The sequence below is a fragment of the Flavobacterium aquariorum genome, from assembly GCF_003254745.1.
Lineage (GTDB): Bacteria > Bacteroidota > Bacteroidia > Flavobacteriales > Flavobacteriaceae > Flavobacterium > Flavobacterium aquariorum.
On the sequence record NZ_QKXH01000002.1, the window covers coordinates 519,044 to 576,714 of the forward strand.

Genomic DNA, 57,671 nt, shown 5'->3' on the forward strand with positions numbered 1-57,671 from the left:
TTTGGAATCATCACCACGATTTTCTTTTGGTCTTGCTTTTTCCTAACCAAAGAAAGAGTACAACCCATAAATGATGAAAAACCTAATTTAAAAGAAGATTTAAACGACCTTCTTAAAAACAGACCTTGGTGGATTTTACTAGGCGCTGGCATTGGTGCTTTGGTATTTAATTCTATCCGTGATGGGGCTGCAGTTTATTATTTTAAATATTACGTAAGCAGTACTGTAAGTTACAGTTTCAACATTTTAGGAGAAAATTTTGCGATGACTCCAACCACGCTTTACTTGGTACTGGGACAAGCCGCAAACATTATTGGTGTGATTGCTGCTACTCCGATTGCTAACAAAATTGGCAAAAAGAAAACCTTTTTTGGAGCTATGGCACTTGCAGCAATTTTAAGCGTCTTTTTCTATTATATCGGAAAAGAAAATATTGTACTGATTATGGTTTTCCAAGTAATGATTAGTATTTGCGCGGGTTGCATCTTCCCATTAATCTGGTCTATGTATGCAGATAGTGCCGATTACTCCGAGTGGAAACAAGGCAGAAGAGCAACTGGTCTTATCTTTTCGGCTTCTTCGATGTCTCAAAAATTTGGTTGGACAATCGGTGGTGCTGCAACTGGATGGCTTTTGGGATACTTTGGTTTTCAAGCTAATGTAGTACAAACTGTCACTGCACAAAACGGAATATTACTAATGTTGAGCATACTTCCGGCAATTGCTGCAGCACTATCTGTACTTTTCATCATATTCTACCCATTATCTGAAGAAAAGCTGCAGACCATTGAAGACGAACTTAACACCAAAAGAAATTTAAATAAATAATACTTGATTTTAGAAAATTCAGTTATGAGCACTACAAAAATAAATATCGATTTAAAACAAATAAAAATCGAACTCGACAAGCAATTCAATGCTTTAATTCAAACAAAAAACGAACCACAAGAAGGTATTGGAAACGGAATATACACTCGCTACAAAAACCCTGTTTTAACAGCCGCCCATACACCGCTAGAATGGAGATTTGATTTTAATCCAAATACAAATCCATTGCTTTTGGAGAGAATTGCCATAAACGCCACATTCAATGCAGGAGCAATAAAATGGAACGACAAATACATCCTTGTAGCCCGTGTGGAAGGTGCGGACAGAAAGTCATTCTTTGCCGTTGCCGAAAGCCCAAATGGTATAGATAATTTCAAATTTTGGGATAAACCTTGCGTGATTCCGCAAACGGAAGAACCAGACACCAATGTGTATGACATGCGCTTAATTGCCCATGAAGACGGTTGGGTTTATGGAATTTTCTGCACCGAAAGAAAAGACCCATCATCACCAAAAGGAGACACCAGTACTGCTATTGCCAATGCCGGAATTGTACGCACCAAAGATTTAATCAACTGGGAAAGATTACCTGATTTGATTTCGAATACAGGACAACAACGAAATGTGGTATTGCATCCAGAATTTGTAAACGGAAAATATGCTATGTATACTCGTCCGCAAGATGGTTTTATCGATGTAGGGAACGGTGGCGGAATTGGCCTTGGATTCGTGGAAGACATGACCAATCCAATAGTACAAGAGGAAAAAATCATTTACGGAAAACAATATCACACCGTATATGAATTGAAAAATGGTCTTGGACCGGCACCAATCAAAACTGAAAAAGGTTGGTTGCATTTAGCACACGGAGTTCGTAATACTGCTGCTGGTTTGCGCTATACACTATACATGTTCATGACTGATTTGAATGATATTGCGAAAGTAACACATGCTCCTGCCGGACATTTTATGGCTCCAGAAGGTATAGAAAGAATTGGAGATGTATCCAATGTTTTATTTTCTAATGGATGGATTGAGGATAAAGACGGAACTGTTTATATTTATTATGCTTCTTCAGATACCAGAATGCACGTAGCAGTTTCATCTGTGGATAAACTGGTAGATTATGTTGTAAATTCTCCCGAAGACACTTTTACTTCTGCAGGTTCTGTCAACACCATTATCAAGCAAGTGAATAAAAACAAAGAAATTTCATAATTGTGCAAACCGATTTAAAAAATCTAAAAACAGAATTAAAGCTGGAACTTCAAAGTATTCTTTCCTATTGGATGGAAAATACAATTGACACAAAAAATGGAGGTTTCGTTGGTCAAATAGATTACCGCAATAACACAAATAATGAAGCTGAAAAAGGGTCTGTATTAAATGCAAGATTACTATGGACCTTTTCTGCAGCATATAAAATTTCAAATAACAAAGAACATTTAGAAACCGCAAAACGTGCTTTTGAATACATTTCAGAACACTTTTACGACAAAGAATTTGGAGGCATTTTTTGGAGTATCAATCACAATGGAACTCCAAAAGACACTAAAAACCAAATTTATGCCTTGGCCTTTGTCATTTATGGATTGAGCGAATATTATTCGGTTACCAAAGATGGAAAAGCACTGGAAATGGCTATTGCCTTGTATCAAAAAATTCAAAAATACAGTTATGATGCCGTAAATGGTGGCTATCTGGAAGCTTTTACCCGTGATTGGCTGCCTATTGAAGATTTACGTTTGAGCGAGAAAGATGCCAACGAAAAGAAGACGATGAATACCCATTTGCACATCGTTGAAGGATATGCAAATTTATATACCGTTTGGAAAGACAAATCGTTATTAAAAGTAATTATTGAATTATTGGAAACCATCGAAAAATACTTCATCAATACCGAAACGGGTCATTTACGATTGTTTTTTGATGAAAATTGGGTAGAAAAAAAGGACGTTATTTCGTATGGACACGACATTGAAGCCGCGTGGCTTTTATTACAGTGTGCCGAAATTTCGGGAGATTCAACTTTAATTGAAAATTATAAAAAACATGCCATTCAAATTGCCGATGTGACCAAAGACGGGATAGATTCTGATGGCGGATTATGGTATGAATACAATCCAGAAACCAAAGAACTGATGGCCGAAAAACACTGGTGGCCACAAGCCGAATTGATGATTGGTTATTATACTGCCTGGCAACTTTCCGGAAAACAGGAGTACTTGGACATTGTATTCAAAAACTGGGATTTCACTAAAAAATATATAATTGACAAAGAAAAAGGAGAATGGTTTTGGGGTATTAATAGCGATTATTCAACTATGGAAAAAGACAAAGCCGGATTCTGGAAATGCCCGTATCACAATAGCAGAGCCTGCATTGAATTAATACATCGAATTTAAAAACAGAAGATGAAAAACCTATCTCTAAAAACTATAATTAGCAGTTTTATAATTGTACTAAGCAGTTGTTCGAAAGACGATCCAGCACCAGATCCCGTTGTAGTCGTTCCGCCAGTTGTGGTTACTGATGTGTTAACAACACAAAACGTAAAAACCTATATGGTCGACAAAAATGCCACTGCAGAAACAGTCGCTTTATTTTACAATTTAAAAAAATTGGCCAAAACGAAATTTGCCATTGGTCAGCAAGATGCTTTTAATGGTTTTTACAATAATGGTTCTTCATCTGAATCAGATATAAAGAAAACAACAGGTTATGACCCCGCGCTCTTGGGTTCTGATTTTATGTTTATCACCGACAAAAACAATAATGGACAAGCGGACAATTGGTTTTACCAACAGGAAATTATAATTACTGATGATGTCAAAGAAGCCTATGCCAAAGGTATGATTAACACTTTTTCTTGGCACATCAGAGAGCCGAATAAAGAAGACAACTTTTATGCCGCCGATATGACCACGGAACAAAAAGCAACTGCTTTCAAAAGTATTTTACCTGGTGGCGTGAATAATGCGTGGTACAAAACAAAACTGGATAAAGTAGCCAGTGTGGTATCCAATCTAAAAGGTTCCAAGGGAGAATTGATTCCCATTATTTTCAGGCCTTTTCATGAATTTGACGGAAGCTGGTTTTGGTGGGGCGCTGATTTCTGCTCCGCAGAAGATTATAAAGCTGTTTATCAATTTACTGTTGAATATTTAAGGGATACCAAAGGAGTTCACAACATTTTATATGCCTTTTCTCCTGATAACTCCTACGCTACCTCAACCAATTATTTGAGTCGTTATCCGGGTGATGCCTATGTAGATGTTTTGGGAATGGATAATTATGGCGATTTGAACAACCAAGGACAAACTGGAGCCGACAAAGCCAATGCCAAACTAAAAATGCTATCGGACTTAGCTACTACCAAAGTAAAAATTGCCGCTATGACCGAAACTGGTTATCGAGTTACAGCAACCGTTGCACCAGTGACCAACTGGTTTTCGACTTATTTGTACAACACTTTAACCGCAAATAGCATTCAAATCAGCTATGTTATGTTTTGGAACAACAATCTAGACGGTTATTATGTTCCTACCCCAACAGCATCGAATGCCGCTGATTTTAAAACTTTTGCAACAAAATCCAAATCGGCTTTGGTAAATACGTTGCCAAGCATGTATGTTTTGCCGAATTAATTAAACCATAAATTTCAAAATTTACAGCAATACAATTGTGAACGAAATGCCCTAGCCCTGATGGAAGGGAAAATCCTTTTTAGGTTTGTCTCGCCTTTTGAGACGAACCTAAAAAGATTGGAATGACAGCAGGAAACAGCTCCTGAACAAATAAAATCAATGATGAAGAAATCAGTTTTAAAAATAGTTTTTACCATTTTTTGTTTTGCCAATATCTCTTGTCAAGCTCAAAAAGAACAGGCCAGAATTACTGTAAAAGGAACGCAATTTTACAAAGGTGATAAACAGTATTCATACATTGGAACCAATTATTGGTATGGCAGTTTATTGGCTTCGAAGAAAGTGGGAGACCGAAAAAGACTGATTCGAGAACTGGATTTAATGCAAAAAAACGGCATCGATAACTTGCGGATTTTGGTAGGTGGCGATGGCGGAAAATACGATTATACTGTTCGTCCCGCTTTACAATACGAACAAGGAAAATACGATCAGGATTTACTCGACGGTTTGGATTTTTTGATTGCCGAAATGGGAAAACGCAAGATGTATGCGGTTTTGTACCTGACCAATAACTGGGAATGGTCTGGCGGGATGTCCCAATATTTGGAATGGAACGGTCAAGGGCCAATTCCGGTTCCTGCTATTCCACCAAATACTTGGCCACAATTTATGAGTTATACCGAGAAATTTCATAGTTGTGAACCGTGTATGGAGGCGTTGAACAATCATGTGAAATTTATTTTGGGGCGAACAAACGCCTACACCAAAAGAAAATACACCGAGGACAATACAATTATGGCTTGGCAAGTCGGCAATGAACCACGACTTTTTACTGTCGAAAATGAAGCGAAATTCACCGTTTGGCTCAACAACATTGTCAATTTGATTGATAGTTTGGATAAATATCACTTGATTTCTACCGGCTCTGAAGGAAAAAACAGTTCCAACGACGATATGGAAGTTTTTGAAAGAACACATCTGAATCCGAATATTGATTATTTAACGATGCACATTTGGCCCAAAAACTGGGGATGGTACAAAGCCGATGATGCCGAAAAAACCCTGCCGACAACGCTGGAAAATGCGGGAAAATATATTGATTTACACGTAAAAGTTGCCAATGATTTAAAAAGGCCAATCATCATCGAAGAATTTGGTTTACCGAGAGAAAATGAAGGTTTGGTTTCAACAGCTTCTGTAGCCAACAGGGATATTTTTTACAATTATATATTCCAAAGAGTAGCGGAGAGCCATAAAAATAACGGGGCACTGCAAGCGGCCAATTTTTGGGGATTTGGCGGCGAAGGAAAAGCCGTTACAAAAGACGGAAAATGGAATCCAGGTGATCCTTTGACTACCGATCCACCACAGGAACCACAGGGTTTGAATTCGGTTTTTTCGACTGACAAATCGACTTTGGAGATTGTAAAAAAGTATAATTTGGAATTGAAAAAGTAATCACAAACGAAACAACAAATACAACATAAATAAACGAATCACAGAAACAATGAAAGCGAAATATGCAATCGGATTGGAAATTGGAGGAACTCACATTACCGCTGGAGTTATAGATATCATGAACATGAAAGTCCTTGAATTTTCCATGCACAAAGCGTCATTTAATTCTAATCTACCAGTTGATCAGGTTTTGGATATTTGGGAAAAAGCAATTCGCATTTCATGGAATAATTCAGGTGTGAAAAGCCTAGGCGGCATAACAGTATGCATGCCGGGCCCGTTTGATTATGAAAATGGCATTTGCTGGATAAAAGGTCAATCTAAATACGACCATTTCTATGGACTAAATATTGCTGATTTGCTTCGAAAAAAACTCAATCTTTCAGATGATTTTAAGATTCTTTTCGAAAATGATGCTGTTTGTTTTGGCAAAGGTGAAGTCTATAAAGACAAAAATAACCTTTCGAAAAAAGTAATGGCCATTACACTAGGAACAGGATTAGGTTCTTGTTTTATCGACAAAGGAATCTCGGTTAGTTCCGGAAATCAAGTCCCTACAGACGGCGAAATATGGAATCTTCCGTTTAAAAATGGAATAGCCGAAGATTATGTGTCACTAAGAGGGCTTATCGCCAAGTATTCCATTTTTAACGAAACAACAGTAGAAAGCGGATTGGAGCTTTATAATCTAGCTGTTGCTGGAGATGAAATGGCAGTTAAAGCATTTGAAAAAATGGGCGAAGATTTAGCCGAAATTCTGATTCCGTGGTTTAAAAATTTCTCTGTTGAACATTTCGTAATTGGTGGAAAGATTGCCGATTCAAGTACTTTGTTTTTACCTGCTTTTAACAAAAAAATTAAAGATGCAGGTCTCGAGATTACCATACAAATCTCTGACGATAATGAAAATGCGGCTTTATTAGGAGCAGCAAGTTTACTCTATAACATTATTTTAGAAACTACATTGATTGGGTGAAAATTTGATTAATATGGAGGATCGTGTGTAGAGACGCCCTGCGGTGCGTCTCTACACACGATGCTAATCAATTTATTTCAAAATAGACTCTATTCCATTCAATTCCTCTGGTGAAAATTCCAGATTTTGCAATGAATCAATATTATTATTCAATTGACCCACAGAACTGGCACCAATCAAAACTGAAGTAATTCTGTTGTCTTTTAGCAACCAAGCCAACGCCATTTGTGCCAAAGATTGATTCCTTTCTTTAGCAATATCATTCAATTGAATAATTTTCCGGATTCTGTCCTCAGAAACCTCATCTTCTTTTAAATGTCCGTTTGGATTGTGAGCACGAGAATTTTCGGGTATTCCATTTAAGTATTTATCAGTCAAAAGCCCTTGCGCCAAAGGTGAAAAAGCAATGCATCCCACCCCTTTTTCCCCAAGAACATCAAGCAAACCTTCTTCGGGAGTTCTAACAAACATTGAATATTTTACTTGGTGAATCAAACAAGGTGTTCCCAATCGTTTTAGAATTTCAGTAGCTTCCCTTGTTTGCTCCGGATTGTAATTGGATATTCCGGCATACAATGCTTTTCCGCTTCGAACGGCATAATCCAAAGCCATCATGGTCTCTTCCAAAGGTGTTTCTGGATCAAAACGGTGCGAATAGAAAATATCTACATACTCCAAATTCATTCGTTTCAAACTTTGATCTAAACTTGATAGCAAATACTTGCGGGAACCCCAATCACCATAAGGGCCATCCCACATTGTGTAGCCCGCTTTGGTTGTGATTACGATTTCATCCCGAAGGTTTCCCTGGAAATTATTTTTAAGAATAGTACCAAAATTAGTCTCTGCCGAACCCGGAACCGGACCGTAATTGTTGGCCAAATCAAAATGAGTTATTCCTTTATCAAAAGCGACTTTGGCAATACTTTCCGCATTTTCAAAACTATCTACCGAACCGAAGTTGTGCCATAATCCTAACGAAATTTGCGGCAATAACAAACCGCTTTTTCCACATCTGTTGTATTTCATTATATCAATTTTAAGATTTGATTTAATTTTATAATTGGTAAAGTTCGCATTCGTAAATTTATAATACAAATAAACCCGACTTGTTTTAAATACAAATCGGGTTTAAAATCAGTCCATTCTATTAAGTGGAATAGAATTAATAGAATGAAAAATTACTTCTCCCTCTTTTTTGGAGAGATTTGATGTGAGGTCTTATTGCAATTCAAAACCACTTTCCAAACCTTTATCCGATCTTCCTCCAATCCTAATTTTGAAAGCTCCTGATTCTAACAAATAATTGCCTTCATTATCAAAGAAACCTAATTCCTTATCAGTCAAAGTAAACTTTACGGTTTTGGTTTCGCCCTTTTTCAGAGTTACCAATTCAAAACCTTTTAATTCTTTTACGGGTCTGGCCAAACTTGCGACAACATCCTGAATATACAATTGTACAACTTCTTTACCGTCATAATTTCCCGTATTGGTAATATCCACCGAAACAACAACTGGCTCTCCTTTTCCGAAAGCGGTTTTATTGAGTTCCAAATTTTTATAATCGAAAGTGGTATAACTTAGCCCAAACCCAAATGGATACAAAGGCGTTTTCTCTACATCGGTATAATGCGACCAGAATACATTTTTATCACTATTTACAGGTCTTCCTGTATTGTAATTGTTATAATAAATAGGCACTTGACCAACATTTCTAGGGAAAGACATTGGCAATTTTCCACTTGGATTGTAATCTCCGTACAACACTTGCGCCACAGCATTTCCCGTTTGCGTTCCCAAATGCCAAGCCTCAACAATCGCAGGAATATGTTCCGCAGCCCAAGGTAAAGCTAATGGTCGTCCGTTGTTTAAAACCAAAACAATATTGGGGTTTACTTTGTAGATTTCTTCCAACAATTCCTGTTGGACTCCTGGTAAATCCAGGTTTGTTCTACTGCGTCCTTCTCCAGACTGGAAACCGTGTTCTCCCAAAACCATCACGACAACATCAGCATCTGCGGCTACTTTTTTGGCAGCATCAAATCCGCTTTTGTCTGTGGTATTGAAAACCAATTCTGATGTAAAAGTGGCTTTTTCCGTAATCAAATCGGCTCCTTTTTCAAACGTCAATTGATTGTCTTTGTACTGTTGCATGCCTTCCAGAACCGAAACGGCAGTATTGTCATCCGAAGCGATTCTCCAACTTCCCAATGGGCTGTTTTTATCATTGGCCAAAGCCCCAATCAAAGCAATTTTCTGTCCTGATTTTTTTAGTGGAAGCAAATTTTTATCATTCTTCAACAACACAATCGATTTCTTGGCCATATCCAAAACCGCATCATTGTTGGCTTTGTTTCCTATCGTTGCTTTTTCTCTTTCCTCGTCACAATATTTGTAAGGGTCATCAAATAATCCCAATTCAAATTTCACACGCAAAATTCTGCGAACCGCATCGTCAACCAAAGCTTCTTTTACCTTACCTTCTTTGACCAATTTCACTAACTCTTCTACATACAAATGCGATTCCATATCCATATCCGAACCTGCAATCACCGCTTTGGCAGTAGCATCCGCACCGTCTTTGGCAAAACCGTGAGCAATCATTTCTCGTACCGAAGCCCAATCCGAAACCACAAAACCATCAAATTTCCATTTTCCTTTTAGAATATCTCTTTGCAAAAAAGAATTTCCAGTTGCAGGAACTCCATTCAAAATATTGAACGAATTCATCATCGTACGAACACCCGCATCAGTAGCCGCTTTAAACGGAGGCAAAACTGTATTGTACAATTTAGAATTACTAATGTCCACCGTATTATAATCCCTTCCAGATTCGGCAAAACCATAAGCAGCAAAATGTTTGGCGCAAGCCGCAATGGTATTTACTTTCTGCAAATCAGCTTTCGTGTCTCCTTGAAAACCGGTCACTCGTGCAATGGCAATTTTACTTCCCAAATAAGGATCCTCGCCTGCACCTTCCATCACGCGACCCCAACGGGCATCATTCGAAATATCGACATTGGGCCCAAAAGTCCAGTTGATTCCTGATGCCGAAGCTTCGTCTGCCGCCACCTGAGCGGATTTCTTAATCGCCTCCATATCCCAACTCGCCGCTTCTGCCAACGGAATCGGACTCAAAGTTTTATACCCATGAATCACGTCAAAACCAATAATTAACGGAATTCCCAATCGGGTTTCCTCAACGGCAATTTTCTGAACCGCTTTTACTTCTTTCACTCCACGAACCGATAGCATAGATCCAACCCAGCCATCACGCAAATGTTTGTATTTTAACTCAGCGTTACCTCCTTTTGGTGCGGGTCCTGTTACTTCCCAAAACCCATTGTATTGATTCATTTGCCCGACTTTCTCTTCCAATGTCATTTGCTGCATCAAAAAATCGATACGTTCTTCAGTCGGTTTTGTTTTGTCTAAATGTGGTATTTTCTGTGCAATCATAGTTCCTGTGGTAATCAGGGTAAAAATCCCTGCAATAATTAATATATTGTTCTTCATAATTTGTAATTTATTTTTGGGCGTGTCTCTTGTCCTGAAGAAAAATCAGGACAAGAGTCGGGCTATACGGCTTTATCTCTCCTCTCGTCCCAAAAGACGAGATACGAGGATACCGCCTACTATCCCTCACGCAGTCTTACAACAACTTCAGTTTTTAACTAGACACAATCCTCGTTTTTAAATCTGCAAACTGCATTCTACAAACTGCTATCTAATTCATTCACTTATAAAACTCGAAGCAGGCAAATTGGCTTTATTGAAAAGTGTCGACTGATCGGTATTCTTCCATGCGTAACGCACTTTTACTGGCATTTTCACTTTATCCGATTGCAAAAGCAACGTTTTCTTTTGGATTACAGCAGTCGCTTTGTAAAACACATTATCGACACCAGCAACCTCAAACAAATCAGCTTTCTTGTCCTTAAAATACAATCCTTCTGCATAGTCAAAAACCACTGTCACTTTATTTTTATTAATGGTGATTCCTTTATAAAGTGGCCCATTTACCAATGCAGTATTCGTTTTGTAAGTATTCGCCAAAGCCAAATTCGCCAAGCGAGTTCCTACTGATTTTTTGTCTTTTGGATGAATTTCTTCAACCGCTGAAATATCGCTTGTCAGTACCATTCCGGTATTCGGAACTTCCTGTAATACTTTTCTTTGTGCGTCCCGAATAATGGCTCCTCCAAAATGGTCTTCCCCATATTTATAAGGTGCAATCTGAACGAAATAAAACGGAAAATCATACCCCCACAATTTTCTCCAAGAAGTGATTAAAGCCGAAAGGGTTTTGTCATAAACCGTAGACCCTACATTACTTTCTCCTTGATACCACAAAGTCCCCGCAATTTTGAATTTGGTCAACGGATAAATCATTGCATTAAAAGCACGTGCTGGCTGATTGGGTCCATAACTTTCTTCCTTTCGGGTTTTGGCTGCTTCCAATAAAATAGCATCGTTTTGAATCACTTCTTCTGGCATCCAAATCTCCGCTGGTGTTCCGCCCCAATTGGACGAAATCAAACCGATAGGCACATTTTTTAATTCTTCCTGCAAACGCTTTCCAAAAAAATAACCTACAGCACTAAAATATTTCATCGTTTCGGGTGTGCATTCTGTCCAAGTTCCTGAAAGATTATTTTGGGGAGTCGTGGCCGTTAATTTAGGCACCAAAAACAAGCGGATGTTTGGGTTTGTTGCATTTTTCACTTCCTCATCACCATTTTCAATTCCCCAGCTGGCGTTCATTTCCATATTCGATTGTCCAGAACAAATCCAAACTTCGCCAATCAAAATATTTCTTAGCACGATTTCATTGTATCCTTTTATCGCAATGGTATAAGGCCCTCCTTCTTTTGGAGTTGGAATGACAATCTCCCATTTCGCCTGATTACTGGCTTTTATTTTATAGGTTTCATTGTTCCAACTTGGCGTAATCACCACTTCCTCCTGTGGATTTGCCCAGCCCCAAATGGTAACTTCACTATTGCGTTGCAAAACCATATTATCCGAAAAGATATTCGGAAGCGTAGCATTTGCGGAAGCGGCATTTGAAAGTAGTAGAAAAAGAACAAATGCAATTAGCTTATTTTTCATTTGTGTATTATTATTTTTTTTATTTGTCAAATGTAATTCGCATACAAACTCCCATTTTGATTAGAGTTTTTGAGTAATGCTCATTTCATCGAGTAATTTTTTAAAGAAAGGAATTAATTGGTCGGCCATCACTTTATCATCAGTAATATCGGGATGATAACCGCAACCTTTGGGACTCATCGGCTGGAATTCAAACAAAGCAATTGGCTTATGGATGGTGTCGTTTTCAAAAGCCTGAATCACTTTTTTCAAGCATTGCACAAAAGTTATATTTTTATCTCCCGAAACCATGGGACTGTTCAACAACACAATTCGGGTATTGGGAGCATGTTTGTAAACCGTTTTGATAAAATCAATATAATTCGAAACGTATTTCTCTTCATTGAACGGCAATCTTGCTTTCTTTCCATCACCATCGGAAAAATCATTAGTTCCCAAACAAATGCTCACCAAATCGGGTTGAAAAGTAAAATCATAGGGTTTTGAACTGTCCTTATTCAGGTATAAATTTTCATACACATCGGGTATAATGGGTTCGCCCAAATGCTCGTCATTCCAGTTGCGATACATTCCGTAACCTGAAACAGAACTCAATACATAATCAACATCCAAAGCTCTGGAAAGTACTGGCCCATATGCCCAATATGCATTGTGTTGATCAAACCAGTCTCCACTACCACAAGGAATTGTCGAAGCATCGTTACCATAACCACAGGTTATTGAATCACCTATCAATTCAACTTTTTTCTTGTTTTTGAGGATTGTACATGCTATTAAATTCGCATTGGTCCCTGTAAACAAGACACCTCCATTAGCAGCTTCGGTCGCTTTATAAATGGATAAATGATGCGTTTTTTTATTGTTTGGTACCGTAATTGGAATAGATTGTATAGCTCCTTTTTCAATTCGTATTCTTCCAATATATTTACCATCGAGTTCTAAGGAAACATAGTTTTGATGTTCCCAAGAATCGACGCTTTGCAAGGAAATGGTACAGGAATTTCCTTTAAAATCAAATGAAACAGACGAAGCAGAACCTATAAGCATCACTTTATTGTCTTGCATTTTTTCGATTCTTCCTTGATACTCAAAAAGCGATTGGGTTTCAGCCTTTTTTTGGGCAACAGAAATATACGAAATGGTGATCAATAAAAATAAAAGGCATTTCTTTATGTAATTCATAATCTTTTGGGGCTTTTTTCAATAGTATTGACAGCAAATATAAAACGATTGCTATTCAAGATTAGATACTATTTTTTCAAACTATAATCAAAAATTCACATAGCTCTTATTACAAACTAAAAAGCCACCCTCATCAGGTGGCTTTTCAATTCTTGTAAACAACTATAAAGGAATATTCCCGTGTTTTCTATTAGGAGTAACACTTACTTTATTCTCCAGCATACTAAACGCTTTTATCAATTTGCGTCTTGTATCTTGCGGCAGGATGACCTCATCTACAAACCCACGTTGGGCTGCGGTATATGGATTCGCAAATAACTCGGCATATTCAGCTTCTTTTTCTAAGAGTTTGGCTTCATGATCTTCGGCATCATTGATTTCTTTTTTGAAGATAATTTCCGAGGCTCCTTTGGCTCCCATTACGGCAACCTCAGCAGTGGGCCATGCAAAATTCATATCGGCCCCAATGTGTTTGGAATTCATCACATCATAGGCACCTCCATATGCTTTACGAGTGATTACAGTTATTCTCGGTACCGTTGCTTCACTCAAAGCATACAACAGTTTTGCTCCGTGAACGATGATTCCGTTCCATTCTTGATCCGTTCCCGGCAAAAAGCCCGGTACATCAACCAATACCAATAATGGAATATTAAACGCATCACAAAAACGTGTAAATCTAGCTGCTTTTTTAGAACTGTTCACATCCAAACAACCTGCCAAAAACATTGGTTGGTTGGCTACAATTCCGATGCTTCGACCTCCCAATCGGGCAAAACCCACAAGGATGTTTTCGGCATAATTCTTATGAATTTCAAAAAACGAACCTTCATCTATAATCCCTCCAATAACACTGTGCATATCGTACGGCTTATTCGGATTATCCGGAATAATACTGGCTAATTGCTCGCGTATTTCGTCCTTAAGTTCGTACGGCAAATTACAGGCTTTCTCTTTATTGTTTTGGGGCAAATAACTCAACAATCGTTTAAGATCTTCCAGACAAACTACATCATTCGTCGAGGTACAATGTGCCACACCCGACTTAGTCGAATGCGTACTCGCCCCTCCCAACTCTTCTGAAGTCACGGATTCATTCGTCACGGTTTTCACCACATTCGGTCCAGTAACAAACATGTAACTGGTGTCTTCTACCATCATTGTAAAATCGGTCATGGCTGGAGAATACACAGCTCCACCGGCGCAAGGTCCCATAATGGCCGAGATTTGCGGAATCACACCACTGGCTTGCACGTTTCTGAAGAAAATATCGGCATAACCGCCCAATGAACGAACACCTTCTTGAATACGTGCTCCTCCCGAATCGTTCAGCCCAATCATAGGCGCTCCCATTTTGACCGCCATATCCATGATTTTACAGATTTTCTCAGCATGTGTTTCGGAAAGCGAACCTCCAAAAACTGTAAAATCCTGAGCGAATATATAAACCAATCTGCCGTTGATGGTTCCGTATCCCGTGATCACTCCATCACCATAATACATTTCATTCTCCATCCCAAAATCGGTAGTTCGGTGGGTCACCAACATGCCAATTTCTTCAAAAGAACCTTCATCCATCAAGTAATTGATACGCTCTCTTGCAGTCAGTTTTTTGTTCGAATGCTGTTTCGCAATACGTTTTGTTCCTCCACCCAAATGGGCTTCGGCAATTTTATCGTTTAGTGTTTTTATTTTGTCTTGCATAATTTACTGAATTGGTAAGCGTACGTTTTTTTGATCTTCAAAATACTGTTTCAATGCCACCAAAGCAGCAATTTCGGCTTCTTGTGCCATTTGGTTTTTCAATACATCGGCATTGTAATATTGCTTCACAAAATGCGTGTCGAATTTTCCAGAGCGAAACGCCTCGTGCTCAAAAACAAATTTCCCGAAAGGCAAAGTTGTATGAACGCCTTCCACCTGATAGTCTTCAATCGCTTTAATCATCAACTGAATCGCTTCTTCACGAGTTTGTCCATAAGTGATTAATTTGGCCAGCATCGGGTCATAATAAATCGGAATGTCCATACCTTGCTCAAAACCGTTATCCACACGAATTCCTTCGCCAACAGGTAATTGATACACATCCAAATGTCCAACGCTCGGCAAGAAATCATTTAGGGGATCTTCGGCATAGACACGCAATTCCAGCGCATGACCTTTTATTTTCAAGTCTTCTTGTTTAATGGCTAATGCTTCTCCCCTTGCCACTCTAATTTGTAATTCAACCAAGTCTGTACCGGTAATCAATTCCGTAACCGGGTGTTCTACCTGCAAGCGGGTATTCATTTCAAGGAAGTAGAAATTATTGTTTTCGTCCAATAAAAATTCAACGGTTCCTGCTCCTAGGTAATCACAGGACTTAGCAACCAGAACAGCTGCTTCTCCCATTTTCTTCCGCAATTCCGGAGTCAAAACAGCCGAAGGTGCTTCTTCAACCACTTTTTGATGACGACGCTGAATACTGCATTCCCTTTCAAACAAATATAAAATGTTACCATGACTGTCTGCCATCACCTGAATTTCGATATGTCGCGGAGAAGCCACATATTTTTCGATAAAAACCGAACCATCACCAAATGCTGCTACCGCTTCGCTTATCGCACGATTCATTTGGGATTCAAAATCAGCTTCACTTTCCACAACACGCATTCCTTTTCCGCCACCACCAGCCGAAGCTTTAATCAAAATTGGAAAACCAATTGTTGTGGCGGCTTGTTTTGCTTTTTCGATATCGGTAATCGCTTCATCAATACCAGGAACCATCGGAATATTATATGCTTTTACAGCATCTTTGGCTGCGAGTTTACTTCCCATAATTTTGATGGCTTTCGACTTTGGACCAATAAAAATGATATTGTTTTTTTCAACTTCCTCTGCAAAATCCGCATTTTCGCTCAAGAAACCATATCCCGGATGAATTGCATCTACATTCAAAGATTTCGCCACTTCAATAATTTTGCTTCCCAACAAATAAGATTGATTTGATGGAGCTTCTCCAATCCAAACGGCTTCATCAGCAAATTTTACGTGCGGTGCATTTCTATCAACAGTAGAATATACTGCCACGGTTTTAATGCCCATTTTTTGTGCGGTTTTCATCACCCTAATGGCGATTTCTCCTCTATTCGCAACTAATATTTTCTTCATACTTTAATAGATTAAAAGAAGCAAGACCGCTTCACTGCAAGAATCAAGACAAAATACTTCTATCTCTCTTGTTTCTTTCTTCTTGTCTCTTTCTTCTTGATTCTTTCTTCTTGATTCTTTCTTCTTGATTCTTTCTTCTTGATTCTTTCTTCTTGATTCTTTCTTCTTGATTCTTTCTTCTTGATTCTTACTTGTCCTCCTTATTCAAACTCAATTAATAACTGCCCTTTATCTACCGCATCTCCCGTACTCACCGAAATGGATTTAATCACACCATCACGAGGCGAAAGAAAACTATTCTCCATTTTCATAGCGCCCAAAATGATTAGATTATCATTCTCTTTCACGGCTTGTCCGACAACAACGCTAATTTCCAAAATTAATCCCGGCATAGGCGCTTTGATTGCGTTAACTTGTTTGGTCAATCCAACTTCAAACCCCATTTCCTTAATCAGAATATCTAGTGGATTTGAAATTGCAACAGTATAATTTGTATTGTTTACCTTAACCGTATAGCTTTTATGATTGAAATCCGAAGTGATGATTTCCGCTTTATAAGGTAAGTTTTGATGCAGTACATGAAATTCATTTACTCCCGTAGGTATTGCATCCAGTTGAGAAATACTTTCCTTTTCAAAATCAAAATGGAAAGCATCGTTTACAGTTACTTTGTAATTATCACTCATTCTTGGTCTTTTTAGGGGAGTAAAAGTATGAAAAGAAAACGTTTTCGTAAACAAAAAAACAAATTCTAGACAAAATCGTCCGAAGAGCAACAATTAGGGCGTGCCTCCAGTAGAAAATGGGCCTACTTCACTTTGCGCATATACGGCCCATTCTCTACTGGAGTCGGGCTATCCGCGTTACTTCGGTAACTTGCTATTATCCCTCACGCAAACCCGCTGAACAAGATATTAAGTGGTAAAATCATCATTTATTAGGATTTATGTAGTCGGTATAGTTTTACCACAATCTTATTGCAATCTAACCACGATATTGTCATACCGACGGAAGAGGTATCTCCACAATACACTTGGCAATTTATAAATAGTGCATTCCCATTTACGGTTCTTGCAATACCATTTATAGTTCTTGCAATACCATTTATGGTTCTTGCGATACCATTTATGATTCTTGCGATACCATTTATAGTTCTTGCGATACCATTTACGGTTCTTGCAATACCATTTATAGTTCTTGCGATACCATTTACGGTTCTTGCAATACAATTTATAGTTCTTGCAATACAATTTATAGTTTTTGCAATACCATTTGCGGTTATACCAACCTGATTTACAAATCTAGCTTCCGCGGTAGGAAAAGTTCAATGATTCCTGCAAAAAAAATTTACAATACCAACAGCCCGAATTCCCTTAAGGCATTAACAGGTTTTGAATACCAAAACAACTCAAAATCTTCTAGCTGCTGTTCAAAATCAGTTTTTACTTCCTGGAAAGAATAAGTTTTTGCATTCGAAACTGAGATTTTCTGAAGCATTTCGATAAGCCATTCCCCTTCAGCTTTATTGGTCTGAATAGTGAAGCTTTCTTTTTTGTCGTGAAAAGTCAAAGCCATCATTTCCCAACTATTTCCTTTTTTGGATTTGGTAAATGTTTCAATTGATGGTTTTCCACCCAGCCAAACAATTTTGGCGGTAGGTTTGGTATTAAAATTGGTTTCTTCCTGCAAGGCATCAAAAATAAAATCAGCACCTATTTTTGTCTTCGGAATTTTGAAATCAAACCAATCTTGCAACTCATAGTCAAAACAGATTCCGTGCATAAAGTTGAACAGCGATTTCTTTAGTCCAAAACTAAATTTATCGTGATCGATTCCTGTTGAATCAACAAAATTAATATCATTATTAGCAAATGTCCCTATGGCTTCCGTTTCTTTAACGGCACCAAATTGTTCTGGAAACATTCCCACCGGACTGTGTGCCGTCATAGCAAATTGATGCCAAAATCCCGATTGTAACACTCCCGCTTCAAACAATTGGCGCACCATTTCGAGGCTATCCACTGTTTCTTGTATTGTTTGTGTTGGGTAACCGTACATCAAATAGGCGTGTACCATAATGCCCGCTTCGGTAAAATTCCGAGTAACTTTGGCCACTTGCTCTACCGTTACGCCTTTGTCAATCAGTTTCAATAATCGGTCCGAAGCTACTTCAAGCCCCCCAGAAACAGCAATACACCCAGAAGCTTTGAGTAACAGACACAAATCTTGGGTAAAACTCTTTTCGAATCGAATGTTCGTCCACCACGTGACTGCTAGTTTTCGACGAAGGATTTCGAGTGCCAAAGCTCTCATCAAAGCAGGAGGTGCAGCTTCATCTACATAATGAAAACCGTTTTCTCCAGTTTGAGCAATCATTTCTTCCATTCGGTCGCATAACAAACTCGCCGCAACGGGTTCGTAAACCTTGATGTAATCTAGAGAAATATCGCAAAACGTACATTTCCCCCAGTAACAACCGTGTGCCATCGTGAGTTTATTCCAGCGTCCGTCGCTCCACAATCTATGCATCGGATTCACAATTTCGATAACCGAAATGTATTTATCCAAGAGCAAATCCGAATAATCGGGTGTTCCCACTTGGGATTGTTTATAATCCGGCTTAGCGGAATTATTTTTATAAACCACTTTTCCTTCTTCAAGAAGAAATGTTCGTTTAAAAAATCTTGATTCTTGGTTCTTGGCTTCTGACTCTTCTAAATTAGAAATCAATTCCTCAATTGGCGTTTCACCATCATCCAAAGTGATATAATCAAAAAACTCAAAAACTCGAGCATCCGAAAGTGAACGCAATTCGGTATTCGGGAAACCGCCACCCATCGAAATCTTGATATTCGGATAGTGCTCTTTTACCCATTGTGCAGATCGAAAAGCGGAGTATAAATTTCCAGGAAATGGAACCGAAATCAAGAATAATGTCGGCTGAATCGTTTCTATTCTTTCTTTTAATATAGAAAGCAGAATGTTGTCAATATAAGTTGGCTCTTGTTGGAGAGCTTCATACAATTCATCAAAAGAATTGGCGCTTCTTCCCAATCTTTCCGCATAACGACTGAACCCAAAGTTTTCATCGACACATTCCACTATAAAATCTGAAATATCCTCAAGATACAAAGTTGCCAAATGTTTCGCCTTATCCTGTGTCCCCATCGTTCCAAAAGCCCAATCGAGTTCTTCCAATTGTGCAAATCGAGAAGCTTCCGGCAAGAAATCTTCCTGACAAATCTGGAGTGCCAACGTTGGATTTTTCCCCTGCAAAAATGCAATAACCGAATCTATGGTTTTAATGTATTCGTCCTGTAAAGCTAGAATTCGTTTGCAGTTGTCCGTTGTTGGTTGTTGGCTATTGGATTGAAATAAACTCTTCAGTCCTTCTTTCGAAAACAATTCCAAAATCACCTCAATCCCTAAATCCGCCTGAACCGATTCAATATTTTTAGTATTCAGAAACCCTTTGATATAAGCAGTCGCTGGATAAGGTGTATTCAGTTGAGTAAACGGGGGCGTGATAAGGAAAAGTTTGGTTTTCAAGGGATATTATTTTATGCAAAAATAAGGGATATTTTTAGTTTCTCTCCATAAAAGCGAATTGTAACTTTTCTGTTTTTTAATTTATACAGAAATAAAAATAGAATTAGATACTTTGTAAAGATTTAAATACATTTACAAAATCATTAAAAACCGCCTCTAGTGAACTTAAAATTACTCTTGTTTATAGCATTAATTACCATTTCTTCATTTGCCCAAAATAAAAATAAAACTATTGGTTTTAAAGAGAATAAAGGTCAGATTATTGACCAAAAAGGTAAACCCAACAATGCGGTAAAATATCTGTTGAACTCTGGCGGATTAAATGTTCAGTTGAAAAAAAATGGTTTTTCGTATGATGTTTATGAAGCAAAAAAACATCCTATCAATCATTCTCACGACGAAAAGAAAAAACCTTTACCATTTCCTTCAAAAGACAATGATAAACTTCCCGATTATACTTTAGAATACCAATTTCACAGAATTGACATTGATTTTGTAAATTCAAATCCAAAGGTAGAATTGATTACCGAAGAAAAATCTTTGGACTATGACAATTACTATAATATCCCCAACAAACCTAAAGGAGTTTTGATGGTGCATCAATACAAACAAATAACCTATAAAAACATTTATCCCCACATTGATGTGGTTTTCTCTGTTCCAAAAGACACATTAAAAACCGTAGAATACAATTTTGTGGTTCATCCAAAAGGAAAGATATCGGATATTCAATTAAAATTTAGTGGAGCCCAAACAGAATTGAAGGACAATAAAATCCGAATGACTGTTCGTTTTGGCGAAATGGAGGAAACCCTTCCAGCCAGTTGGACAGAAGATGGTCAAAGTAAAAAAGATATTGCTGTTGGTTATACTAAAATTAAGAAGAATGTTTATGGATTTGCGAGTTCGGGAAATGTTTCTGAGAAAACTTTAATTATTGATCCAGTTCCAACAAGACTTTGGGGAACTTTTTATGGAGATCACACTGGTTCAGCCCAAGTACTAAGTACTTCAAGTATCAGCACAGACTCTTTTGGAAATGCATATGTGGCTGGAAGTACAAATGCTCAAAATTCATCATATGCCACAACAGGGGCGCATCAAACGACACAATCTTCCTCATATTTAAATGGCATTATTGAAAAATTCAGTCCAAATGGAAATCGTTTATGGGGAACTTATTATGGCGGTCAAAATTATTGTGGTATATCTGATATAAAAATAGATTTTCAGGACAATGTGATTGTAACGGGTACAACTCAAGATCCAACTGACATAAGTACAGTAGGATCATACAAGCAAACTTTAGGAGGTTATCAAGACGCTTTTTTGGCAAAATTTAATAGCTCTGGCGTTAGGTTATGGGCAACTTATTTTGGTGGCGAAGATCAGGATTTGGGTTTTGCAGTTGATGTAGACATTAGTAACAACATTTACTTGATTGGCCAGACTGCTAGTACAACAGGAATTGCAATAAACAGCAAATTCCAAACACACCTAAATCTAGACCCAAATTTTTCTAATTCTGTCGATGGATTTCTAACTAAATTTGGATCTACAGGTAATTTAATTTGGAGTACTTATGTCGGAGGGGAAACTAGTGATATACTTAATGATATAGCAGTAAAAAATAATTTCTTGGTTATTGGCGGCACAACATATAGTTTCAACAATATTTCTACCCCAGGAGTTTTTCAGGAATTACATGACCCAATTACTCATCCCGATGGAGTTGTATACAAATTTTCACTAGATGGAGAAAGAACATGGGCAACCTATTACGGAGGTGAGCAAATTGAAGATATATATGCAATTGAAATTGATGATGAAGACAACATTTATATAGGTGGTGAAACTGCGAGTAATAATAATATAACTACGCCTGACAGCTTTGAAAGTAGTAATCCTTTTTCATACAAAGGTTTTTTGGCCAAATTAAATACCAATGGAAAAAGAATCTGGGGTACTTATATCGGACAAGCCCATATTTATTCTATTGTTTTTAGAAACAATTCAATATATCTTGGTGCTACAAATTTTGGGTTTTCTTATGCAAAATTAACAACTCCATGTTCCTATAGATCAAACAAACATTTTGAAAGATATATTGCTAAGTTTTCCAAAGACGCAGATTTTATTTGGGGAACAGATATTGGAGGAGATTCTATGGATAGTCCAACAAAAATAGCATTAGACCAAAACAATAACATATTTGCAAGTAGTATATCAAGTGAAAATAACGGTATTGCGGATGCGAGTTCATATCAATCAAACGTTCTTGGATTTCATAATTATTTTCTAATGAAATTTGAAGAATCGGTTATGCTTGGCATACCTAAGATAGAAAGCAACTCTCCAGTCTGTATTGGCAAAACATTAGAACTAAAAGCATCAGGAGGAACCAATCATTTATGGACCGGTCCAAACGGATTTACATCAACAGATCAAAATCCAACAATTTCAAATACAACAACAGCCAATAGTGGAGAATATAGCTGCTTAATTACTGGAACTGGTGGTTGTGATGATACAAAAAAAATTGATGTAATTATTGGAGACATAGAAGCACCTGTACCTCATATATCCAATCTTCAAACCATAACAGGAGATTGTCACTCCTTAATAACAACAATCCCAACCGCCACAGACGCTTGTGCAGGATCAATTACAGCTACTACCTCAAACCCGCTTTCTTATAGTTTGCCAGGAACTTACACTGTAATTTGGGATTATAATGATGGGAATGGAAATATCTCGCATCAGAACCAAACTGTTACCATTAGCAATCAGCCATTTCCAACAGCTACTTCCCCCCAACCTTTCTGCATTCAACAAAATGCAACTATAAATGATATTGCCATAACAGGCCAAAACGTAAAATGGTATGATGTAATAACCTTTGGAAACCTTTTATTAAATACAACTCCTCTTCAAAACGGCTTCACTTATTATGCTTCGCAAACTATAAATGGATGTGAAAGCGAAAGAATTCCTGTTGTCGTTAACATTCAAAATACACTTCCTCCAACAGGAGTTGCAACCCAAAGCTTTTGCACCAGTCAGAATCCTACTTTGAGTACTATTGTAGTTGTTGGATCATCCATAAAATGGTATGACAGCTCAACTCTTGGTAATCTATTGACAGATACGACACCTTTAGTCGATGGCAAAACCTATTACGCTTCACAAACCGAAAATAATTGTGAAAGCACCAATAGGTTGGCAGTAACCGTTCCTTTGATCAGCTCTTTGCCTTCGAATGACTATGACCTTTCTATTTGTGATGACTTAAATGATGATAAAGAATACGTAAAATTGGAAGACTTTAATTCTTTTTTAATTTCAAATACGCCCAACTATAGTTTCAGCTATTACAAATCGCTGCCGGATGCAGAAAATGAATTGACTGCTAATAAAATAACCGCTGTTTCCAATTATAAATTAGCATTGGGAGAAAATAAAATTTACGTTCGAATCAATTCCAATACACCTTGCTACGCGATAGCTGTTTTGAAAATCACTCTTTTACCAAAACCAATTATCCCTATCCAAGACATTGTACCTATTTGTGAGAACAAAAGTATTTTGATAGATGCTGGTTCGGGTGCCGACAGTTATTTATGGTCTAATGGTAAAGCTACTCAAACCATTACCATTGACAATCCTGGAGATTTATCAGTGATTGTTACTAAAAATTACAATACTGTTTCTTGTTTCAGTTATAAAAAATTTACCGTAAAAACATCCAATATTGCAAAAATAACTTCAATAGAAACCCAAGACTGGACAGACAATGACAACACAATTACTGTGTTTGTAACCGGATCTGGGGATTTTGAATATTCAATTGACGGTACTAATTACCAAAACAGTAACCAGTTTTCGGGTGTAAACAGTGGCGAATACACAGTACAGGTAAGGGACAAAAATGGTTGTGGCATAGCAACCGAGGAAGTCTATTTATTAATGTATCCTAAGTTTTTTACGCCTAACGGAGATGGCTTTAACGACACCTGGAAAATCAAATCTTCGGATAGTGAAAAGGATTTAATCCTAAAAATATTCGACCGTTTTGGAAAACTACTAAAAGAACTTGATTCCAGTTCCAATGATTGGGACGGAACTTATATTGGTCAAACTCTCCCCGCTACCGATTATTGGTTTGTAGCTACTCGAAAAAACGGTAAAGAATACAAAGGTCATTTTAGCTTAAAAAGATAAAAACATATACTTTAAAAAAAAGCCAATTATTGGGCTTTTTAAATAACTATGAGAGCAAAATACTAATATATAAATCAAAAGAGCTGCAAAACGATTTTGCAACTCTTTAGTAAACGGTATAACTATTTATTTAGAATTTGTGTTCTTTCTTACTGATTGCCAATAAAGAAAATAACGAAATACAAGCCGCTATAGTAAGATAGAAACCGACGTAGGTCAAACTATAAGTTGATGCTAGCCAAATGGCAATCATAGGCGCAAAAGCAGCTCCAATAATTCCCGCCAAATTAAAGGTCAGCGAAGCTCCTGAATAACGAACGTTGGTAGGAAATAATTCAGACAAAAATGTTCCTAAAGGTCCGTAAGTAAAACCCATCAAAGCCATTCCTGTACACAAAAAGAAAGTTACCATTAATGAACTTCCAGAATTTAGAAAGTGTGAAAAGAAAAAACCAAAAATTGCAATAACTGTCGTAGCAATAATCAATATTTTCCGGCGTCCAATTTTATCGGCAACAACGGCTGAAATTGGAATAAACAAAGCAAAAAACAATACTGAAAACAACTGAATCAGCAAGAAATCTCTTTTCTCGTAACCCAAATCGGATGTAGCCCAGCTTAATGTAAATACTGTCATTAAATAAAACACCAAGAAAGTGGTTATAGAAGCCAATGTTCCGAAAAGCAATTGATTTTTGTACGATTTAACCAAAGTAAGAAAAGGAATTTTAACTTCTTCCTGTTCTTTTTTTGAATTTTCAAAAGAAGGAGTTTCGGCAATTTTAGTTCGGATATAAAAACCAACCACAACTAGAAGTGAACTGGCAATAAAAGGAATTCTCCATCCATAATCCATAAAATCCTGATTACTCATAGAGTCAGTTAACAACAAGAAAGTTCCTCCCGAAAGCAGCAATCCAATTGGCGCACCCAATTGCGGAAACATTCCATACCAAGCGCGTTTGTTGGGCGGTGCATTTTCGATCGCCAATAAAACAGCTCCACCCCACTCGCCGCCGAGACCAACTCCTTGTCCAAATCGGCACAACATTAATAACAAAGGAGCTGCAACACCAATACTGGCATAACTTGGTAAAAAACCAATGGTCACAGTCGAAATCCCCATAGTTAACAAGGCAGCCACTAAAGTAAATTTACGGCCAATTTTGTCTCCGTAATGTCCAAAAAATGCAGAACCCAAAGGGCGGGATAAGAAAGCGATAGAAAAAGTTGCCAACGATTGTAAAGTTGCCATCGTTGCATCTGAACCCGGAAAAAATAATTGAGGAAAAACCAATACAGCGGCATTGGCATAAATATAAAAATCGAAAAACTCAATCGTGGTGCCTATTAAACTCCCGAAAAGTATGTGTTTGAGAGAATTTACTTTGGCTGGTTTAGTTGTTTCTTGCATGTGAATTTTAAGTTGTTAAACTAATGGTTGATTTTAATTTTCGAAAATAACTAAGATTTTGTTCCAATATTTTTTGGTAATTTAGCATCAAATAAACTTAAATATGCCAACCGACTGCATCAGCTACCAAAACTCTGGATATTTCTCTCCTTTGATGAATGATTATTTAAACCAAAAAGAGCCTACACAGCAGTTTTACAATCGATTCCCAAATCTTGAAAATTTCGAAGAACAAATAAAGGAAAAAAAAGAAAATTTCAACGGTAGCGGCAATAACAATTTCAACACAAAAAGAGCCGTTTTAGTTACGGTTCTGAAAAACCACTATTCAAATATTCCCACATCGGATCTGACGAAACAAAATATTGAAGCTTTGGCCAGTGCCGATACTTTCACTGTTACTACAGGACATCAGCTTAATTTATTTTCAGGGCCATTGTACTTTTTGTATAAAATTATTTCGACCATTAATTTGACCAAAGAACTAAAAATTAAATATCCAAATTATAATTTTGTTCCCGTGTATTGGATGGCAACCGAGGATCATGATTTTGAAGAAATCAATTATTTCAGTTTCAAAGGAAAAAAATTTCACTGGAACAGGGAAAGTACTGGACCTGTCGGAAGATTGTCCACCGAAGGATTAGATGATTTTCTTGAAATATTTGCACTTGAAATAGGTTCCAGTACCAATGCCAATACGATTAAAAAACTTTTTGAAGATTCCTATCTCAAACACGACAACTTAGCCGATGCAACGAGATATTTGGCCAATGCTCTTTTTGGAGCAGCAGGTTTAGTTATTTTGGATGCAGATAATCAAGATTTGAAACGCAGTTTTATACCCTATATTAAAGACGAATTGCTACACCAATCTTCTTTCAAAGCTGTTGCTGAAACTGTAGCGAAAATGAAGGATTATTTCGTCCAAGTGAATCCGCGCGAAATCAATTTATTCTATATTGAAGATAATTTACGCGAACGAATTATTCTTGAGAACGGAATTTACAAAGTTAATCACACGAAAATTGAATTTACCAAAACTGAAATTCTCGAGTTATTAGAAAACAATCCAGAAAAATTTAGTCCCAATGTTATTATGCGTCCGCTTTACCAAGAAATTATTTTACCAAATTTATGCTACATTGGCGGAGGTGGAGAAATTGCATATTGGCTCGAATTAAAATCTTTTTTCGCTTCCGCAAAAGTCACTTTCCCAATATTGTTATTGAGAAACTCGGCTCTTTTGGCAACAGAAAAACAAAGCAAAAAAGCGGATAAACTAAACCTATCTTGGGCTGATTTATTTTCAAAACAAACTTCTCTAGTAAATCGGATAACCCAAAAACTATCGGATTTCCCGATTGATTTCTCCGAACAAAAAGAAGCTTTAAAAAAACAATTTAAGAAACTTCTAGAATTGGCCAATCAAACTGATAAATCTTTCTTAGGTGCGGTAAAAGCTCAGGAAGTAAAACAAACCAAAGGATTGGAAAATTTAGAAAAAAGACTACTCATTGCCCAAAAAAGAAAATATCACGATGAATTGCAACGCATCATCGAATTGCAAAATGAATTGTTTCCCAATCAAAGTTTACAAGAAAGACAAACTAATTTCTCGGAATTTTATTTGGAAAATGGAGAGCGTTTGATTACGCAAATAATGAGCCAACTAAAACCATTGGAACAAAATTTTAATATAATAACTTTTTAAGATGCTGAGTCACTGAGACTCTAAGTTGCTAAGATTAAAAAACAGAGAATCTCAGCAACTTAGAATCTTAAAACCAAAAAAAACTTAAAAACTCAGCATCACAGCAACTTACTAACTTAAAAAAAAATGACCAAAGACCGCCTTATTTCGCTTGATGTATTTAGAGGATTGACTATTTTATTAATGACCATTGTCAACAATCCAGGGAGCTGGGCAACCGTTTATCCTCCTTTACTTCACTCCGAATGGCACGGTTGCACTCCAACAGACTTAGTTTTTCCATTCTTTATTTTCATCATGGGAGTAGCGATTTCTTTTGCCATGCCAACCAAAAGCTATGACAGTAGCACCTTCAACAAAATCCTAACACGTTCGTTGCGAATGATTTGTTTGGGAATATTTTTTAACTTTTTCGGAAAAATACAACTCTTCGGATTGCATGGTATTCCATTAGTAATTGGACGTTTAATTATAACTGCAGCAGTAGGCTATGCATTGATGGGAAATTTCAATGCAAAACTAAAAACCTATTTGGCTGTTTCAATTTTTGCAATTTATTTAATCTTAGCCTATAGCGGTATCGAAGCATACAAAATCGTAAGACTTCCGGGAGTATTGCAACGCATCGGAATTGTCTATTTCATTGCTTCTCTTTTGTATCTAAAAACGAATCAAAAAACACAATTATTCTTAGCTATCGGAATACTGCTAGGTTATTGGGCAATCATGACGCTTGTTCCTGCCCCAGGATTCGAAATAACAAACCTCGAAAAAGGAACAAACTTAGCCGCTTGGGTAGATAGCATTTTCTTAAAAGGCCACATGTGGGAAGCAACCAATACTTGGGATCCTGAAGGAATACTAAGTACGATTCCTGCAATTGCTACAGGAATTATCGGATTATTAATTGGTCAATTGCTCAACAGCTCATTATTAAAAATCGAAAAAGCAAAAAAAATGGCAATTATCGGATTTGTGCTTATCGTTTTGGGTCAGTTGTGGAATATCGTTTTCCCAATAAACAAAGCGCTTTGGACAAGCTCTTTCGTGGTTTACACTGCAGGTTTGGCAACACTGGTCTTGGCTATTTTATACTATATCATTGATATTGCCGATTATAAAAAAGGTACAAAATTGTTCTTGGTTTGGGGAGTCAATCCAATGATTGTATTTTTCCTGTCCGAAATCATTCCGCAAGCAATGGTAATGATTTCGTTTCCGAATCCAAAAACACTAACAGAACAAATCAATCTTTTAGATTATCTATATGTTGCAGGAGTACAACCTTTTTTCAATAATCCAATGACCGCTTCATTAGTGTTCGCACTGCTTTATGTAGGTTTATGGTCTATTCCTTTGGCTTATTTCTACAAAAAGAAAATGTACTTTAAAGTTTAAAAAACAAAAATACCTCAGTAATAACAGATTTTCGCCATTAAATTGATGATTTGCTAAAATCATTCAATAAAAAAAGTATATTTTTGCACAAAATTTTAAAACACAGAAAAATGGCAACTAATAGAACTTTTACAATGATTAAGCCAGATGCAGTTCAAAACGGGCACATCGGAAATATATTGGCAATGATTACAAACGGTGGTTTCAAAATCGTTTCTTTGAAATTAACGCAATTAACAGTTGCAGATGCTCAAGCATTTTACGCTGTACACGCTGCAAGACCTTTCTACGGAGAATTGGTAGAATTTATGTCTCGTGGCCCAATCGTTGCTGCTATTTTAGAAAAAGAAAATGCGGTTGAAGATTTCAGAACTTTAATTGGTGCTACAAACCCAGCTGAAGCTGCTGAAGGAACTATCCGTAAAGCATATGCAACTTCAATCGGAGAAAATGCAGTTCACGGTTCTGATAGCGACGAAAATGCTGCTATCGAAGGTACGTTCCACTTTGCAGGAAGAGAGCAATTCTAGTATTCAGATTGCAGATTGCAGATTGCAGATTGCAGATTGCAGATTGCAGATTGCAGATTGCAGATTGCAGATTGCAGATTGCAGATTGCAGATTATATAAAAAAATCCCATTCGTACGAATGGGATTTTTTTATATTTTAAAAATTCTGCCCTCTTTATTTAGTCTTCTGAGTTCTGCTATCTGAGAATCACATCCCTCACCACATCTCTACGCAATTCCTCATTAATCATTTTAATAATCTTGGATTTACCGTGGCTCAATTCTTCGCGCAAAACCGCCGATGTCAACTGAACATACAAAGTAGAACCTTTCAAAACCACATTATTGGTATAACTGTTCACACCATTCCCCATCAAATTTCGCCAAGCATCTTTCACATCAATCTCATCCATACCAGATTGCAACTTATTGACCTCAATAATTTGCTTCAAAACGTCCCCTATCGAACTTTGATTATTTAGTCTTTTTGCCATAGTCATCTAGATTTATTGGTCCCGCTTTTTTATAATGATATTCTTTTTTCTCTGCATTCAAAACCACCAATTCTTTATCTGTCAAAGCCAGTATTTCCTCGCTCCATTTCATATAAGGAGTACTATAATCCAAAAAAGTCTGGTCATCTGCAAACCTGATTTTTACATTCTCAAATGTATCATTCACCAAAAAAGTTCCATCCAATTGAGGCATCACTTTCTTGCGAATCCCCTCATTATTTTTGTCAATTTTAAAATAATCAAACGATTCATTCACTCCATATTGCTTCTCTTTTCCATCCTCCAAAACCACTTTTTCAATCTCCCAATACCCATTAATTTTGGCAACATCAGCAGGAGTTAATTTTTGCTTGCATCCCACAAATAAAAGGGTAATCAACAAAACACCAAATATTTTTTTCATATAATAATTTCTTTTTTTTAAGGAGCTATTTCCTGCTATTCGTTTCAATCTTATGAATCTCGTTAGAAAAAACGAGACTCATAAGGATTTCCACTGCTATCAGGGCTAGGCCATCCTATTAATCAACATCTAAAGTTAATGCGACAAAGTTAAACTTTAAAAATCCAAAGAAAATAAAAATTTCACCTGCTCATTAAACTTATTTTGATATTTTTGGTCTTACCCAAAACCAACCTCCGCAACCATGTCAAAATCAATACTATTACTTGTATTTGCCTTTTCTTGCATTAATTGTTCTTCCGATAATTCAGAACCAACACCCACTCCAGCAGAAACCTTATATTTCCCGCCTCTAACTGGGACAACTTGGGAAACCAAATCCATAGAAAGCCTTGGATGGAAAACATCTGCCGTACAACCCTTATTGGATTACTTAGAACTCAAACACTCCAAAGGCTTCATCATCCTTATCAACGGACGCATAGTAATGGAAAATTATTTTAATGGTCACGATGCCACAGCCAATTGGTATTGGGCAAGTGCCGGCAAAACATTAACGGCTACTATGACGGGAATCGCAGAACAGGAAAACCTCATCAACATCAGCAACAAAGTGTCTCAATATATAGGAACAGGCTGGACAAGTGTGCCTCTCGCCAAAGAGAATCTCATTACCTGCAAGCATTTATTGACCATGACATCTGGCTTAGACGACTCCACCGATGATGTTTCTCCAGCAGCCCTGACCTACATCACCGATGCTGGAACCCGTTGGGCATATCACAATGTATATGTGAAATTGCAAGATGTCATTGCACAAGCGAGCGGTCAATCCTGGAATAGTTATTTCAATACCAAATTAAGAGACAAAATTGGAATGAATGGCGCTTGGTTTACATCTGGCAACAATATTGTTTACAGCAGTACCACAAGAAGTATGGCACGTTTTGGACTATTGATGTTCAATAAGGGGAAATGGGAAAACAATGTAATTCTGAACGAAAGCTACTTCAACGAAGCAACTAACACTTCGCAAAACATCAATTTAGGTTATGGCTATTTATGGTGGCTGAACGGAAAATCCAATTATCATTTACCACAATCACAAGCTACTTTTCAAGGAAGCATTATACCCACAGCTCCAAACGATATGTTTATGGCTTTGGGCAAAAACGATCAAAAAATCTATGTGGTTCCGAGCAAAAAAATGGTTATCATCCGAATGGGAGATGCCGCAGATAATGTAAATCTAGCCCTATCCGATTTTGATGAAACACTATGGTCAAAAATTAATGCTTTGTATCAGTAGAATCAACGTTCTATTTATTTCGAACCCTTTTGATTACACCCAAAACAAAGAAAATTACACCAATTATCAATAAGACATAATACAATGACACGCTCTTGTCTCTGAACACATTAGCCAAAACAAATGCAATGATACTTACAAAGTAAAAATAGATAGGATTATAATTTTTCATAAAACTCCTGAGCACAATTATTTAAAAAAACTATCTACAAACTCGTATTTATTGAAAACCTGCAAATCTTCAATTCCTTCACCAACACCAATGTATTTAACAGGAATTTGAAATTGGTCTGAAATACCAATAACGACACCACCTTTTGCAGTACCATCTAATTTAGTTACTGCTAAACACGAAACCTCTGTAGCAGCAGTAAATTGTTTGGCTTGTTCAAAAGCATTTTGTCCTGTAGATCCATCCAAAACTAGCATTACATCATGCGGGGCATCGCCAACCACTTTTTGCATCACTCGCTTTACTTTTGAAAGTTCGTTCATCAAGTTGATTTTATTGTGCAAACGACCTGCCGTATCAATAATAACAACATCGGCATTTTGAGCCACCGCCGACTGTAATGTATCAAAAGCTACAGAAGCAGGATCACTTCCCATTTCTTGACGAACAATAGGCACGCCTACTCTATCAGCCCAAATTTGCAATTGGTCAATAGCTGCCGCACGAAAAGTATCCGCGGCTCCAAGTACCACTTTAAAACCTGCTTTTTTAAATTGATAAGCTAGTTTTCCAATGGTTGTAGTTTTACCCACGCCATTTACTCCAACCACCATCAAAACGTAAGGTTTGGTATTTACTGGAATAGTAAATTCGGTTGCTTCACCAGTATTGGTTTCAGATAATAATCCCGCGATTTCGTCTCTCAAAATTTGATTGAGTTCATCAGTTCCAAGGTATTTATCTGCCTCTACTCTTTTTTCAATTCGGGTAATAATTTTAAGGGTTGTATCAACTCCCACATCCGAAGAAACGAGAATTTCTTCTAAATTATCCAAAACATCATCATCTACTTTTGATTTTCCGGCAACCGCTTTGGTTAACTTGGAAAAAAATGAAGTTTTTGTTTTTTCTAAACCTTTATCTAATGTTTCTTTTGCCTCTTGACTTAGGCTCGAGTCTTTTTTCTCTGAGGAGAATATTTTTTTAAAAAAGCTCATGGAGTTTTATGATTTGGAATTTACATTTGTCAACTTAAACAAGAAAAATCAATTAAAAACAATTTAATTTATTTTTAAAGAAATTCTCAAAAAAGTCTTTTAATTTCAAGGTGTAAATATAGAAAATAAAAAAGCTACTTCCGAATGAAAGTAGCTTTTCTATAAAATGTAATAGTTAATTATTTCTTTTTCAAGAATTCATCAACTTCTTCAGGAGCCATAATAGATTCAACGAATGTATATGCTCCACTTATTGGAGATTTCACCATTTTGATGGCTTTTGATAATCTCTTAGAAGATGTTTGTAACGATGCTACGGTTTTCTTTGCCATGATTCAAATGTTATTTGAAATTTAATAAAATCCCCAAATGTGACCATTTGAGATTTTAAAAAAAATCTCTATTATTATTTAATTTCTTTGTGAACAGTAACTCTTTTCAAGATTGGATTAAATTTTTTAATCTCTAATCTGTCTGGAGTATTTTTTTTGTTCTTTGTAGTTATGTATCTTGAAGTACCAGCAACACCTGACGTTTTGTGTTCAGTACATTCTAAAATTACCTGGATTCTATTCCCTTTCTTTGCCATCTTGCTATTTTTTTATTTTGGAAAAGATTATTTAATAAATCCTTCTGACTGCGCTTTTTTCAAAACTGCAGCGATTCCATTTTTATTAATTGTTTTTATCGTAGATGCTGCTACTCTAAGAGTAATCCATCTATCTTCTTCTGGAAGATAAAAACGCTTTTTAACTAAGTTTACAGAAAATTTTCTCTTAGTTTTGTTCATAGCGTGAGAAACGTTATTTCCTACCATCGCTCTTTTACCTGTAAGGTCACAAACTCTTGACATTATACTTATCTTTTATCGTTATTCAAAATCAGGGTGCAAAGAAAAGAAAAATAAACCTATAAACCAAAATATTTATTGTTCTTTTTTTGAAATTTCTTTAAGCAACATTTCGAGTCCCTTAACCGAAGCTCTATCTATCACTTTTTCACGTGGTTGACCAAAATTAAACTCCTCAACGAGAATTTCATTTGGCGTAGCCAATGCTATAAATACAGTTCCAACTTCTGCTGTGGCCTCGCCTTTTGCCGGGCCAGCATTACCTGTTGTCGCAATTGCATAATCTGTTTTTAATAATGTTTTTACATTCAAAACCATTGCTTTTGCAACTTCCGCACTCACAACGCTATACTCATTTATTACAGACTCAGAAACGCCAAGCACATTTATCTTCACATCTGTCGCATAAGCCACAATGCTCCCTTTAAAATAATTGGAAGCTCCAGGAACCGAAGCAATCATTTCAGCTATTTTTCCTCCAGTGCAACTTTCTGCTGTTGACAATGAAAGATTACGTTCAGACAACATTCTTCCCAAAATCAATTCTATCGTTTCATCTTCCTCAAAACCAACAATAATATCATGAATAATAGCATCCAACGAACTTACACATTCCGCTATTGTTTCTTCCAGCATTTTTTTATCCGTTCCTCGAGCTGTGAGTCGTAAACGAAGCTTTCCATAAGCAGGCAAATAGGCCAATTTTATAAAAGCAGGAAGACTATCTTCCCATTCTTCAATACGCTCGGCCACTAAACTTTCGCCTTGACCATACGTCAATATCGTTTTATGCAAAATATAAGGTCGCTCATACTCCTTTACCAACTTTGGAATAATCTCATTTTCGATCAAATACTTCATCTCAAAAGGAACTCCCGGAAGCGACACAAAAACCGTATCTCCCTTTTTCATCCACAATCCTGGCGCTGTTCCGTATTGGTTGTGAAATACAGTCGCTTTTGAAGGCACTAATGCCTGATCTTTATTAATCTGTGTTATTTTCCTCTTAAAATAACCTTCAATTAATTGGGTAACATGTCCCAAAACAGCTTTATCAACCACTAGTTCATCTTCAAAATAATCACAAAAAGTTTTCTTGGTAACATCATCCTTAGTTGGCCCCAAACCACCGGTTATTATAACCACATCTACCGTGTCTTGAAGTTTTGAAAAGGTATCAAATATGTGCTGCTGAGAATCACTTATAGACAACATCTCATGAACCTCAATCCCTATTCTGTCTAAAGATTTTGCTATAAAACCCGAATTTGTATCTACAATTTGACCAATTAAAATTTCATCCCCAATTGTTACTATGGTTGCTCTCATCTTTTGATAAATTTCTTTTTTAAATTAGATAAAAAAATAATCCAACCGCTGTATAAACTGATACAACTGTTGGATTATGCAATATTCTTTTCTTGTTATTTTAAGTAAAAAATTAAAACAATAAATTAAAGATCAAAATCTTTTCTCACCTCTTTAATAGCATCTTTGACTTGTGTCTTAACGCTTTTATAGGTCTCGATTATTTCTTTCTTTTTACCTTCTGTTTTTGTCCAAGCTTCGATTTGTAGAATTTCCTCGAATGCTACATTTAATCCCAACAAATCTAATGTAGGTTTTAATTTATGAGCAAATGCATAAGTATGTTTGTGATCCTTTTTTTTAATCCCCTCGCCAATTTGCATCAAATCTTCAGGAACTTCAGTAACGAACAAATTCAAAATTTCATTCACAAACTCTGGATCATTGTCCGAAAGTGCGTACACTTTTGCTAAATTATATTTTAAAGCCATTATTTTACTTGTATTCTAAATAGTTTTCGTCCTTCTAAAAATCCTTCTAAAACATCATCTGGTTTTACTGCCGCAACTCCTTCTGGCGTTCCCGTAAAAATAATATCACCAATCTTTAAAGTAAAAAATTGAGAAACATGGGATATTAATTCATCAATATTCCACATCATCATCTCAGAATTACCCTTTTGTACTGTAACATTATTGTTCGTTAATTCAAAAGTAACATTTTCTAACGAAACAAACTGGCTTTTAGGCAAAAATTCTCCAATAACCGCCGAGCCATCAAATGCTTTGGCTTTTTCCCATGGAAGTCCTTTTGCTTTCAACTTCGCCTGTAAATCCCTTGCTGTGAAATCAATTCCCACACTAATCTCATCATAATACTTATGAGCAAACTTAGGTTCGATATACTTCCCTACCTTACTTATCTTTACAATAAGTTCTATTTCATGATGAATATCCTCAGAGAATTCCGGAATTACAAAAGGATGTTGTTTTAATAAAATAGCCGAATCTGGTTTCATAAAGACAACTGGCTCCGAAGGACGTTCGTTCTTTAATTCCTCAATATGATTGGCATAATTTCTACCGATGCAGATGATCTTCATTATTATTTTAGATTGCAGATTTTAGATTTCAGATTTCAGACAACTTCGAAACTTGCTATTCGAATCCTATTTCGTATTTAATTTTCTTAATTTAATGGCAGTTAAAACTTTTTTAGTATACAGAGGAAAATCTGCATTTTGAATCCAGCTGAAATAACCCGGTTCCGTTTCCAAAATTTTATCGACTTTGGCTCCTTTATGTTTTCCAAAGGTAAAAATCTCTTCATTATCGGCGTCAAAAGCTATCATTCCTGCAAAATCAGCTATTTTTTTTCTGGTACTAAACTCAGACAAAGATTTAATGTCGTTTTCTAATTCGGGATAACGATCCAATTGAGCCATTAGGATTTCATAGGTCGCCATAGTGTCTGCTTCGGCTGAATGGGCATTTTCAAGCCCTTTCCCACAGTAAAATTTTAAGGCAGCACTCAAAGTACGTTCTTCCATTTTGTGAAAAATAGTCTGCACATCCACAGAAACTCTATTTTTCATATCAAAATCAACTCCAGCTCGCAATAATTCTTCCGCTAATAGTGGAATATCAAAACGATCTGAATTAAATCCAGCCAAATCACTGTCCTTAATCATATTATAAACCTGAGGAGCCAGCTCATTAAATGTAGGTTCATTGGCTACTTTTTCATTACTAATTCCATGAATAGCCGTCGACTGTGGTGGAATTGGAATAGTTGGATTCACCAGCCATGTTTTACTTTCTTTATTTCCGTTTGGAAAAACTTTAAAAACTGATATTTCCACAATTCTATCTTTTCCGATGTCAATTCCAGTAGTTTCAAGATCGAAAAAACAAATTGGCTTATTGAGTTTTAGTTCCATTTTTTGTATTTGAATTGGTACAAATATAAAGATTTGGGATCGATTTATTTAAAGTCAATGCTAAAAATGCCAAAAAAAGAAAACCCGACAAACTATAAAAATTTGTCGGGTTCATTTTTAATTTATACCGAATTAATAATCCCTATTTACATCAAATGCTTCAAGATATTCGGCTACTCTTTTCACAAAACTTCCTCCCAACGCACCATCAACCACTCGGTGATCGTAACTATGAGATAAAAACATTTTTTGACGGATACCTATAAAATCCCCTTCTGGAGTTTCAATAACTGCAGGCACTTTACGAATAGCTCCAAGCGCTAATATCCCTACTTGTGGCTGATTGATAATTGGCGTTCCAAAAACACTCCCAAAAGTTCCCACATTGGTAACCGTATAAGTTCCTCCTTGGGTATCGTCTGGTTTAAGTTTCCCCATTTTTGCACGGTTTCCTAAATCATTAACCGCTTTTGCCATTCCCACCAAATTCAATTGGTCAGCATTTTTAATAACTGGAACAATTAAATTTCCATTTGGCAAAGCCGCTGCCATTCCAAGGTTGATGTTTCTTTTTTTGATAATAAAATCCCCATCAACAGAAATATTCATACCTGGATAATCTTTCAGTGCCTTGGCAACCGCTTCCATAAATATAGGAGTATAGGTCAATTTTTCGCCTTCTCTTTTTTCAAAAGCGTTTTTAACTTTATCTCTCCATTTTACAATATTAGTAACATCAACTTCGATAAATGATTGTACGTGAGCCGAAGTTTGAACCGAAGCTACCATATAACCCGAAATTAACTTACGCATTCTATCCATTTCCACAATTTCATCACCGCCATTTACAGAAACAGGAGAAACTGTTTGTGAAGGAGTAGCTTTTGGAGCTTCAGGCGCTTTTGCGGGTGTTCCCACTATAGCTGCAGGTTGTGTACCTCTATTTTTTACGTAATTCAATATATCTTCTTTAGTAACACGTCCTTCTTTCCCAGAACCATTGATATTTACTAATTCACCTAAAGAAATCCCTTCTTCTTTTGCAATGTTTTTTACTAATGGAGAAAAGAATTTATCGCTTTCAGAAAAATCAACTGGAGTCGTAACCGATTCTTTGGCTACCTCAACAGTTTTTTGAATTTCCTCAATAATTGCCGGAGCAACTTCTGGACTTTCAGAAACAGCATCTCCACCCTCTGTTTCAATTATAGCAATAGTTTGTCCTACTTGAACCAAATCGTCTTTACCAAACAATTTTTCGACAAGAACACCGGAAACCTCCGACGGAACTTCAGAATCTACTTTATCAGTCGCAATTTCTAAAACGGCATCATCCGCTTCAATTTTATCGCCAACTTCTTTTAACCAATTTGTGATGGTTGCTTCTGCAACACTTTCTCCCATTTTAGGAAGCTTTAATTCAAATCTTGCCATATTGTTAATCTAAAAGATGATTTTGATTTTCAGTTTGCGAAATTATTAAAAAATATCAATATAAATTTCACTAAATGTAATTTTATTTGATTTTTACAATTTCTCCTCTATCATTAAAAGAATCACTTCCGATGATAAAATTTGTGTTTTTGGGGATAATTCTAAAGGTAATTCCTTTGTTTCGATACTTTTCATGAATATTAATGCATTCTTTGAACGAAACAAACTCATTATCCAGAATAATCTGTGACCCATTTCTTATTGAAATTGATGACAAATTTACCTCTTTTTCTGTTTTCCAATCGAGAAAATCTACCTTTTTTTGGACAAGAAGAGTTAATATTTTTACCAATGTATCAGATCCCGATATGAGTAAATAATTTTTAGGGTGCATTTTGATTTTGGACCTGCCTTGAATTCTTTTTATTAAAGAAAAAAACACAATTCCAATTTTCATAAATACAGAAAAAAGATAAGAAACCTGAAAATGTTTTCTATAAAAAAATTCCATTGCTTCTTGAAAACGCTTCATATAAATACCATCTTTAATCGTGCTTTCTCCTTTATAGTGTATTACGGTTGTTTCGTGGAAATAACGATTAACTTTTCCTTTTTGCAATACCGTGTACGACAAATCAATATCATCCGAATACATAAAACAATCCTCATCAAAACCGCCTACTTCCTCGTACAATTCTTTTTCCAGAAACATAAAAGCACCCACCAAAATTTCCACTTCCCCTGTCTGGTTTTCGGATAAATGTTGGGCATAATATTTATTAAAAAAAGAGGACTTTGGAAATAGTTTGTACAAACTGCCTATTTTAGTGAAAGCTACCCAAGGTGTCGGAATTCCCCTTTTGCTTTCAGGAAGGAAATTACCGGATCCATCTATCAACTTTACACCTACAACCCCTAAGTTTTTTTGTTTTTGGGCAAATGCTAACACTTTTTCAAATGTATCTTCTGCCACAACGGTATCGGGGTTTAGAATACAGACATATTCTCCTTTGGCTCGTGATACACCAATGTTATTTCCTTTTGGAAAACCTACATTTTGGCTATTTTGAATGAGTTTGACATTTGGAAAACGAGTTTTTATCATCTCGCAACTATCATCTTGAGAATCATTATCAACCACAATAATTTCGGAATCTATGTTTCTCAAAGCGCTTTCTACACTTAATACACATAGTTCCAAAAAATAGCGAACATTATAGTTGAGAATGATGACGGACAGTTGCATTTTCAAGACAATTATAGCAACTTAATTAAGTCAGCTGGATTTTTTGAATTATTCCAAAAAACATATAAATCTATTATTTTAGTATTCTCATCAAAATCATAATACAAAGTTGTTTGTTTTGAAATAAGAATGGAGTATGTTTTTAATTCATTATTATAAATTCCGATTAAAGGATTATTAGACAATCGGGATATATTTTCATCGACTAAATCTTTAAATTTCTGAGCTTCTTTTTCATTCCATTTGAGTAAAATAAAATCAATTTCTTCATAATAGGTATATTCCGAAATTGGTTGCCACCTAAAAATATAACTCATTTTAAAAATGGGTATTTCAACTTTACTTTTTGCATCATTTCTCCATGGGAAATCCCCTTTCCTTTTGTAGAATCTTGAATACTTTTTAAGATTAATTTCTCAAGAATCGGGTTTACTCTTTGTATATTATTTAAAACTGAATTATCCCCAATCCCATATACTATTTCTGGTTCTTGAAGATTATCCTTTTTTTTATTGGCTTGATTATTTTTCTTATCGTTATTCATGATAAACTCTTTTAAAACCCAAATATACAAATAATATACCTTTTAATAATCCGAAGGGAATCAAAATCAATTACAATCATTTCTGGATCATTTTAAACATCAAAACCTACAACAGTGAAATTTAAAAACCTTAAAAATTCTCCGAAAGAGCAACCCTAAAAGTCCAATCGTCTTTACTGATGCCATAATCAAGAACTAGATTACAGTCATTTATTTTATTCCATTTTATCCTTAAACCGGTTCCTACTGCGGGGTTCCAATTATCAAAATGATAGGTATCCAAATTCGATACTGACGATAGATTTCCATAAAATACAGCCCCAAAAAAACCATTTCTGGTAATATCGGTGCGGTATTCTGTTTCCAAATACAATAAGGAATTACTACGGTAACGGTTTCGGGTAAATCCCCTGCCTGTTTTTCCATAGCGGTCCCAACCGATGCTTGGTAAATCCAAATAATGGGGTTTCCCATCAAAAACTGCCCAATAAAATACCCTTGTAGCCAAAACTTTATGATGCGTTTCACTAAATGAATGATACTTTCGCGCATCTACATATATTGATTTCCATTCGGCATGACTGCCAAAAACTTTGGAATTGATACGATAATCAGCCTCAAAATAATAGCCCTGCTTGGGATTCAAAATATTTTTACGAGAATCATACAAAGCCTGAAAAGCCATTCCAGAAGAAAGGTCGTCAGAATAATCTCCTTCTTGGTAGATATTAAAATCTGTTGGTTCAGAAATTTTTGAATCTTCGGAAATATTCTGATAATTATCTAATTGAAAACCCAAACCCAAACCAAAATCTCCTTTTATTTTTCGGGTCACAAATTGATAAAACCGAATTTGCTGGTAATGAACCTCGGATTGTGGATCCTTGGAACTGTTCCCTCCCAAACCGTAAGTGAACTGCGGATAAATCATATACCGGTAATCGCCTATAAAATTATATTTATTCTCCTTTGTAAAAATATAGGACTGTATGGGAAAGGAATATTGACCAGAAAAACTGGTGGTCGGGGTAAAATAAACTTCAGACATTTTGGTTGTTTCATGATTCTCATCCAGAAAAAAAGTAGTAACAAATGAAACCACAAGACCACCTTCGGAGCTCTTCATATCGGGAGCAGGTATTAACGAAAAGGCAATTTTGCTTGGCTCTTTTTTCTTTGCGGTATCCTTTTTTATAAAAATACTTTTCAGAATTTGTTTCATATCCAGACTATCACTTCTAAAATCTATTTTCTGCGAAAAGGAAGAAAATGAAGAAGTAACAATAAAAAACAGAAGTAAATTTCGTTTACTGAAACTCATACATTTTAGTTGATTTTTTAGAAAAAGAACTATTTTCAGCTTTCCAAATATAAATAAAAAATCACAATTCTAAATAACATACCAAGCTGATTTGTTTCGAATTACCTAGCTAATTGCAAAAATCTTTCTTCAGCCGAAAAGTAAAAAATTCTAAATATCCATAAAACCTAACTAGTCACAATTACTTCACTTAATTTTTATTTTCATTGTATTTCAATGAATTTTGTTTGCAGTGAAAATCCTTCCGACTTTTCTCGGGAGATTGCAGCGAATACTAGGAACGATATTTCCCTAAAAAGCCCTATCATTCTCTCCGAACCCTTTTTATCTATCAAATCTAGGATTGTACGATTTTGTTTAATATCTTTCTTTTGATTTTCAATTGAATAGCACTATGAGAAAAACTTTTATTCTTTTCTTTCTGTTTGTGTCTGTTTCTTATGCCCAAACCAAAGGATGTACAGATCATCTTGCGAAGAACTTTAATCCAAAAGCCACCGAAAATGATGGTAGCTGTGAATATTCGTCCGCAAGGGTTATGGTGAAATTCACCAAAAAATTAAGCGATTCCATTGCAGAAACTTCAGGCTTGATAGCTTCAGAAAATTTATTATGGACACACAATGACGACCTGAGCACCACACTGTATGGAATGGACACCAAAGGACAAATCAGGAAAAAAATCAATCTTGAACGGGTAAAAAACATTGAATGGGAGGAAATCTCGCAGGACAGTCTATATCTCTACATAGGCGATTTTGGAAATAACATCCTTGGAAACCGCAAAGATTTACACATTTTGCGGATTGAAAAAAAATCTATTCTGGATCCAACCCAAGTGATTGACACCATTGCTTTTTCGTATGAAAACCAAACGGATTTCGAACCTAAAAAAGAGGTAAATACAACCGATTTTGATTGTGAGGCATTTGTGACATCAAGGGACAGTATTTATCTATTTACCAAACAGTGGAAATCAGAAAAAACAAGTGTATACATCTTGCCCAAAAAACCGGGAACATATGTTGCAAAACTCAAAGAAAATCTGAATGTGGAAGGTTTGATAACTGGTGCAACCGAATTACCCAAAGAAAAAGGAGTTGTTTTGTGTGGGTATTCCCATTTTATGCAACCTTTTGTCTACCTTTTGTATGGGTATAAAAACAATGATTTTTTGACAGGAAATAAAAGAAAAATCAAAATTTCGCTCCTGTTTCATCAAATAGAAGCGATTACAACCGAAGACGGTCAGCTGTTTTATCTCACGAATGAAGCCACAAAAAAGGCTTTTATTGACAACCCACAGGAAATACACACCATCGATTTGAGTCCATATTTGAAAGAGTAAATATAGAGTAATTTGTTGAATCGTTAAATCGGTGTATTGCCAAATTGTTATAGATTAATTCACGTTTCAAAATAAACTATTCGCTAATAGTCTTATAATAGCTTACTTTTGCAGAAAAATTAGCCTTGTGAATTACTTATCAGTCGAAAATATATATCATAATTCACAAACTCACCAAAAACAATCTTATTTGCTAAAAATCAACTAGTTAAATAAAAATGAAAATAATATTTCAATCATTATTCATCAATACATTTCATCTTTTATCATAAAATTAGAGACCTAATTAGAGACCTATTTAGTTTAAATTTGTACCTTTGCTTTTATGAAAGCACTTACTTACCGATACAAACTTAAAGCTAGAAGTAAACATTTGGATAAGCGTATAAGTCCGGAATTGGTATTGGCAGAAATCAGCGGAGCATTTGCTAATAATGTAGATGGCATAGTCAAATACAAAAAATTTCAATACTCTTTAGAAGTATCAGTTTTACCGAAATACTTCGGCATTTTACGCGAAAAAAGAGGCGTAAATAATTTTGTTTACGATCCAGCTACTGTTAAAGCAAATGAAAAGTACAATAAATTACTTAGAAATAAAATAGCCGATTTTGAATCGGATATAGAGACCGCAGCGACACATTTTAAAAATCAAGAACCAACTGCTGATGAAGTAAAAAATTATTTACTTTTTATTAGTGGGCGAGAAAAAAGAAAACCCGTAGAAACTTTTGCAGTCATAAATTTCCTAAATAATCATATTACACATTTAGAAAATCTTATTGGTAGCAATCGTAAAGACGAAGTCAAAGACACTACAATCAATTCTTATAGAAATCTAGTTCCAATTATAAAAAGATATCAAGAAGCAAAAAATATTAAATTAACATTTGAAAAGCTTAATGAGGAACTATACCGAGAAATCTGGGAAGTAGTAAATGATATCAGGACTGGTAAAGTCAAAATAGAAAGCTACAAACAAAATGCAAAAAAATCATTCGCAACAAACACCCTAAAAGCATACCAGACATATTTTATTCAACTTTGCAAAATTGTCAAAAAGCAAGGTATCAGTATCCCTTTGGATTTAACAGACACTAATTTAATCAACGCTACAGAAAAAAATAAGTCTGATAAAACCGAAGCATTTCTTAAAGAAGATGATTTACTTAAAATAATAGACTATGTACCGACCACAGAATATTTAGAATTGGCCAAGAAATATATACTCATAGCCAGTCAAACTGGTATGCGACTACAGTCAATGCAAGAAGCAAAAGATCGAAATATTCAAATATGCAATGAAAATGAAAATACATTTTATTTTATACATACTGTTCAGGCCAAAACCAATACAGAATGCTATACTCCTTTATTTTCTACAGCATTAAAAATTATCCAAAAAAATGGCAATGCTTTTCCTGATTTTTCCAATATTGCATTAGCCAATCTAAATATCAATATTAGAAAAGTATTGAAATCCGTTGAAATCGAAAATAGCCATTTCTTCAGTACTCACAACTTGCGAAGTTCTTTCGTTAGCAATTTATCCTTACTTAGACTCTCTGAGAAAGTTATAAGCTCTGTTACGCATCCTGGAAAAAAAAATACATCTTCGAGCCTGCATATTTATGACAGAAGAGACATGCTAGACAAAGCCAAAATGTTTGTTGAAGAAGTCAATTGGATTAACAAAATTAAATCTTCTAAACTTTATAGATTTGATTAAACCAATGATTTATCATATAAAATAGCCCTATCCTACGCAAAATATGGCTATGATAGTAAACCCATTTTTTTCTTGTTTAACTTCGGCTGACTAAATAATGAACTTGAAAATATACAGATATGGATTTCAGAAAAAAAAGGCTCTCTGTCCAGGAAGCCAAAAAAATTGACATAACCAGTTACCTGTTCTCATTGGGACACCAACCTGTTCAGATTAGGAATGTGGATTATTGGTATCGCTCTCCTCTCAGAAAAGAAAACGAACCATCTTTCAAAGTCAATCAAAAACTTAACTTATGGTTTGACCACGGACTGGGCAAAGGAGGAAATCTGATTGATTTTGGCATACTGTATCATGGCTGTAGCGTTAGTGAATTTTTACAAAAACTAAATGGTAATTTTTCTCTTCAACAGCCAACCTTATTACCTCCAAATAAAAGCGTTGCTACTGCAAATAAAATTAGAATTCTCGGAGAATTTCCCATCACTTCTCCCTCCCTTTTAAAATACCTTGAGCATAGAAAAATTTCTGTTGAAATTGCCGAACAATTTTGCAGAGAAGTCCGTTATAAACTAGATAACAAAACTTACTTTGGAATCGGTTTTAAAAACAATTCCGAAGGCTATGAAATTCGCAATCCTTATTTCAAAGCCAGTAGTTCTCCAAAAGATATTACCACAATAAATAATGGTTCTGAAGAGGCTGTAGTCTTTGAAGGTTTTATAGACTTTCTATCCTTTAAAACGACAACCAAAAACCATCCCGAAAAAGGTCTGGATTTTGTTGTTTTAAATTCCGTTTCATTCTTTGAAAGAGCACGCCCTTTTATGGAAAATCACAAACACATTAGGCTTTATCTTGACACGGACATGGCAGGAATAAATTGTACCCAGCGTGCACTTTCAATGAGTCCAAAATACAAAGACGAAAGTCCCTTATACAAAAGCCACAAAGATTTTAACGAATGGATTATGAAATCTGAAAAAGCTCCAAAAAAGCATTTAGGGAGAAAATTATAAAATACACACGCAACTTATTTATGATTTTTGAGGACTGTTACCTTTTTAGTAAGCTTTGAAAAATTGAAAGTCTTAAAAACTTTTAAAAAACCGGAAGATTGCAACGTTCCTGCAACGGCAAGATGTCCGGTTGTATCACAACCGATATCTTGCTGCCCTTTCACTCGGAACTCGTGGGCAGTGACACTGAAAGAAAAAAGAACTTAAAAGTGCTTACTAAATATGATTTACTAAAGTTGTATTTCTTCAAAAACAATCCAATATATCTAATTTATTATAGTTTTTTCTAATCGCCGGGAATCGAACCGAAGCCGGAAAACCAAGGCTATTACGGATATTTTATTTTATAAAAATTGGGTGTGCCACGATTTTGCCACAAGCTTAAAAAAGCTTTAAAGATTTTCGTTATTTAGACCTTTCTTGCATTAAGTTGATTAACTTTAAATGAACTACATAATACAATGATTACTAGAAAAGTAAAAATTATTTAATAACTATAAACTTACTGGCAAGTGATTAGTGCACTCAAATCATATTTGCTACTTCTACCTGTAGTGCTCAAAGTGTTCTGTCTACTGCGGAACAAATTCTGGATATAAGTTCTCAGACGGCAAAGTTGCGCAATATACTATGATTTATGCTATAGAAATTTTGATTACATATCAATTCAAAAAATGTTTTACTAAGATTTGTGTGCTTTATTATTATTTCCACTTTGCTTCGATATCCAGGATGGTAGGATGGTCAATACTTGATATAGTCCATTTGTTGCCGCTCCTTAAAGTATTTATGGTAGGTTGATAGTGTGCTGACATGTGAAAGGGACATTATTTTACTACGGCTCACTATAATAATTCTTGTGTGTCCTTGTTCATTATTATATTCAAATAAATATTGATTGCAATTTTGGTGAAGAAAATCATAACCCTCTTATTTACTTTCGAAATTTGGGTTAAACCTTTTTTTTTTGTAACTTGAAAATTAATCAATAAAATAATGGACATGACGAAATTAAGAATTTCTCTAATCAATATTCATGGCCTTTTGAAAGGTTCTGGCCTAGAAATTGGCAGAGATGCTGATAATGGAGGACAAACTAAATATGTTTTCGAACTTGCTGAGTTTTTATCCCAACATAAAGATGTAGAACATGTTCATTTATTTACGAGACTAATTGATGATTCAGCTCTTTCTTCAGAATACGCGGTACCTATTGAAATTATTAATGAAAAACTAGATATAAGACGAATTCCTTTTTTAGGAAAAAAATACAGGTCAAAAGAACGATTATGGGAAGGTTTGGATACATTTGTAAATGGAATTGTTCAGCATATTAAGTCGCATGATATATTTCCAAACTGGATTCATTCTCATTATGGAGATGCAGGGTATGTGGCCGGTGAATTATCAACCATCTTAAATATTCCCTTTGCTCATACTGGGCACTCTTTAGGTTTTCATAAAAAGAAAAAATTACTGGAAAGTGGTATATCAGAAGAAGAACTTGAAAAGAAATTTAAGTTCCAAGCAAGAATTGCAGCAGAAGAAAAAACACTGGAATTATCGGAATTTATTATTACTTCGACAGAACAGGAAATCGAAACTTATAAGCCTTATAAAAATTTTAATTTAGCTAAATACCACGCCATTTCTCCTGGTATTGATACTCGAAAGTATGTCCCCTATTATCATCTTGAACAGGATTCAGATAAACAGAGGGAAGAAGAGCAAAGAAAATATTGGGTAGCAGAAGCAATTTCTAAGTTTCTAACAAATCCCCACAAACCTTTTATATTGGCACTTTCAAGGCCAGACCGTCATAAGAACCTTCATACATTAATTGAAGTTTATGGTAAAGACAAGGAACTACAAAGTATCGCTAATTTGGTGATTTTTGCAGGTATTCGCAAAGATATTTCACAAATGCCAGAATCAGAAAAAGAGGTTTTAACGGATTTACTTTTATTAATGGATAAGTACGATTTGTATGGAAAAATGGCAATTCCTAAAAAGCATGATGTAGAAAATGAAGTTTCGATTATTTATCGTTACGCTGCAGAAAAAAGAGGTGTTTTTGTGAATTTGACTTTGCATGAAAATTTTGGATTAACAGTAATTGAATCCGCAAGTTCTGGTTTGCCGGTTGTAGTTACTAAAAATGGAGGCCCATCTGAAATTATTCCTGTATGTCAGAACGGAGAATTAGTAGATCCATTAAACGAAACTGCAATTAAAAAAGCGTTACGGAATATCTTAACCAATGAAAATCAATGGAAATATTATTCAAATAATGGAGCTATTAATATCCAAAAACACTACAGCTGGCTAACTCACGTCAATACGTATGTTGAATTGGTTAAAGAGAATTTATCGCTATCCTCAGGTTCGGGGATTAAAAACCAACATTATCCCAATATAAATATTGACCGATTAAAAAGGAAGGTTGAAAATCTATTAGTAGCAGATATAGATGGCACTCTAATCGAACCCAAATTAAATAATCCGGGGCTGCAGGAATTAAAATCACACCTGATTAATCGTACTGATAAAATGGCTTTTGCAATGGCGTCGGGCAGAAATTTAGTTTTGGTTAAACAAATTATTGATGAGGAGCAATTTCCTTTACCCGATTTTATTATTTGCTCTGTAGGTACTGAAATCTATTATACAAACGGAAAAGATTATATCTTAGACAAAGGATGGGCTACATTTTTGGCAGGTCGCTGGAAAAGAGAAGATATCGTAAATCGTCTCAAAGAGATACCATGGATTAAATTGCAAGAAGAAGCAGGACAAAACCCATTTAAGATCTCATATTATTATGATGATGAGCACTACGATCACGAGCAATTAATTAAGGCTTTAGGTACAGGATGGTATAAAATAAATATCATTTCGAGTCACAAAAAATTTATCGATTTTATCCCAAAAAGAGCATCAAAAGGAAATGCAATTAAATTTTTATGCCGCAAATGGGCGATCCCTTTATCCAATGTAATTGCGGCGGGTGATTCAGGAAATGACATTGATATGTTCAGAGGTCCTATTAAAGGAATTATTGTAGGTAATCGAAGCGCAGAATTGGCTCAATACGAAACCACCAAAAGTATTTATGTGGCAAAAAGTGCAGCTTCTGCAGGGATTTTAGAAGGATTGAAACATTATAAAATAATTAAATAATATGTATTCAGGCTCTGGTTTTAGTAGTTGGGAAATAGGTGATGTTGATGTGTTTATAGATGAAAATGGGGTTCATCATTTATTTCATTTAATTATTCCCAATCATGATTATATAGCTCATGCAATATCAAGAGATGGTCTTTCTTGGAAAAGAGTAAAAAATGCCTTGTGGGTAGGAGACCCTAGAGAATGGGATGACGATATGTTGTGGACAATGCATGTTAGCAGAAATTTTGAAGGAGAGGGTTATGAAATGTATTATACCGGTCTAAAACGTAAGGACATGGGTATTATGCAAAAAATAGGCAGAGCGGTTTCACTTGACTTGATTCATTGGACAAAAGAAAATGAATATGGACTTCCTTTAGAAAGTCAGGCTCCCTATTATGAGAGTTTGGCCAACAATCCACGAAAATGGATCAGTTTTAGAGATCCCTATAAATACCATTTTGAGGGTGAAGATTATTTATTGATTTGTGCCCGTACCGCCGTAGGTCACACTTATAGAAGAGGTTGCATTGGTGTAGCAAAGAAGGGTGTAAATGGTTTTGTCCTTCAAAAACCTTTACATGTTCCGTACGTATATGACGATGTTGAATGCCCCTGCGTAGTAGAGATAAAAGGAATGCATTATTTGCTGGGTTCGATTCGTGAAGATATTAAGGTTCGTTATTGGTTTGCACCGGATTTTAAAGGAGAGTATCATGCTTTCCACAATAACGTGTTAATACCACAAGGTAATTATGCTGCAAGAATTGTAAAAGAGGGAGAATATTTTTTAATCTACAATTTTTATTTTGTGGGAGGAAATGTTAATACCCATCGGGTTATTCCTCCTCCAAAGCAATTGGATGTTGATAGCAACGGTCGGCTTTTATTAAAAACGTATCATCATTGGGAAACAATTTATCAAAGAACGTTTCTTCAAAAAGATTTGCCAATTCCCGTACCAATTTTAGGAAATCCCTCGTCAAATTTTACATTAGAGCATGCTAGCAAATGGCGTTTTGGATGCAGGAGTGGTTATGAAGTTTTTTGCTTTGAAAAACCGTCAAATGATTTTGTTTGGGAAGGGACATTGGTTGTTGAAGGGTTAGGCAAGACAGGCTTTGTAATTGATTGTGATGAAGAGGGAACGGGATATTACATCTCTGTTGATATTGTAAATGGTTTCGTTCAGTTTAGGGCATGGGGATTTAATGAAAAAGATGTAAAGAATAATTTTATTTATGAGAATATACAAGCAAATCAATTTGAAATAATTGACAATCAAAAAGTTTACTTTAAAATAATTCGTTATGGAAATTATTATGAGCTTTCCATCAATGAGATTGTGAAACTAACCTTATTAGATTTTAAATATAGTGGTGGAAAAATAGGAATTTATGTTTGTTCTGCAGTTGTATCATTAAATGATTCAAAAATTCATGTTATTCCTGAGCCAGAGAATGAATATGCAACTTCAGATCCTAATAAAGCATTTGATGAATATCTTAAAAAGTCACGTTAGAAAGAGAGGTGCCAGATTTCACAAAGAATACGTGTTATCATATCTGTATTAATAGAGATAGGTTAGCTAAACTATAATTATAAAGAAATAGACTCAGTATTAAAAAAACGAACTGCGCTATATGCTTCTGCTGATTTTCTGTCATAGAAAAAATTTTATTGAGGCAAAAAAAATGATGAGTCATTTTTTAAGTTAGAAGTTTGTTCCATTCCTTAAAATAAGGTACATCTAGGCAGAGCCCCTAAGGAATTAATGGGAAAATATAAATTTAGTTTATGACAACCTAGGTTCTCAAACTTTCCTTTACCGAAGCAGAGTTTAGGCAAATTAAACTAAATACGATTAAAATAGCGATTTTTTTACATTGTAAAATACGGTGCTAATAAATCCTCAAAATTATATAATCCAATGCCCTTATTTTTTAAATTTTCTGCAACAAAAATTACTCCGGTGCCAAATGCTTCTCTTGAAATAGACTCATGGATAAGTCGGACTGTTTGGTATGGGAATCCAAATATTACTTCGTGTTTACCAACAATACCGCCAGCTCTGACCGTATTTATATTTTCTTTTTCAACATCTAATGCTTATGCTGTTTTTATCGCGGTACCAGACGTTCCTTCTTTCATTTTAAAATGTTCTTCGTTGATTTCGATATCTACTAAAGGAGCAATTTTTTTTAAAAATTTTGCGGCAAACAACAAAAAAATTACCCCTAAAGTGATATTAGGAGACCAAAATACGATGGTTTGATTGGCTAATCCTTTTATTAGTTTTATTTCCTCCTCTGTATAATGTGATATAGCAGAAATAATTTTAATTTTTCGTTCAGCGGCAATTTTTCCATAGGTGTAAATTCCTTGATTGGAAGAAAAATCAATGATAATATCCACTGGATGTTTGTCTAAAAGTTCTTCCATTGTTGTTTTAGAACTGGCATATATTAATCCCGGTTCATCAGAAGAAACACCAAAAAATTAAGGAACCGATCTGTGCTCTAAAATTGTACTTTGTCTTAATACCCATTCTAAACAAAACTCTTTATTTTCAAGTAATACTCAGGCAACTGATTTACCTGTTTTTCCAAATCCAATTAATCCTATTTTCATAATTTAGTTATTAAATTAATAATTTGTTATAAAAAAACGATTTTGTGGCAAAGAATCTATTTACTAATGTAGTCATATAATTTTTGATAATATATTAGGAAAAATATAAATAAAAAGAGGCAGTCTATTTAGACTGCCTCTTTTTAAATAAATAATTAACCTGTAGCTTAAAAGATGCAAATTAAAAAATAAAAACCAATTTTTAAATAAAAATTTTAAATTAATCTTAAGTTTTAATCAAAAGAATTCCTTGGGATGAGTTTCAGGATCCAGTTGATATGGAATATTTTATTGCTCAGCCCTTTTAAATTTCAGACAGAAAATGTAGCGGATAATTATAATATTGTCAGGTTCACTCCATAATGTCTACATTTTCAACAGCTAATATTTTCAAGACATTCATATAAAAAAGAATGGGAAACTTTTATTCCATTTTTGGTTTTCAAGAATTCTTTAAAAGAAGCATAGGTAATGGGACATTTGCATAGTATAGAAACGAATACTTATTTGATTTATGTAATATTGAAATTATCTAAATAAATTAATTAAGGTAAGATTCATACAAGTTCTTTTACTTTAACATTGTACGCATCTTTAATGTTTGGTGTTTTTTATGTACGCATAATCTTAATTTCGGTTTTACTCCTTAATAATTTTTAATTATTTAAGCTATGACGCAATCTTTTTTGTTGTTTAAAAGTGGTGTTTTTGGGCGTTATTAGGTATTCAAAGTTTGAGATATGCCACCTCAGATACAAACAGATAATTGCTAAAGTAACCGTTAAAGCAGTTATCAGCATTGATTTAATCGAGACCGTTGTTCTTTATTCAAAAATCATAGATTTTAATTTATTACGGTATGCTTCCAAAGCATCTGATTTGGTGATAAACCCATAGTATTTTCCATTTTTTAATACCGGTAGAAAAACTTTTTCACTTTTTTCAAATTTATTCATTACCGTTCCCATGCTGTCAAAAAGATGTACAGTTTGACAAGGTTGTGTCATAATATCTTCCACAAGATTACTTTTAACTTTCACTTCATCAAAAATTATTTCCCTGATATCATTGAAATAAACTAATCCTTCAAGATCATTTTGTTTGTTGACTACACCAAAGATAACTTGGTCGGAATGTGCTAAGAGATCTATTAACTGCTCTAGGTTTTGGTTAGCTTCAATAGTGAGGTAGTCCGTCCTTACAAGGTCTTCAATATCCAGTGTGCACAAAATGTTGGTATCCTTATTGCTGGTGAAAACATTTCCTTTTCTAGCCAGATTTTTCACATCCAGTGAATGTTTCTCAAAACGCTTTGAGACAGCAAAACTTACCGATGCTACAATCATCAGTGGAATCATAAGATCATAACCACCTGTTATTTCTGCGATCAGGAAAATAGCGGTCAGAGGTGCATGAAACAATCCACTAAGAATTCCGGCCATGCCCACAAGAGTAAAATTACTGACAGGAAGATTGGTAAGACCAGAAAGGTTCAAAAATTTAGAAAAGAAATATCCAGCATAAGATCCAAGAAATAATGATGGAGCAAAATTTCCCCCATTGCCGCCACTGCCGAGAGTTATTCCTGAGGCGAAGGCCTTTAGAAGCATTGAGAATCCGACAAAAGCCAGTAAAACCCAGCTATTATTGCTATAATCAGAGAAAAGTGTATTGGTCAGAAGATTTTGCGGATCTTTATCGGCTAAGGTTTTGATACTTTGATATCCTTCTCCAAATAGCGTGGGAAAAATAAATATCATGAGACCCAGAATTGAGGCTCCAAATATTGCTTTTTCATAAGTGCCCAATTTTAGGTGCGAAAAAAAATGCTCCGTTTTTAAAAAATTTCGAGCATAAAATACTGAAATTAGACCAGTGAAGAGCCCTAATAGTACGTATAATGGGATGTTATGATAATCAAAAGTCTCTTGTTGACGAAATGCTAATAATATATTTTCATTAAGTACTATCGTAGATACTAATGTTCCAGTTGCAGCAGCAATCATTATGGGAGTAAAAGCCGAAATAGTTACATCTACAAGCAGTACTTCAATTGCAAAAAGAACCCCCGCGATTGGTGCATCGAAAGCCGCAGCAATACCAGCGGCCACACCGCACCCTATTAAAAGGGTCCTTTGCTGATAACTTAGTTTGAACTGCTGTGCAAAATTAGAACCAAAAGCTGCTCCTGTTATAACAATAGGGCTTTCAAGCCCAGCAGATCCTCCAAGCCCTACAGTAAGCGAGCTGGTAATGATCTGAGCATACATTTGCTTTTTAGGAATGATACTGGCTTTTCTCGCTACAATATATAAAATTTGTGAAGTTCCTTTCTCAAGAGTGTCTCCCAAAACCTTTTTTACTACAAAGACAGTCAAAAGTATACCAATAACAGGAAGTATACTGTTTATAAAGCTCAGCTTAAGAACTCCATTAACATATGTGGCAAATGAATATACAGAGTGAGCGAAACTTTTTAGAAAAATCACTGCAAATGCTGAAGTAATACCAATTAAAATACTTGAAAGAAATATAAATTGTTTGTCAGTTAATTTTTCTTGTCCTCTAACTAAAAGATTTTTTACTTTTAGTAATTGTTTTTTGATCATTGTAGTGAAATATTCTATAAATACAAAGTTACCGTTAATGGACGGTTTTGAAAATAAAATATGTTAATGTAATGCCAAATTTTAAATTTCAAAAAAATATATGTATACGAAATAGTCAATCCTTTTTGCTACATATTTCGAAAATAAGTCCACTAATAAAAATAAATCCCTTTTCAGATTTACTTGTCCAATTGGTCAGTGATGCTTAAATTTGTGATATGACAAAACTAATCAATCTTAAAATTTTCTCCCATTTTTTCAAGTCTTCATCTGCTGGCGGTATATTATTACTGCTTTGCGTTTGTATATCGCTTTTGATTGCCAATACGGGTCTAAGCTGCGGGTTCTCAAATTTTCTAAGTTTTCCTCTTGGGTTTGAAACTGATGCAGTACATCTTCGATATCCAATATTATTGTGGATCAATGACGGATTAATGGCAGTATTTTTCCTTTTGGTAGGTCTGGAAATTAAACGAGAAATTGTAGAGGGTGAACTTTCTTCGATGCGTCAGGCTGCTCTGCCGGTACTGGCAGCTGTGGGAGGAGTTTTGGTTCCAGCTCTTATTTATGCCACTTTTAACAGCGGAAGCCCGGAAACATTAAATGGATGGGGTATTCCAATGGCTACTGATATAGCTTTTGCACTTGGTATCCTGTCGCTGTTAGGAAATAAAGTACCATCAGGGCTAAAAATATTTCTGGCTGCATTAGCCATAGTAGATGATCTTATTGCGATTTTAGTCATTGCTATTTTTTATTCATCTGACCTCCATTTTCAATATTTAGGTTATGCAGGAGTACTATTTCTGCTTCTTATTATTTTTAATCGTTTGGGCCTTAAAAATTTGTTTTTTTATTTAGTACCAGGTATTGTTATGTGGTATTTTATTCATCATTCAGGCATACATGCAACAATAGCTGGAGTACTTGTGGCACTGACCTTGCCTACCAATGAGGAGGATACTGATTCGCCTTTGGAAAAACTCGAGCATGCACTTACGCGTCCGGTAAATTTTATTATTATGCCCATTTTTGCTTTGGCAAACACCAATATTACATTTGAGGCAGGTATGATGCAAGGACTTGTCAGCAATCTAGGCTTGGGGATCGTTCTTGGCCTTTTTTTAGGAAAACCTATAGGTATTTTTGCGATGTCTTGGTTGTGTGTAAAGTGCAATATTGCCGATCTGCCTGAAAATACTAAATGGCCTCATGTCTTGGGACTAGGTTTATTAGGAGGACTAGGATTTACGATGTCCATCTTCATTGCACTGTTGTCTTTTCAGTATCCTGAATATCAAAACAAGGCCAAATTTGCCATTTTGATTGCTTCAGTATTAGCAGGAATTTCTGGTTTCTTTCTTTTAAGTTTATATAATAAAAGGCAGAACAGTAATTAATTCGCTAGATTACTGTTTTTTTTTTAAGAGTTCTACATCTTTAAACAAGGGTCTTTGATTATTCCAGTTTCTTAGTTTTCCCCGATCGGATCAACTAATATTGATGGAAATCAAAATCTTACGATGCAATTATCTCCAGTAAAAAGAACAGCGATTTTTTTTTAAAAAGAGTATGAAAATAGAATTTGTCCAAGTGATATATGGTATTGAAAAAAGTAGCAAAAGCAATGGGGTATTGATTTACCAAATAGTTATGAGCAAATATTAAGAGAAGTATGTTAATTTTGCCAATATAAAATCAGATATGGAAAGTAAAAAAAAATGTTTTTACTCACCTATTACGATATTAGTAATGCTGACTTTGAAAAATACAGCTAAGTGTTTTTCAAAGTCAATAATTAGCTAAAAACATCTATTTTGGTTACTTGGGAATAAAAATTTCATTTATAAGACTGTCATCAGACCTTGCCATTCAGGTTATGTCAATCTAGAGAGTATCTTTTTGCATATCAATTATGTTTTGTTGCTTAAGATACAAATATTACAAGTCCATTAAATCATTTAGTTCTCTTTATTCGGTCTTTTCAGAATAGTTTATTTTTTTTTCAATTTTCTTTTCATCTTTAATAGTTTGCCATAATAGAATGATAATTAATACCAGTGGACCAATAAAGAATAACGATAATATAAACCAGTTGATTTCCATAAGATTTGTACTAAGTATAACTGTACAGTCTATTAAAGATTAAACGAAACAAAACAAGTAGTTTCCATTTTTACAATAATTATTTTGCATAAAGTTAATTCAAAAATATCGAACTAACTTAACGTATTTTATTTGTAGTGTGATATTCATTAATAATCAAAAGATTTGATATTGTTCTAACAGGTCATTACATTTTGACAATAGTTGATTTGGTTTTTATTCACTTTGAAATCATTGCAACTATAAAGTACTTCATTTACGTATTAGTGGGAGACTTTTGTCACTATTTTCATTTTTCGAGAACTTTAAAAAAAAACACAAAAGTCTTGAGAGTTTGCTTAGTATAGAAACGAACACTTTGTAAATAGGGGGCTTAATGTAATATTGAAATCATTTAAAGAGATTAAATATTTGATATTTTTAAATATACCAGTAATCTGACTGTGATTTTACTCCTTAATCATTTTTAATTCTTTAAGCATAGATTCTAAATATATGATAGCATCGATGAGGTCTGGTGTATCTGCAAATGGAGCTAGTGTTCTTTCAAATTTTTCAGTACCTTCTAAAAAAGTCTTAATATTTTCTTGTTGATTTTCTACTACCTTAATGTTATTTGAACTACTAGGAATTCCAAGATCATTTATAGAAACACCTCGCTTAGTTGTTAATGCAATGAATGGGACTTTATTGATAATTACATTAATTCTTTCAATATACAAATCAACTAATTCCCCTTTCTTCATTTCTTCAAGCTCGTTTTTCTGATGATACTTCTTAAGTGCTGCTGAAGAACTGATAAGACTTTTTGTTATTCCTACTGATTGTGCATTGACGCTACTTAATGCTATTATAGATATAAAAGATAAAAAAAATATTTTTCTCATGATTATTTAAAGAATTTTAATTTATTATGTTGTGAAATATTGTTGTGACTATTAACGCTGCCCTTTTTTAATATAAATTGAGTGCATTATAATATTCTTTTTAGTGTTACAAATCACATATTTTTAAATATTAGTCATCTTGTTGTTAAAATGTTATAGTGATATGCTTTAGGAACATTTAAAAGATTATTGGCTATTTTTTAAATTTGTTAATACTAGATTCATTGTTAATTTTAAGTTCATTTTCTTTTTTTAAGGTTTGTAATTGTTTTTAATTTGGATATTACAAAGTAAACCTATATTTGCACGATTAAAGTTGACCGTCGTCAATCTATATTAAATAATTTATTTATGGGTTTTGAAATTGTTAAGTATTCTTTTAAAAGTAATCAACTTTTGGGTGAAATTGAACCTGATTGTATGTCAGAATTAGAGGGAATAAAGAGTGTTGAATTGTTTACTAAGAATGATGTTTTGTATGACCAAGGTTCTGAACCAAAAGCTGTATATCGCCTAAGAAAAGGAAAGGTTAAAATAGAACAGCTTAACCAAGATGGTAAAACAAGAATTTTTTATGTATATATTCAGGGTGATTTTTTTGGCTTTAGACCTTTATTAAGCAATGAAAAACACCCAGTAACCGCAATTTTTCTTGAAGATAGTGAAATTGAGATTTATGAAGGAAATGAGTTTATTAAAATTGCCAAAGAATCCCCTAATTTATCATTTAACCTAGTTGAAATTTTAAGTTTTGAATTTAATGTTTGGATCAATTTGATTTCATCACTTTCGCACAAATCAGCAAAAGAAAAAATTGCTTTAATTTTGTTGATATTAAACGAAAAGTATAGAAATGAAGATGGAATATCAGAAATTATTATGACTAAATCTGATATTGCTAAATATAGCGAAACATCTAAAGAAACGGTAGTCAGAGTTATTGGTTACTTAGAAGAACAAGGGATATTAATAAATA

At 35.1% G+C, this 57,671-nt stretch carries 45 protein-coding genes and 1 pseudogene (2 of these 46 running past the window's edge); 19 read left to right on the forward strand and 27 right to left on the reverse strand.

The genetic code is table 11. From position 1 onward, the window contains the following. From DOS84_RS04900 to DOS84_RS04925, 6 genes are all read left to right on the forward strand, one after another. Positions 1–828 carry the 3' portion of an MFS transporter gene (locus DOS84_RS04900; RefSeq protein ID WP_243636319.1) on the forward strand. It extends 588 nt beyond the left edge of the window, so the window shows 828 of its 1,416 coding nt (coding positions 589–1,416); the start codon falls outside the window, past its left edge; its stop codon occupies positions 826–828. A gap of 24 nt (positions 829–852) precedes the next feature. Further along, entirely contained in the window at positions 853–2,046 is a 1,194-nt protein-coding gene (locus DOS84_RS04905; RefSeq protein WP_111408989.1) for a glycoside hydrolase family 130 protein, read from the forward strand. Positions 2,047–2,048: 2 nt separating this feature from the next. Then, positions 2,049–3,233, forward strand: a complete 1,185-nt coding sequence (locus DOS84_RS04910; RefSeq protein ID WP_111408990.1) for an AGE family epimerase/isomerase — start codon at positions 2,049–2,051, stop codon at positions 3,231–3,233. Between the two features lie 9 nt (positions 3,234–3,242). Next, positions 3,243–4,475, forward strand: coding sequence for a glycoside hydrolase family 26 protein (locus DOS84_RS04915; protein ID WP_111408991.1), 1,233 nt, complete (start codon positions 3,243–3,245; stop codon positions 4,473–4,475). Between the two features lie 159 nt (positions 4,476–4,634). Further along, positions 4,635–5,933 (forward strand): glycoside hydrolase 5 family protein, encoded by a 1,299-nt coding sequence (locus DOS84_RS04920; RefSeq protein WP_243636320.1) that lies wholly within the window; start codon positions 4,635–4,637, stop codon positions 5,931–5,933. Between the two features lie 49 nt (positions 5,934–5,982). After that, positions 5,983–6,909 (forward strand): ROK family protein, encoded by a 927-nt coding sequence (locus DOS84_RS04925; protein WP_111408993.1) that lies wholly within the window; start codon positions 5,983–5,985, stop codon positions 6,907–6,909. 72 nt (positions 6,910–6,981) lie between these two features. Here DOS84_RS04925 and DOS84_RS04930 read toward each other — a convergent pair whose 3' ends face one another. From DOS84_RS04930 to DOS84_RS04960, 7 genes are all read right to left on the reverse strand, one after another. Continuing rightward, positions 6,982–7,938 carry an aldo/keto reductase gene (locus DOS84_RS04930; protein WP_111409081.1) on the reverse strand — a complete coding sequence of 319 codons (957 nt, stop codon included), beginning with the start codon at positions 7,936–7,938 and terminating at the stop codon, positions 6,982–6,984. A gap of 192 nt (positions 7,939–8,130) precedes the next feature. After that, complete coding sequence (gene bglX, locus DOS84_RS04935; RefSeq protein WP_111408994.1) at positions 8,131–10,425, reverse strand: beta-glucosidase BglX; 2,295 nt, start codon at positions 10,423–10,425, stop codon at positions 8,131–8,133. 216 nt (positions 10,426–10,641) lie between these two features. Beyond that, positions 10,642–12,021 (reverse strand): sialate O-acetylesterase, encoded by a 1,380-nt coding sequence (locus tag DOS84_RS04940; RefSeq protein ID WP_111408995.1) that lies wholly within the window; start codon positions 12,019–12,021, stop codon positions 10,642–10,644. A gap of 60 nt (positions 12,022–12,081) precedes the next feature. Then, entirely contained in the window at positions 12,082–13,203 is a 1,122-nt protein-coding gene (locus DOS84_RS04945) for an SGNH/GDSL hydrolase family protein (RefSeq protein WP_111408996.1), read from the reverse strand. 162 nt (positions 13,204–13,365) lie between these two features. Then, complete coding sequence (locus DOS84_RS04950) at positions 13,366–14,907, reverse strand: acyl-CoA carboxylase subunit beta (RefSeq protein WP_111408997.1); 1,542 nt, start codon at positions 14,905–14,907, stop codon at positions 13,366–13,368. Between the two features lie 3 nt (positions 14,908–14,910). Continuing rightward, the gene (accC, locus tag DOS84_RS04955) at positions 14,911–16,353 is read right to left on the reverse strand and encodes an acetyl-CoA carboxylase biotin carboxylase subunit (protein ID WP_111408998.1); all 1,443 of its coding nucleotides are present in this window, start codon (positions 16,351–16,353) and stop codon (positions 14,911–14,913) included. A 200-nt stretch (positions 16,354–16,553) separates the two neighbouring features. After that, positions 16,554–17,039 carry an acyl-CoA carboxylase biotin carboxyl carrier protein subunit gene (locus DOS84_RS04960; RefSeq protein ID WP_111408999.1) on the reverse strand — a complete coding sequence of 162 codons (486 nt, stop codon included), beginning with the start codon at positions 17,037–17,039 and terminating at the stop codon, positions 16,554–16,556. A 291-nt stretch (positions 17,040–17,330) separates the two neighbouring features. On the opposite strand from DOS84_RS04960, the gene DOS84_RS04965 reads away from it, so the two are divergent. Further along, on the forward strand, positions 17,331–17,645 hold the full coding sequence (locus tag DOS84_RS04965) for a hypothetical protein (RefSeq protein WP_111409000.1): 315 nt from the start codon (positions 17,331–17,333) through the stop codon (positions 17,643–17,645). 55 nt (positions 17,646–17,700) lie between these two features. Here the strand turns inward: DOS84_RS04965 and DOS84_RS04970 are convergent, their stop codons facing one another. Continuing rightward, positions 17,701–19,902, reverse strand: coding sequence for a B12-binding domain-containing radical SAM protein (locus tag DOS84_RS04970; RefSeq protein WP_111409001.1), 2,202 nt, complete (start codon positions 19,900–19,902; stop codon positions 17,701–17,703). 159 nt (positions 19,903–20,061) lie between these two features. On the opposite strand from DOS84_RS04970, the gene DOS84_RS04975 reads away from it, so the two are divergent. Then, positions 20,062–24,123 (forward strand): DUF7948 domain-containing protein, encoded by a 4,062-nt coding sequence (locus tag DOS84_RS04975; RefSeq protein ID WP_111409002.1) that lies wholly within the window; start codon positions 20,062–20,064, stop codon positions 24,121–24,123. Between the two features lie 130 nt (positions 24,124–24,253). Here the strand turns inward: DOS84_RS04975 and DOS84_RS04980 are convergent, their stop codons facing one another. Continuing rightward, complete coding sequence (locus DOS84_RS04980) at positions 24,254–25,537, reverse strand: MFS transporter (RefSeq protein WP_111409003.1); 1,284 nt, start codon at positions 25,535–25,537, stop codon at positions 24,254–24,256. A 103-nt stretch (positions 25,538–25,640) separates the two neighbouring features. Here DOS84_RS04980 and bshC point away from each other — a divergent pair, with 103 nt between their 5' ends. The 3 genes from bshC (at position 25,641) to DOS84_RS04995 (ending at position 29,179) form a co-directional block, all read left to right on the forward strand. Beyond that, positions 25,641–27,251, forward strand: coding sequence for a bacillithiol biosynthesis cysteine-adding enzyme BshC (bshC, locus tag DOS84_RS04985; RefSeq protein WP_111409004.1), 1,611 nt, complete (start codon positions 25,641–25,643; stop codon positions 27,249–27,251). Positions 27,252–27,377: 126 nt separating this feature from the next. Then, the gene (locus DOS84_RS04990; RefSeq protein ID WP_111409005.1) at positions 27,378–28,649 is read left to right on the forward strand and encodes an acyltransferase family protein; all 1,272 of its coding nucleotides are present in this window, start codon (positions 27,378–27,380) and stop codon (positions 28,647–28,649) included. Positions 28,650–28,759: 110 nt separating this feature from the next. Beyond that, positions 28,760–29,179, forward strand: coding sequence for a nucleoside-diphosphate kinase (locus DOS84_RS04995; protein ID WP_111409006.1), 420 nt, complete (start codon positions 28,760–28,762; stop codon positions 29,177–29,179). Between the two features lie 177 nt (positions 29,180–29,356). Here the strand turns inward: DOS84_RS04995 and DOS84_RS05000 are convergent, their stop codons facing one another. Both DOS84_RS05000 and DOS84_RS05005 read right to left on the reverse strand, forming a co-directional pair. Next, positions 29,357–29,653 carry a DciA family protein gene (locus DOS84_RS05000; RefSeq protein ID WP_111409007.1) on the reverse strand — a complete coding sequence of 99 codons (297 nt, stop codon included), beginning with the start codon at positions 29,651–29,653 and terminating at the stop codon, positions 29,357–29,359. Further along, on the reverse strand, positions 29,634–30,077 hold the full coding sequence (locus DOS84_RS05005) for a hypothetical protein (protein WP_111409082.1): 444 nt from the start codon (positions 30,075–30,077) through the stop codon (positions 29,634–29,636). The genes DOS84_RS05000 and DOS84_RS05005 overlap by 20 nt, the downstream gene beginning before the upstream one ends. Positions 30,078–30,321: 244 nt before the next feature. On the opposite strand from DOS84_RS05005, the gene DOS84_RS05010 reads away from it, so the two are divergent. Then, positions 30,322–31,386: a serine hydrolase domain-containing protein gene (locus DOS84_RS05010; protein WP_111409008.1), complete on the forward strand. Its 1,065-nt coding sequence runs from the start codon at positions 30,322–30,324 to the stop codon at positions 31,384–31,386. 189 nt (positions 31,387–31,575) lie between these two features. Here the strand turns inward: DOS84_RS05010 and ftsY are convergent, their stop codons facing one another. The 13 genes from ftsY to DOS84_RS05075 form a co-directional block, all read right to left on the reverse strand. Then, on the reverse strand, positions 31,576–32,556 hold the full coding sequence (ftsY, locus tag DOS84_RS05015) for a signal recognition particle-docking protein FtsY (protein ID WP_111409009.1): 981 nt from the start codon (positions 32,554–32,556) through the stop codon (positions 31,576–31,578). A 179-nt stretch (positions 32,557–32,735) separates the two neighbouring features. Further along, entirely contained in the window at positions 32,736–32,888 is a 153-nt protein-coding gene (locus DOS84_RS05020; RefSeq protein WP_111409010.1) for a DUF4295 domain-containing protein, read from the reverse strand. Positions 32,889–32,962: 74 nt separating this feature from the next. Continuing rightward, positions 32,963–33,145 carry a 50S ribosomal protein L33 gene (rpmG, locus tag DOS84_RS05025; protein WP_017495179.1) on the reverse strand — a complete coding sequence of 61 codons (183 nt, stop codon included), beginning with the start codon at positions 33,143–33,145 and terminating at the stop codon, positions 32,963–32,965. Between the two features lie 27 nt (positions 33,146–33,172). After that, positions 33,173–33,409 (reverse strand): 50S ribosomal protein L28, encoded by a 237-nt coding sequence (gene rpmB / locus DOS84_RS05030; RefSeq protein WP_024980263.1) that lies wholly within the window; start codon positions 33,407–33,409, stop codon positions 33,173–33,175. A gap of 72 nt (positions 33,410–33,481) precedes the next feature. Next, positions 33,482–34,735, reverse strand: a complete 1,254-nt coding sequence (locus DOS84_RS05035; protein WP_111409011.1) for a CinA family nicotinamide mononucleotide deamidase-related protein — start codon at positions 34,733–34,735, stop codon at positions 33,482–33,484. A gap of 125 nt (positions 34,736–34,860) precedes the next feature. Beyond that, on the reverse strand, positions 34,861–35,205 hold the full coding sequence (locus DOS84_RS05040; protein WP_111409012.1) for an Hpt domain-containing protein: 345 nt from the start codon (positions 35,203–35,205) through the stop codon (positions 34,861–34,863). Continuing rightward, on the reverse strand, positions 35,205–35,816 hold the full coding sequence (locus DOS84_RS05045) for a fumarylacetoacetate hydrolase family protein (protein ID WP_111409013.1): 612 nt from the start codon (positions 35,814–35,816) through the stop codon (positions 35,205–35,207). Before DOS84_RS05045 ends, DOS84_RS05040 begins: the two co-directional genes overlap by 1 nt. A gap of 66 nt (positions 35,817–35,882) precedes the next feature. Then, on the reverse strand, positions 35,883–36,653 hold the full coding sequence (locus DOS84_RS05050; protein WP_111409014.1) for a 3'-5' exonuclease: 771 nt from the start codon (positions 36,651–36,653) through the stop codon (positions 35,883–35,885). 132 nt (positions 36,654–36,785) lie between these two features. Then, positions 36,786–38,087: a dihydrolipoamide acetyltransferase family protein gene (locus tag DOS84_RS05055; RefSeq protein ID WP_111409015.1), complete on the reverse strand. Its 1,302-nt coding sequence runs from the start codon at positions 38,085–38,087 to the stop codon at positions 36,786–36,788. Positions 38,088–38,169: 82 nt separating this feature from the next. Then, positions 38,170–39,333: a glycosyltransferase family 2 protein gene (locus DOS84_RS05060; protein ID WP_111409016.1), complete on the reverse strand. Its 1,164-nt coding sequence runs from the start codon at positions 39,331–39,333 to the stop codon at positions 38,170–38,172. A gap of 11 nt (positions 39,334–39,344) precedes the next feature. Continuing rightward, complete coding sequence (locus tag DOS84_RS05065) at positions 39,345–39,650, reverse strand: type II toxin-antitoxin system RelE/ParE family toxin (RefSeq protein WP_111409017.1); 306 nt, start codon at positions 39,648–39,650, stop codon at positions 39,345–39,347. Beyond that, complete coding sequence (locus tag DOS84_RS05070; RefSeq protein ID WP_111409018.1) at positions 39,647–39,877, reverse strand: hypothetical protein; 231 nt, start codon at positions 39,875–39,877, stop codon at positions 39,647–39,649. Before DOS84_RS05070 ends, DOS84_RS05065 begins: the two co-directional genes overlap by 4 nt. A 130-nt stretch (positions 39,878–40,007) precedes the next feature. Beyond that, positions 40,008–41,198 carry a BamA/TamA family outer membrane protein gene (locus DOS84_RS05075; protein WP_111409019.1) on the reverse strand — a complete coding sequence of 397 codons (1,191 nt, stop codon included), beginning with the start codon at positions 41,196–41,198 and terminating at the stop codon, positions 40,008–40,010. Positions 41,199–41,592: 394 nt separating this feature from the next. Between DOS84_RS05075 and DOS84_RS05080 the strand changes: the two genes are divergently transcribed. From DOS84_RS05080 to DOS84_RS05100, 5 genes are all read left to right on the forward strand, one after another. Beyond that, entirely contained in the window at positions 41,593–42,546 is a 954-nt protein-coding gene (locus DOS84_RS05080; RefSeq protein ID WP_111409020.1) for a T9SS C-terminal target domain-containing protein, read from the forward strand. A 325-nt stretch (positions 42,547–42,871) separates the two neighbouring features. Further along, positions 42,872–44,275 carry a hypothetical protein gene (locus tag DOS84_RS05085; protein WP_111409021.1) on the forward strand — a complete coding sequence of 468 codons (1,404 nt, stop codon included), beginning with the start codon at positions 42,872–42,874 and terminating at the stop codon, positions 44,273–44,275. A gap of 119 nt (positions 44,276–44,394) precedes the next feature. Beyond that, positions 44,395–45,294: a toprim domain-containing protein gene (locus DOS84_RS05090; protein ID WP_111409022.1), complete on the forward strand. Its 900-nt coding sequence runs from the start codon at positions 44,395–44,397 to the stop codon at positions 45,292–45,294. A gap of 1,002 nt (positions 45,295–46,296) precedes the next feature. Next, on the forward strand, positions 46,297–48,474 hold the full coding sequence (locus DOS84_RS05095; protein WP_111409023.1) for an HAD-IIB family hydrolase: 2,178 nt from the start codon (positions 46,297–46,299) through the stop codon (positions 48,472–48,474). Between the two features lies 1 nt (position 48,475). Further along, entirely contained in the window at positions 48,476–49,984 is a 1,509-nt protein-coding gene (locus tag DOS84_RS05100; protein WP_111409024.1) for a glycoside hydrolase family protein, read from the forward strand. 359 nt (positions 49,985–50,343) lie between these two features. Here the strand turns inward: DOS84_RS05100 and DOS84_RS05105 are convergent. Both DOS84_RS05105 and DOS84_RS05110 read right to left on the reverse strand, forming a co-directional pair. Further along, positions 50,344–51,093: pseudogene (locus DOS84_RS05105) on the reverse strand (4-hydroxy-tetrahydrodipicolinate reductase). An 824-nt stretch (positions 51,094–51,917) separates the two neighbouring features. After that, on the reverse strand, positions 51,918–53,702 hold the full coding sequence (locus DOS84_RS05110) for a chloride channel protein (protein WP_111409025.1): 1,785 nt from the start codon (positions 53,700–53,702) through the stop codon (positions 51,918–51,920). A gap of 218 nt (positions 53,703–53,920) precedes the next feature. Here DOS84_RS05110 and nhaA point away from each other — a divergent pair, with 218 nt between their 5' ends. Then, positions 53,921–55,102 (forward strand): Na+/H+ antiporter NhaA, encoded by a 1,182-nt coding sequence (gene nhaA / locus DOS84_RS05115; RefSeq protein WP_111409026.1) that lies wholly within the window; start codon positions 53,921–53,923, stop codon positions 55,100–55,102. 1,155 nt (positions 55,103–56,257) lie between these two features. Here nhaA and DOS84_RS05120 read toward each other — a convergent pair. After that, positions 56,258–56,695, reverse strand: coding sequence for a hypothetical protein (locus DOS84_RS05120; protein ID WP_111409027.1), 438 nt, complete (start codon positions 56,693–56,695; stop codon positions 56,258–56,260). Positions 56,696–57,046: 351 nt separating this feature from the next. Here DOS84_RS05120 and DOS84_RS05125 point away from each other — a divergent pair, with 351 nt between their 5' ends. After that, a protein-coding gene (locus DOS84_RS05125) for a Crp/Fnr family transcriptional regulator (RefSeq protein WP_111409028.1) crosses the window boundary here: on the forward strand, positions 57,047–57,671 show its 5' portion. It continues 62 nt past the right edge of the window; the window shows 625 of its 687 coding nt (coding positions 1–625); it begins with the start codon at positions 57,047–57,049; its stop codon lies off the right edge, out of view.

Coding starts and splice junctions, on each gene's coding strand:
- DOS84_RS05005 (WP_111409082.1), bottom strand. CDS start 30,077: ATGAAAAAAATATTTGGTGTTTTGTTGATTACCCTTTTATTTGTGGGA.
- DOS84_RS05090 (WP_111409022.1), top strand. CDS start 44,395: ATGGATTTCAGAAAAAAAAGGCTCTCTGTCCAGGAAGCCAAAAAAATT.
- ftsY (WP_111409009.1), bottom strand. CDS start 32,556: ATGAGCTTTTTTAAAAAAATATTCTCCTCAGAGAAAAAAGACTCGAGC.
- DOS84_RS05035 (WP_111409011.1), bottom strand. CDS start 34,735: ATGAGAGCAACCATAGTAACAATTGGGGATGAAATTTTAATTGGTCAA.
- DOS84_RS04960 (WP_111408999.1), bottom strand. CDS start 17,039: ATGAGTGATAATTACAAAGTAACTGTAAACGATGCTTTCCATTTTGAT.
- DOS84_RS04980 (WP_111409003.1), bottom strand. CDS start 25,537: ATGCAAGAAACAACTAAACCAGCCAAAGTAAATTCTCTCAAACACATA.
- DOS84_RS05010 (WP_111409008.1), top strand. CDS start 30,322: ATGTCAAAATCAATACTATTACTTGTATTTGCCTTTTCTTGCATTAAT.
- DOS84_RS05045 (WP_111409013.1), bottom strand. CDS start 35,816: ATGAAGATCATCTGCATCGGTAGAAATTATGCCAATCATATTGAGGAA.
- DOS84_RS05055 (WP_111409015.1), bottom strand. CDS start 38,087: ATGGCAAGATTTGAATTAAAGCTTCCTAAAATGGGAGAAAGTGTTGCA.
- DOS84_RS05100 (WP_111409024.1), top strand. CDS start 48,476: ATGTATTCAGGCTCTGGTTTTAGTAGTTGGGAAATAGGTGATGTTGAT.
- accC (WP_111408998.1), bottom strand. CDS start 16,353: ATGAAGAAAATATTAGTTGCGAATAGAGGAGAAATCGCCATTAGGGTG.
- DOS84_RS04990 (WP_111409005.1), top strand. CDS start 27,378: ATGACCAAAGACCGCCTTATTTCGCTTGATGTATTTAGAGGATTGACT.
- DOS84_RS05065 (WP_111409017.1), bottom strand. CDS start 39,650: ATGAGTTATATTTTTAGGTGGCAACCAATTTCGGAATATACCTATTAT.
- DOS84_RS04930 (WP_111409081.1), bottom strand. CDS start 7,938: ATGAAATACAACAGATGTGGAAAAAGCGGTTTGTTATTGCCGCAAATT.
- DOS84_RS05070 (WP_111409018.1), bottom strand. CDS start 39,877: ATGAATAACGATAAGAAAAATAATCAAGCCAATAAAAAAAAGGATAAT.
- DOS84_RS05120 (WP_111409027.1), bottom strand. CDS start 56,695: ATGAGAAAAATATTTTTTTTATCTTTTATATCTATAATAGCATTAAGT.
- DOS84_RS04945 (WP_111408996.1), bottom strand. CDS start 13,203: ATGAATTACATAAAGAAATGCCTTTTATTTTTATTGATCACCATTTCG.
- bglX (WP_111408994.1), bottom strand. CDS start 10,425: ATGAAGAACAATATATTAATTATTGCAGGGATTTTTACCCTGATTACC.
- DOS84_RS05085 (WP_111409021.1), top strand. CDS start 42,872: ATGAAAGCACTTACTTACCGATACAAACTTAAAGCTAGAAGTAAACAT.
- DOS84_RS05050 (WP_111409014.1), bottom strand. CDS start 36,653: ATGGAACTAAAACTCAATAAGCCAATTTGTTTTTTCGATCTTGAAACT.
- rpmG (WP_017495179.1), bottom strand. CDS start 33,145: ATGGCAAAGAAAGGGAATAGAATCCAGGTAATTTTAGAATGTACTGAA.
- DOS84_RS04905 (WP_111408989.1), top strand. CDS start 853: ATGAGCACTACAAAAATAAATATCGATTTAAAACAAATAAAAATCGAA.
- DOS84_RS05075 (WP_111409019.1), bottom strand. CDS start 41,198: ATGAGTTTCAGTAAACGAAATTTACTTCTGTTTTTTATTGTTACTTCT.
- DOS84_RS05020 (WP_111409010.1), bottom strand. CDS start 32,888: ATGGCAAAGAAAACCGTAGCATCGTTACAAACATCTTCTAAGAGATTA.
- DOS84_RS05110 (WP_111409025.1), bottom strand. CDS start 53,702: ATGATCAAAAAACAATTACTAAAAGTAAAAAATCTTTTAGTTAGAGGA.
- rpmB (WP_024980263.1), bottom strand. CDS start 33,409: ATGTCAAGAGTTTGTGACCTTACAGGTAAAAGAGCGATGGTAGGAAAT.
- DOS84_RS04920 (WP_243636320.1), top strand. CDS start 4,635: ATGATGAAGAAATCAGTTTTAAAAATAGTTTTTACCATTTTTTGTTTT.
- nhaA (WP_111409026.1), top strand. CDS start 53,921: ATGACAAAACTAATCAATCTTAAAATTTTCTCCCATTTTTTCAAGTCT.
- DOS84_RS04940 (WP_111408995.1), bottom strand. CDS start 12,021: ATGAAAAATAAGCTAATTGCATTTGTTCTTTTTCTACTACTTTCAAAT.
- DOS84_RS05060 (WP_111409016.1), bottom strand. CDS start 39,333: ATGCAACTGTCCGTCATCATTCTCAACTATAATGTTCGCTATTTTTTG.
- DOS84_RS04950 (WP_111408997.1), bottom strand. CDS start 14,907: ATGCAAGACAAAATAAAAACACTAAACGATAAAATTGCCGAAGCCCAT.
- DOS84_RS05040 (WP_111409012.1), bottom strand. CDS start 35,205: ATGGCTTTAAAATATAATTTAGCAAAAGTGTACGCACTTTCGGACAAT.
- DOS84_RS04995 (WP_111409006.1), top strand. CDS start 28,760: ATGGCAACTAATAGAACTTTTACAATGATTAAGCCAGATGCAGTTCAA.
- DOS84_RS04925 (WP_111408993.1), top strand. CDS start 5,983: ATGAAAGCGAAATATGCAATCGGATTGGAAATTGGAGGAACTCACATT.
- DOS84_RS05095 (WP_111409023.1), top strand. CDS start 46,297: ATGACGAAATTAAGAATTTCTCTAATCAATATTCATGGCCTTTTGAAA.
- DOS84_RS04915 (WP_111408991.1), top strand. CDS start 3,243: ATGAAAAACCTATCTCTAAAAACTATAATTAGCAGTTTTATAATTGTA.
- DOS84_RS05080 (WP_111409020.1), top strand. CDS start 41,593: ATGAGAAAAACTTTTATTCTTTTCTTTCTGTTTGTGTCTGTTTCTTAT.
- DOS84_RS05000 (WP_111409007.1), bottom strand. CDS start 29,653: ATGGCAAAAAGACTAAATAATCAAAGTTCGATAGGGGACGTTTTGAAG.
- bshC (WP_111409004.1), top strand. CDS start 25,641: ATGCCAACCGACTGCATCAGCTACCAAAACTCTGGATATTTCTCTCCT.